Annotated in this window: 51 protein-coding genes and 2 pseudogenes (1 of these 53 running past the window's edge); 25 read left to right on the top strand and 28 right to left on the bottom strand. The window is 49.6% G+C overall.

Annotation, left to right across the window (positions count from 1 at the left end):
• Positions 1-315: the beginning of a M15 family metallopeptidase gene (locus ACO9K6_RS05570; protein WP_424766552.1), read on the bottom strand. It extends 600 nt beyond the left edge of the window; only the first 315 of its 915 coding nucleotides appear in the window; its start codon is at positions 313-315; its stop codon lies off the left edge, out of view.
• Between the two features lie 283 nt (positions 316-598).
• Here ACO9K6_RS05570 and ACO9K6_RS05565 point away from each other — a divergent pair, with 283 nt between their 5' ends.
• Entirely contained in the window at positions 599-2,470 is a 1,872-nt protein-coding gene (locus tag ACO9K6_RS05565; protein ID WP_424766551.1) for an LTA synthase family protein, read from the top strand.
• Positions 2,471-2,584: 114 nt separating this feature from the next.
• On the opposite strand, the gene bcp is transcribed toward ACO9K6_RS05565, so the two are convergent.
• The 3 genes from bcp to ACO9K6_RS05550 form a co-directional block, all read right to left on the bottom strand.
• The gene (gene bcp / locus ACO9K6_RS05560) at positions 2,585-3,058 is read right to left on the bottom strand and encodes a thioredoxin-dependent thiol peroxidase (protein ID WP_424766550.1); all 474 of its coding nucleotides are present in this window, start codon (positions 3,056-3,058) and stop codon (positions 2,585-2,587) included.
• A 62-nt stretch (positions 3,059-3,120) separates the two neighbouring features.
• Positions 3,121-4,179 carry an asparaginase gene (locus ACO9K6_RS05555; protein WP_424766549.1) on the bottom strand — a complete coding sequence of 353 codons (1,059 nt, stop codon included), beginning with the start codon at positions 4,177-4,179 and terminating at the stop codon, positions 3,121-3,123.
• A gap of 85 nt (positions 4,180-4,264) precedes the next feature.
• Complete coding sequence (locus ACO9K6_RS05550; protein WP_424766548.1) at positions 4,265-5,596, bottom strand: ABC transporter substrate-binding protein; 1,332 nt, start codon at positions 5,594-5,596, stop codon at positions 4,265-4,267.
• 606 nt (positions 5,597-6,202) lie between these two features.
• Here ACO9K6_RS05550 and ACO9K6_RS05545 point away from each other — a divergent pair.
• Positions 6,203-6,835: a PadR family transcriptional regulator gene (locus ACO9K6_RS05545; RefSeq protein ID WP_424766547.1), complete on the top strand. Its 633-nt coding sequence runs from the start codon at positions 6,203-6,205 to the stop codon at positions 6,833-6,835.
• The gene (locus tag ACO9K6_RS05540) at positions 6,835-8,724 is read left to right on the top strand and encodes an ABC transporter ATP-binding protein (RefSeq protein WP_424766546.1); all 1,890 of its coding nucleotides are present in this window, start codon (positions 6,835-6,837) and stop codon (positions 8,722-8,724) included. The genes ACO9K6_RS05545 and ACO9K6_RS05540 overlap by 1 nt, the downstream gene beginning before the upstream one ends.
• 67 nt (positions 8,725-8,791) lie before the next feature.
• Here ACO9K6_RS05540 and ACO9K6_RS05535 read toward each other — a convergent pair whose 3' ends face one another.
• A complete protein-coding gene (locus tag ACO9K6_RS05535) occupies positions 8,792-12,010 on the bottom strand; it encodes an MMPL/RND family transporter (RefSeq protein ID WP_424766545.1) in 3,219 nt (1,072 codons plus the stop codon).
• Complete coding sequence (locus ACO9K6_RS05530; RefSeq protein WP_424766544.1) at positions 11,988-12,461, bottom strand: MarR family winged helix-turn-helix transcriptional regulator; 474 nt, start codon at positions 12,459-12,461, stop codon at positions 11,988-11,990. Before ACO9K6_RS05530 ends, ACO9K6_RS05535 begins: the two co-directional genes overlap by 23 nt.
• Before the next feature lie 230 nt (positions 12,462-12,691).
• On the opposite strand from ACO9K6_RS05530, the gene ACO9K6_RS05525 reads away from it, so the two are divergent.
• Together ACO9K6_RS05525 and ACO9K6_RS05520 are read left to right on the top strand one after the other, a co-directional pair.
• Positions 12,692-13,255 carry an FAD-dependent oxidoreductase gene (locus ACO9K6_RS05525; protein ID WP_424766543.1) on the top strand — a complete coding sequence of 188 codons (564 nt, stop codon included), beginning with the start codon at positions 12,692-12,694 and terminating at the stop codon, positions 13,253-13,255.
• A 116-nt stretch (positions 13,256-13,371) separates the two neighbouring features.
• Positions 13,372-16,008 (top strand): EAL domain-containing protein, encoded by a 2,637-nt coding sequence (locus ACO9K6_RS05520; RefSeq protein WP_424766542.1) that lies wholly within the window; start codon positions 13,372-13,374, stop codon positions 16,006-16,008.
• A 247-nt stretch (positions 16,009-16,255) separates the two neighbouring features.
• Here the strand turns inward: ACO9K6_RS05520 and ACO9K6_RS05515 are convergent, their stop codons facing one another.
• Positions 16,256-18,277, bottom strand: a complete 2,022-nt coding sequence (locus tag ACO9K6_RS05515; RefSeq protein ID WP_424766541.1) for an ABC transporter ATP-binding protein — start codon at positions 18,275-18,277, stop codon at positions 16,256-16,258.
• Positions 18,278-18,295: 18 nt separating this feature from the next.
• Positions 18,296-20,041 (bottom strand): ABC transporter ATP-binding protein, encoded by a 1,746-nt coding sequence (locus tag ACO9K6_RS05510; protein ID WP_424766540.1) that lies wholly within the window; start codon positions 20,039-20,041, stop codon positions 18,296-18,298.
• Positions 20,042-20,606: 565 nt separating this feature from the next.
• Here ACO9K6_RS05510 and ACO9K6_RS05505 point away from each other — a divergent pair.
• On the top strand, positions 20,607-21,089 hold the full coding sequence (locus ACO9K6_RS05505) for a hypothetical protein (protein WP_424766539.1): 483 nt from the start codon (positions 20,607-20,609) through the stop codon (positions 21,087-21,089).
• Here the strand turns inward: ACO9K6_RS05505 and ACO9K6_RS05500 are convergent.
• The 9 genes and pseudogenes from ACO9K6_RS05500 to ACO9K6_RS05460 form a co-directional block, all read right to left on the bottom strand.
• Entirely contained in the window at positions 21,086-23,395 is a 2,310-nt protein-coding gene (locus ACO9K6_RS05500) for an ATP-dependent DNA helicase (protein WP_424766692.1), read from the bottom strand. The genes ACO9K6_RS05505 and ACO9K6_RS05500 overlap by 4 nt on opposite strands.
• A gap of 112 nt (positions 23,396-23,507) precedes the next feature.
• Entirely contained in the window at positions 23,508-23,864 is a 357-nt protein-coding gene (locus ACO9K6_RS05495; RefSeq protein WP_424766538.1) for a hypothetical protein, read from the bottom strand.
• 212 nt (positions 23,865-24,076) lie between these two features.
• Positions 24,077-24,661: a hypothetical protein gene (locus ACO9K6_RS05490; RefSeq protein ID WP_424766537.1), complete on the bottom strand. Its 585-nt coding sequence runs from the start codon at positions 24,659-24,661 to the stop codon at positions 24,077-24,079.
• Positions 24,662-24,802: 141 nt separating this feature from the next.
• Positions 24,803-25,575 (bottom strand): annotated as a pseudogene (locus ACO9K6_RS05485) (IS1595 family transposase); the annotation flags it as partial.
• 243 nt (positions 25,576-25,818) lie between these two features.
• Entirely contained in the window at positions 25,819-26,088 is a 270-nt protein-coding gene (locus tag ACO9K6_RS05480) for a hypothetical protein (protein ID WP_424766536.1), read from the bottom strand.
• A 19-nt stretch (positions 26,089-26,107) separates the two neighbouring features.
• The gene (locus ACO9K6_RS05475; protein ID WP_424766535.1) at positions 26,108-27,274 is read right to left on the bottom strand and encodes a PP2C family protein-serine/threonine phosphatase; all 1,167 of its coding nucleotides are present in this window, start codon (positions 27,272-27,274) and stop codon (positions 26,108-26,110) included.
• Between the two features lie 395 nt (positions 27,275-27,669).
• Positions 27,670-27,918, bottom strand: coding sequence for a hypothetical protein (locus ACO9K6_RS05470; protein ID WP_424766534.1), 249 nt, complete (start codon positions 27,916-27,918; stop codon positions 27,670-27,672).
• Positions 27,919-27,927: 9 nt separating this feature from the next.
• Complete coding sequence (locus tag ACO9K6_RS05465) at positions 27,928-28,158, bottom strand: cold-shock protein (RefSeq protein WP_424766533.1); 231 nt, start codon at positions 28,156-28,158, stop codon at positions 27,928-27,930.
• A gap of 326 nt (positions 28,159-28,484) precedes the next feature.
• Positions 28,485-28,931 carry a DUF2269 family protein gene (locus tag ACO9K6_RS05460; protein WP_424766691.1) on the bottom strand — a complete coding sequence of 149 codons (447 nt, stop codon included), beginning with the start codon at positions 28,929-28,931 and terminating at the stop codon, positions 28,485-28,487.
• A gap of 215 nt (positions 28,932-29,146) precedes the next feature.
• On the opposite strand from ACO9K6_RS05460, the gene ACO9K6_RS05455 reads away from it, so the two are divergent.
• A complete protein-coding gene (locus ACO9K6_RS05455; protein ID WP_424766532.1) occupies positions 29,147-29,278 on the top strand; it encodes a DUF4023 domain-containing protein in 132 nt (43 codons plus the stop codon).
• Between the two features lie 71 nt (positions 29,279-29,349).
• Here ACO9K6_RS05455 and ACO9K6_RS05450 read toward each other — a convergent pair whose 3' ends face one another.
• From ACO9K6_RS05450 to ggt, 4 genes are all read right to left on the bottom strand, one after another.
• Positions 29,350-29,676, bottom strand: a complete 327-nt coding sequence (locus ACO9K6_RS05450) for a hypothetical protein (protein WP_424766531.1) — start codon at positions 29,674-29,676, stop codon at positions 29,350-29,352.
• Between the two features lie 62 nt (positions 29,677-29,738).
• Positions 29,739-30,437, bottom strand: coding sequence for a pirin family protein (locus ACO9K6_RS05445; protein ID WP_424766530.1), 699 nt, complete (start codon positions 30,435-30,437; stop codon positions 29,739-29,741).
• A gap of 194 nt (positions 30,438-30,631) precedes the next feature.
• Entirely contained in the window at positions 30,632-31,834 is a 1,203-nt protein-coding gene (locus ACO9K6_RS05440) for an amidase (RefSeq protein WP_424766529.1), read from the bottom strand.
• A gap of 45 nt (positions 31,835-31,879) precedes the next feature.
• Positions 31,880-33,460 (bottom strand): gamma-glutamyltransferase, encoded by a 1,581-nt coding sequence (gene ggt / locus ACO9K6_RS05435; RefSeq protein ID WP_424766528.1) that lies wholly within the window; start codon positions 33,458-33,460, stop codon positions 31,880-31,882.
• Positions 33,461-33,682: 222 nt separating this feature from the next.
• Here ggt and ACO9K6_RS05430 point away from each other — a divergent pair, with 222 nt between their 5' ends.
• From ACO9K6_RS05430 to ACO9K6_RS05420, 3 genes are read left to right on the top strand one after another with little or no spacing between them, the layout of a single operon-like run.
• Positions 33,683-34,165, top strand: coding sequence for an Lrp/AsnC family transcriptional regulator (locus tag ACO9K6_RS05430; RefSeq protein ID WP_424766527.1), 483 nt, complete (start codon positions 33,683-33,685; stop codon positions 34,163-34,165).
• A 3-nt stretch (positions 34,166-34,168) separates the two neighbouring features.
• Entirely contained in the window at positions 34,169-34,804 is a 636-nt protein-coding gene (locus ACO9K6_RS05425) for a chromate transporter (RefSeq protein ID WP_424766526.1), read from the top strand.
• The gene (locus tag ACO9K6_RS05420; RefSeq protein ID WP_424766690.1) at positions 34,800-35,345 is read left to right on the top strand and encodes a chromate transporter; all 546 of its coding nucleotides are present in this window, start codon (positions 34,800-34,802) and stop codon (positions 35,343-35,345) included. Before ACO9K6_RS05425 ends, ACO9K6_RS05420 begins: the two co-directional genes overlap by 5 nt.
• A 233-nt stretch (positions 35,346-35,578) precedes the next feature.
• On the opposite strand, the gene yidC is transcribed toward ACO9K6_RS05420, so the two are convergent.
• Both yidC and ACO9K6_RS05410 read right to left on the bottom strand, forming a co-directional pair.
• Positions 35,579-36,406 (bottom strand): membrane protein insertase YidC, encoded by an 828-nt coding sequence (gene yidC / locus ACO9K6_RS05415; protein WP_424766525.1) that lies wholly within the window; start codon positions 36,404-36,406, stop codon positions 35,579-35,581.
• Positions 36,361-36,699, bottom strand: a complete 339-nt coding sequence (locus tag ACO9K6_RS05410) for a hypothetical protein (RefSeq protein ID WP_424766524.1) — start codon at positions 36,697-36,699, stop codon at positions 36,361-36,363. Before ACO9K6_RS05410 ends, yidC begins: the two co-directional genes overlap by 46 nt.
• A gap of 199 nt (positions 36,700-36,898) precedes the next feature.
• On the opposite strand from ACO9K6_RS05410, the gene ACO9K6_RS05405 reads away from it, so the two are divergent.
• The 5 genes from ACO9K6_RS05405 (at position 36,899) to ACO9K6_RS05385 (ending at position 41,313) form a co-directional block, all read left to right on the top strand.
• Positions 36,899-38,392 (top strand): ABC transporter substrate-binding protein/permease, encoded by a 1,494-nt coding sequence (locus ACO9K6_RS05405; protein ID WP_424766523.1) that lies wholly within the window; start codon positions 36,899-36,901, stop codon positions 38,390-38,392.
• The gene (locus tag ACO9K6_RS05400) at positions 38,385-39,107 is read left to right on the top strand and encodes an amino acid ABC transporter ATP-binding protein (RefSeq protein ID WP_424766522.1); all 723 of its coding nucleotides are present in this window, start codon (positions 38,385-38,387) and stop codon (positions 39,105-39,107) included. The genes ACO9K6_RS05405 and ACO9K6_RS05400 overlap by 8 nt, the downstream gene beginning before the upstream one ends.
• Before the next feature lie 315 nt (positions 39,108-39,422).
• Positions 39,423-39,938: a DinB family protein gene (locus ACO9K6_RS05395; RefSeq protein ID WP_424766521.1), complete on the top strand. Its 516-nt coding sequence runs from the start codon at positions 39,423-39,425 to the stop codon at positions 39,936-39,938.
• A 188-nt stretch (positions 39,939-40,126) separates the two neighbouring features.
• The gene (locus ACO9K6_RS05390) at positions 40,127-40,591 is read left to right on the top strand and encodes a DUF1284 domain-containing protein (protein ID WP_424766520.1); all 465 of its coding nucleotides are present in this window, start codon (positions 40,127-40,129) and stop codon (positions 40,589-40,591) included.
• Positions 40,592-40,662: 71 nt separating this feature from the next.
• The gene (locus ACO9K6_RS05385) at positions 40,663-41,313 is read left to right on the top strand and encodes a DsbA family oxidoreductase (protein ID WP_424766519.1); all 651 of its coding nucleotides are present in this window, start codon (positions 40,663-40,665) and stop codon (positions 41,311-41,313) included.
• Between the two features lie 145 nt (positions 41,314-41,458).
• Here ACO9K6_RS05385 and ACO9K6_RS05380 read toward each other — a convergent pair.
• A pseudogene (locus ACO9K6_RS05380) lies at positions 41,459-41,920 on the bottom strand (aminoacyl--tRNA ligase-related protein); the annotation flags it as partial.
• Positions 41,921-42,015: 95 nt separating this feature from the next.
• On the opposite strand from ACO9K6_RS05380, the gene ACO9K6_RS05375 reads away from it, so the two are divergent.
• Positions 42,016-42,234 (top strand): hypothetical protein, encoded by a 219-nt coding sequence (locus ACO9K6_RS05375; RefSeq protein ID WP_424766518.1) that lies wholly within the window; start codon positions 42,016-42,018, stop codon positions 42,232-42,234.
• Positions 42,235-42,256: 22 nt separating this feature from the next.
• On the opposite strand, the gene ACO9K6_RS05370 is transcribed toward ACO9K6_RS05375, so the two are convergent.
• From ACO9K6_RS05370 to ACO9K6_RS05355, 4 genes are all read right to left on the bottom strand, one after another.
• Positions 42,257-42,601, bottom strand: a complete 345-nt coding sequence (locus tag ACO9K6_RS05370) for a hypothetical protein (RefSeq protein ID WP_424766517.1) — start codon at positions 42,599-42,601, stop codon at positions 42,257-42,259.
• Positions 42,602-42,680: 79 nt separating this feature from the next.
• Positions 42,681-43,214: a YceI family protein gene (locus ACO9K6_RS05365; protein ID WP_424766516.1), complete on the bottom strand. Its 534-nt coding sequence runs from the start codon at positions 43,212-43,214 to the stop codon at positions 42,681-42,683.
• A gap of 435 nt (positions 43,215-43,649) precedes the next feature.
• Entirely contained in the window at positions 43,650-45,056 is a 1,407-nt protein-coding gene (locus ACO9K6_RS05360; RefSeq protein WP_424766515.1) for an MATE family efflux transporter, read from the bottom strand.
• A 174-nt stretch (positions 45,057-45,230) separates the two neighbouring features.
• Positions 45,231-45,467, bottom strand: a complete 237-nt coding sequence (locus ACO9K6_RS05355) for a hypothetical protein (protein ID WP_424766514.1) — start codon at positions 45,465-45,467, stop codon at positions 45,231-45,233.
• A 395-nt stretch (positions 45,468-45,862) separates the two neighbouring features.
• Between ACO9K6_RS05355 and ACO9K6_RS05350 the strand changes: the two genes are divergently transcribed.
• From ACO9K6_RS05350 to ACO9K6_RS05310, 9 genes are all read left to right on the top strand, one after another.
• Positions 45,863-46,348, top strand: coding sequence for a hypothetical protein (locus tag ACO9K6_RS05350; RefSeq protein WP_424766513.1), 486 nt, complete (start codon positions 45,863-45,865; stop codon positions 46,346-46,348).
• Positions 46,349-46,507: 159 nt separating this feature from the next.
• Complete coding sequence (locus ACO9K6_RS05345; RefSeq protein ID WP_424766512.1) at positions 46,508-48,784, top strand: PAS domain S-box protein; 2,277 nt, start codon at positions 46,508-46,510, stop codon at positions 48,782-48,784.
• 230 nt (positions 48,785-49,014) lie between these two features.
• Entirely contained in the window at positions 49,015-50,616 is a 1,602-nt protein-coding gene (locus ACO9K6_RS05340; protein ID WP_424766511.1) for a histidine kinase N-terminal 7TM domain-containing diguanylate cyclase, read from the top strand.
• 36 nt (positions 50,617-50,652) lie between these two features.
• Positions 50,653-52,020: a TrkH family potassium uptake protein gene (locus ACO9K6_RS05335; RefSeq protein ID WP_424766510.1), complete on the top strand. Its 1,368-nt coding sequence runs from the start codon at positions 50,653-50,655 to the stop codon at positions 52,018-52,020.
• Between the two features lie 27 nt (positions 52,021-52,047).
• Entirely contained in the window at positions 52,048-52,752 is a 705-nt protein-coding gene (locus tag ACO9K6_RS05330; protein ID WP_424766689.1) for a futalosine hydrolase, read from the top strand.
• Positions 52,749-53,615, top strand: a complete 867-nt coding sequence (locus tag ACO9K6_RS05325; RefSeq protein ID WP_424766509.1) for a 1,4-dihydroxy-6-naphthoate synthase — start codon at positions 52,749-52,751, stop codon at positions 53,613-53,615. The genes ACO9K6_RS05330 and ACO9K6_RS05325 overlap by 4 nt, the downstream gene beginning before the upstream one ends.
• Positions 53,616-53,822: 207 nt before the next feature.
• Entirely contained in the window at positions 53,823-55,316 is a 1,494-nt protein-coding gene (locus tag ACO9K6_RS05320; RefSeq protein ID WP_424766508.1) for a spore germination protein, read from the top strand.
• Between the two features lies 1 nt (position 55,317).
• A complete protein-coding gene (locus ACO9K6_RS05315) occupies positions 55,318-56,436 on the top strand; it encodes a GerAB/ArcD/ProY family transporter (protein ID WP_424766507.1) in 1,119 nt (372 codons plus the stop codon).
• The gene (locus ACO9K6_RS05310) at positions 56,433-57,521 is read left to right on the top strand and encodes a Ger(x)C family spore germination protein (RefSeq protein ID WP_424766506.1); all 1,089 of its coding nucleotides are present in this window, start codon (positions 56,433-56,435) and stop codon (positions 57,519-57,521) included. Before ACO9K6_RS05315 ends, ACO9K6_RS05310 begins: the two co-directional genes overlap by 4 nt.
• The last annotated feature ends 150 nt before the right edge of the window (positions 57,522-57,671 follow it).

The following is a 57,671-nucleotide window of genomic DNA, read 5'->3' as shown; positions in this document are numbered from 1 at the left end:
ATCCTCGGTTACCTCAGCTTGTCCGCTAGTAGAAGACACAGAAGCATCGGTCGTTGCTGCTGCTTGGCCGTTTCGTTCATCACCGCTTGCCGCTGGCTCCTCAGTCGCAGCCGCTTCCTCTTCCGCAGCCTGATCCATTGCGCCCGCTCCAAGTTCCCCCTGCACCTCTCCGCCGCTCTCCTGCGTTCCAGCCTCCGCCGCAGTTTCCTTCAGGGGAATCGTCACCGACTCATTCTCCTTCATCAAATTGTAGCCAACGATCATAGCCGCGCATACGATAGCAAATAGCAAAAGCCTTCTTTTTCTTTTTTTCATGCTGAGCCTCCAAGTTGTCAATTACATATACATCTATTTCATGAGATGAGGTTTATTGGTGGGTTCATGTTTTCCCGCACCTTATTAGACTACTAAATCGCGCGCAATGTTTCAATCTAGCCCATATTTGTTGAAGGAACATAGAGGAGGCTTTTGCCTTTTGACATCTGACTATATTTAGGAGCATAATGGATAAGAATTTAAAGTACTTTTATATATGACAATAAGCAGGCGGCTGGCTCTGTGAGACGGCCTGTTTTTGCTGTGAAAGGTAGGCGGTTATATGTCCTTTTTAACTCCGAAACGACTGTTGAGCACTCGTCCTATACTATTTTTCTCATTTATCATGCTTCTCAAAAGCTACTTGGCGTGGATGGTCATCTTTGAGGATGGATTCTCCTGGACCACGATCTTAAAAGAAATCCCATTTGTACTTATCGTCTATTGCTTAATAGAATGGTTCGCTTCCAAGCGCAAGCTCGTTTATTATTTAGTTGCCAATTTACTTATGACATTGATCCTGTTTGCAGTCATTATGTATTACAAGTATTACGGCGTTATCGTCACTTATCTCGCGCTCGAGCAGGTGAATCAGGTCACGGCGGTCAAGAACAGCGTATTTTCGCTCATGGATCCTTATTACCTGCTCATTTTCATTGATATAATCATTATGGCGGTTGTCTTGTTCCGCCCGAAGAAGGCTCTGAATTGGAAGAAAGCGGGCATGCGCAAGGAAAGCAGACGACTCGTCTTGTCACTGTTCAGCATATCGATTGCCCTATGCTTGTTCAACATTTTGCCCAACCGCGCCAGCATGAATGAAATTGTGAAGGCGGAGCAAATGGGTATTCTCAATTATGAAGCGTATATGATTTTCAAAAACAAAGATATTGAATTTGTTGATCCTAACCATATCACACAGCAAAAAATTAATACGGTCAAAAAAATCGAGCAGCCGGCAGCTGCCGAGCTTTGGCAAAAGGCGGCCGGTAAAAACGTTATTATTATTCAAATGGAATCGTTCCAAAACTTCCTTGTTAATTTGAAAATAGACGGGAAAGAAATTACGCCAAACATCAATAAGCTCGTGAACGAAAACTATTACTTCAAGCATTTCTACCAGCAGGTGGGTCAAGGGAATACTTCTGATGCCGAGTTTGTCGTCAATACGTCATTTTATATTCCGCCGCGCGGCGCAGCGACAATGGTATACGCTGAAAAAGAGCTGCCTAGTCTGCCGAAGCTGCTTAAATCTCACGGCTATGATACGGCGACATTCCATACGAATGTCGTGGAGTTCTGGAATCGCGGCGAGCTTTACAAGGCGCTGGGCTTCGATCGTTACTATGATCAAAAGTTTTTTGGCGATGAGGATACTGTTTTCTTCGGAGCGTCCGATGAACAGCTTTATGCCAAAACAGCCGCAGAGCTGGATCGCATGAGCAAAACCGGCAAGCCGTTCTACGCGCAGGTTATTTCGATGACCTCGCACCATCCGTTCACCATTCCGGCTGATAAATACAAAATGACTTTGCCGGAGCGTTATGAAAATACGTTTGTCGGCGACTATGTGCGCGCACAAAATTATGCGGACTTTGCACTCGGCCAGTTCATCGATGATTTAAAGGCTCGCGGCATATGGGACAACAGCTTAATCTTGTTGTACGGCGATCACCTCGGTCTGCCGATCTATTCACTTGACCGCGATGACAAAGAACTCATGGCTGAAATTTACGGACGCGAATACAGCTACACCGATATGATCAACATTCCGCTCGTGGTAGCTTCGACCGGGCTGACTGAGCCGAAAGTATTCGATCAGCTTGGCGGCCAGGTCGATGTCCTTCCGACAATCGCGAACCTTCTCGGCTTCTCCCTGGACGATCATATCCACTTCGGCCAGGATTTATTCAACCAGACGTATAACGTACTGCCTCAGCGTTATTACCTGCCGACCGGGTCCTTCCTAAGCAGCAAAGAGCTGTTTATGTCGGGCAGTGGCTATGAAGACGGCAAGCACTATTCGTTAGCCGGAGACGGCATCACCGAACAGGAAGCAACCGAGGATGAATACCAGCGCGCGCTTGAGCTTCTAAATCTCTCCGACAGCTATGTCAGTCAATTGCCTAGCTGGAAGAAGGAACCTACGAATTAAAATCAAAGGGCTCACTCCTAAGCCGCAGCTTGCTGCTTAGGGGTGAGCCCTTCCTATAGTATGAAACAACAAGCAGCACCCCGCTTCACGGCGGCTCCTCCCTGCCGCATGCGGCTAGATGCTCTTTACCGCCTCCAGCACTTCCTGTACGTGTCCATCCACGCTTACGCTTCGCCATTCCTTCGCAAGCGTGCCCTTCTCATCAAGCAGGAAGGTAGAACGCTCGATGCCCATGAATTCTTTGCCCTCCCAGCTCCGCAGCTTCCATACGCCGAACAGCTCAGATACCGCATGATCCATATCGGACAGCAGCAGGAAGGGCAGCTTATGCATCTCCACAAATTGCTCATGAGAGGTTAGATCATCCGGGCTGATTCCGATAACTTCCGCATGATGAGCAGCAAACTCTCCATTGAAATCGCGAAAATCACAGGATTCCGTCGTGCAGCCCGGCGTCATATCCTTCGGGTAAAAATAGATCACAAGCTTCTTCCCTGCATAGTCAGCCAGCTCTACCTCTTTGCCGCTAGATGCCAGCAGCTTAAAGTTCGGCACCTTGTCACCCGCATGCAACTGTTTTGGTCCCATGGTCATTCTCCTCTATTCCTTATTCTAAATCTCATTTCCTTAAGTTTACTTCTATCATCCATTTATACTTCGTTATGCTCGTAAAACAAAGTTGTCCGGGTTACAAAGGTTTCAACCTGCTTTTGGTCATCGTACAGTCCGTAGCCCAGCATAAGCTTGGTAATCGCTGCCTCAATCGACATCCTGTCAAGGACGATCGCTCCGGCTTCTATTAGCCGAAGGGAGGAGGAGTAGAGCGCGGACTCGCGGTCTCTAATCGGGCAAATGTAGAAGTCGATGCCGAGCGACAGACAGCTCGCAATGAACAGCGGCAGCGAGTAAGGCCCCTCCTCCGTCGCGCAGGCTGTACCCGAGTGATGCAGATCATGCAGGACAGCCTTCGGCTTTTGCACCGAGAAATCATAAAAGTAATAATTCAAGCCCGGATAAGGACGAATATAGACAATGCCGCTATCGATGGCCAACGTGTCAGGCTCCCATTGAAAGGGCGACACACGAGCCTTCTTGAGCGCCTCTGGCTTCGGATTGCGTACATCTGCGTGCCAAATGAACCGCTGATCTGCCATAACGCCGTATGGAATGCCATAGGGGCTGCTGTATTGATCCGTAAACGATACGGCCTGCGTCATTCTCGTTCCCAAGTAAACAAGCGGCGATCCTTGCTCGTTCTCATAGACAACAAATAGGCCCATCAAGCCCGCATCCAGAATAAAGTCTACCGCATTCGCAAAATTTCGAAGCCCATTGCTGCGCTCCTCCGACAGTGGATAATTACTGGCGGTCAGCACAATCGGCACGCTCGAATTTGCAAACAGATAGCTCAGCATCGCTGCGCTGTATGCTAAAGTATCTGATCCATGCGTAATGATGACGCCATCGTATGCAGACAAATCCACGCCTCGGATCGCTGCCGCAAGCGCCAGCCAATCCGCTGGCTCGATATTCTCGCTTAGTAAATTAAGAGGCTGTATCGCATGAAGCGTTACATCCTCTCTCTTAAGCGGACTATGATCATAAGCATCCGTGAGTGCATAGGAGCCTGACTTGTTCACATCGATGCCGGCTCCTTGCTTCCTGCTTCCAATTGTCCCTCCGGTAAAAACGACTAGCAGTTGCTTCAATTTTGTTCCTCCCTGCCTGATCCTTGAAACTCTTAACAGCATACCCTCTCCGCTCTCGTTGATACTCGTCCGGGGCTCGTCTCCTCTAACGGATAGCGGGCTTCGTCTGCTTAAGCCAGAAAGCGTCCAACTCCTGGAGCAGCTCCTTCGCCGTCATCCCGCCCTGCAAAAACAGACGACCTCTTTCGGTGCCCATTTGGTAATAAGTGCTATAATTCGGATATTGGCTTGGTTTCTTGACACCATGATATCGTAAAGGGTTGTTAGCCATCAAGATATACGGTATATAGGGACTTAGCTTAAATTGTTCACTCTCCAGAGCATTGCCGTAAATCGGTATAACACCCGTAGCCTTTGCATATGACATATTGTTCGTATAAGAGGAGAGAAAGGTGATAAATGTCCAAGCTTCCTCAGGATAGGGGGAGTGGGACACAATCCCCCAGCCCGCAGCGCCCACACTAAAATGAGAAACCCCCTCCGGTCCAGCCGGCAAAGGAGCCGTCGCCCAGGCTTCTGCAGGCAGCTTGCCCTCAATCATTTTAATGGCATTCGAATTCTGAATAAGCATCGCTGCCTTGCCATCCGCAAAAGCCGCTACCTGCTCATTGAAACCCCATTCCAACGAATCCGGAGACGATATTTCCGTATTTATTTTACGATATACAGAAAGCGCATTGCTAGCACCCGCATATGAGAAGATCGTTTCACCATCCAAGCGAAACATTGAATCACTTCTATTAACCTGATCGCCATTGTAGTCCTGTATAATTTGTGTTAACGCATTAGCTGCACCTTTCCCGCCGCGGAACGCGAACCCATATTGACCTATCTCCGGCTTTGTCAACTGCTTGCCAATAAGGTAAACCTCATCCCAGGTTTCCGGCACCTGAAGCGCTTGCGCATCAAACCAGTCTTTGCGATAATACAGCTGCATCTGAAAGAGACTGCTTGGGATATAATAAGCCGTATTTTCTACATCCCGTGACAAGAGCGTTGTGTTATGGCTCAGAAGCTCATAATCGTGCCATTTGGAGACAAACGGCTCAAGGTTCAAAATGAGTCCCCGTGAGGCGTAATCGTGTACGGTAATATCGCGCACCTCAACAATATCAATCATGTCCTTCTTCTCAAGCATAGACAAAATGGTTTGATCTGCCCCAACGTATTCCGGCGTAATCAGCTCAATTCGAATGCTTGGATGCTGCGCTTCAAATTCATCAATTAATGTATGTAAATGCGCCGTTCGGTGCGGATTCGCTAAGCTCTGAACAACATTTAAAGTAATGGTGTCCGGCGAAGCCGTTTGTTCAACTTCCTGGTCCCTATAGCTGTCTTCTGTACATCCGCTTATAAAAATGATCAATCCGAGCAGCGAGAGCGAGTAGAACGCCATGCTCCAGCCTTTGAGCTTCATCAAATCCCCCCCGATCTATCGCAAACTCCCCGCCAAATAATCACGCTTCCAATTATGCACATCCCTGCAAGAGTAATGAATCATTCGTAGGTTTATTTTACTCTGTGCAGTCAGTTCTGTCTAAGCTAAAGTTTCCTCTACCGCTACTGCGCACAGCTAAGCAGCTGGCGCACCGTCTCGTCGATTAATCCTTCATGTACGGTAGGATTATAATTCAACCAGTCGTTGTATCCGATGAACATACATCTACTTCGCTGATCCTCTTGCTTCAGATGCCGCCAGCGCTGCCGCCATGCCATAGAGCTCAGATTGAAGCTGGTAGAACAACCCGATATCATTCGTTCCGCAGGGTCAAATAATTAATCAGATTCGGCTGCCGCGACATGCCCGCTCACTTCCTTTTGAAGCATTATTTATTAAAGTGTAAATAATAATAATAATCATTGTCAATAATGTCAGGGAAGCAAGCTGCTTCCAAGGGATAAGTAAATCATGTTTTCACATCCAGAATGGCGAAAGTGCTAGATAACGATTGACTCAAATACGATATATCGTATATCATTTTATTACGATATATCGTATTTGAAAAATTTGAGGTGATTGGACATGAAATACGGGCAAGGGAACGAGCAGGAAGAGGCTGCGCGGCTGGAAGCTGCCGAATCAGGCGCGGATGAGAAGCGCGGCTGCGGCAAACGTTATTTTGGCAGAGGAGGTGTCAAGTTTGCGCTGCTTAAGCTGCTGGAGAATGAGCCGATGCACGGCTACCAGATGATGAAGGCGCTTGAGGAGCAATCGGGCGGGCTGTACGTGCCAAGCGCCGGATCGGTCTATCCTACGCTGCAAATGCTGGAAGAGCGAGGCTTCGTTACGATACAAGAAGAGGACGGCGGCAAAAAAATCTATTTCATTACGGAGCAAGGCCGCTCCGCGTTGACGCTGTTGCCGGATAAAATCAGACGCGATTCAACGGACGACGGCCGTTATTCACCTGAAGCCGAAGCATTTCGTTATGAGAAGATTCGACGCAAGCTTGGGCTGTCGAATGATGCCTTCGATCTGCTGCGGCTGGTAACACGCGCGGAGCTGGAAGCCTCCGTCAGCAAGGAACGGACAGCGGCGCTGCAGCTGCTGCTGGACGAGCAGCAGAAGCAAATTCAAGCCTTCCTGGCTGGCAGCAAGCAGGAAGCCGACACGAATAGCGGGATTCTCGACGACATCAGAGGCGGGCTGAAGTAATGGCAGTCTCCAGCCCTTCACGCCCTGCCATGCCGGGCCATCGACCGTTTCAATCACCAGCGGCAAGACCGAAACCGGGAAGCATCTCGGCGATGTACAAGCGGATGTTTTTTCATGTGCGGTCTCACTGGCTTTTACTCGCTGCCGCTTTTTTCTGTATCATTTCCGTATCTCTGCTGGAGTTCGCTATTCCGCGGCTTACTCAATATACGATAGATGACATCATTCCCGGCAGACGCTATTCCGCCTTGCTGTGGGTAGGCGCAGGCGTAATCGGCACCGCTGTTCTGCTGGGTTTATTTAATTATTTTAGCAGCCTTCTTATGGCATCCGTCGGTCAACGCGCCGTATACGATATTCGAAAAGAGCTTTATCAGCATATTCAAAGGATGGATATCAGCTTCTTCGACCGGAACCGCACCGGAGATCTCATGTCACGGCTGACCAATGATGTTAATATGCTGCAGCAGATGGTCTCCTCCGGCATGATGTCGATTATTACCGATTGGTTCACCTTCGTCATCGTTGCTTCTTATATGCTCTGGATCAACTGGCAGCTTACCTTAATCGTCCTTATTACCTTTCCTATTATGATCGGAACGACGCATTTTTTTGGAAAGCGCATGCGCGCTGCCTTCAAAGAAGTACAGGAGTCTGTAGCGGAGGTCAGCAGTCACTTGCAGGATACCTTATCCTCGATTCGATTAATTAAATCATTCTCTAATGAAGAATATGAAGCGGACCGTTTCGCCATTCGCAGCCAGCACAATATGAACGCTAATCTGAACGCGGTTAGAATCCGTGCCTTTTTCGAACCTATTATTGATCTGCTGCTCTTCCTAGGCTTGGGCGCTGTTCTCATTATCGGAGCGATGCACACCATGGACGGCAGCATGACGCTGGGCACAATCGTCGCTTTCATGGCCTACCTGCGGCTGCTGCAAAATCCAATTCGCAAGTTTAGCCGTACGATCAATACGATTCAGCAATCCGCGGCGGCGTATGAACGGATCGTCGACATACTTGGCGCAAAGCCATTGGTGACTGACGCGCCTGATGCCCAGCCTTTGAAGGATGTGAAGGGAAAGATCGTATTTAACAATGTCAGCTTTGCCTACCAAAATGATGTGCCTGTGCTGAAAAATTTCGATTTTGAGGTGCAAGCTGGACAAATGACGGCCATCGTCGGCTCGTCCGGAGCGGGAAAATCGACCATTACGCATCTGATGACTCGTTTTTACGATCCGCAGACGGGAGTAGTGACAATTGACGACAAGCCGCTAACAAGCGTGACATTGAAATCACTGCGTGAGCAATTAGGTATCGTCTCGCAGGATATCGTACTGCTCAATGGAACCATCCGTGAAAATATTGTCTATGGCAGGCCCGATGCGACTGATGAGGAAGTTGAAGCGGCGGCGAAGGCTGCAAGCGCACATGACTTTATCCTGTCGTTCCCGCAGGGCTACGAAGCGCAAATCGGTGAGCGCGGCGTGAAGCTGTCGGGCGGACAGAAGCAGCGCATCTCGATTGCCCGCGCGATTCTGAAAAATCCGCGGCTTATTATTTTGGATGAAGCGACCTCCTCTCTCGATACGGAGTCAGAGAAGGCGATCCAGGATGCGCTTGCCTATCTGCTGGAAGGTCGTACCTGTCTCGTTATTGCGCACCGACTATCCACGATCCAGAGGGCAGACCGCATTTATGTGCTTGATAAAGGCGAGATCATCGAATCTGGTACGCATGCCTCGCTCCTGCAACTGCAAGGAAAATACAGTCAGCTCTACGAGCTGCAATTTCCACAGGAGAAAGCCCCGTCCGAACGGTACGGGGGCGCTGACCCGGAGGTGCCCGTTTTCCCGCAAGGAAGAAGGAGCAAAGGAAGCTAAGGAAAAAAAGGGTTACCTGCGCAAGGTCTGTAACACTGACCTTGCGCAGGTAACCCTTTTGATTTATTTAAATTGATGTATCCGGTGAGATCTTACGCCCATGACTGCCTTGGTTGCGACCGTCCGTGCTGTCGTCGATGTCAGCCGTGTCCGCTTTGCGTCCCATGAACGGCCACCAGTTAGCAGGTCCGAAGATGCGCACCATAACCGGGATGAACAATGGAAGCATCAGCAGCGCGTACATAAACAAGCCGCATAACACAATCGTGGCGATTTGCAGGAGCGACATGACTCCCGAGGGAAGCATCGCTGCGAACGTTCCGCCGAGGATAACCGCCGCCGACATAATAACGGTACCCATGTTTTTCATCGCTTCGAGAATCGCTTGCTGCGGAGACAGGTGCCGGTACTCCTTGAAACGGTCCATTAAGAAAATACTGTAGTCGACGCCGAGCGCGATCAGCATGACAAAGCCAAAGAACGGCACCGCCCAGCTAATTCCCGTCTGGCCGAGAATTCGTACAAAAATCACTTCCGCGATCGCCATCGACGAATAGAACGTGATGAGCAGCGACGCGATTAAGTAAAGCGGCATAACGATCGAACGGAACAGGATGATCAGAATGATCGAAATTCCGATCAGCATGAGAATGACCGTGCGCGAGTAATCGGCTTCGGAGATATTGTTGAGGTCATTGTTCATGCTGGTTACGCCGCCAATCGCGACTTGAGCGCCGTTATAATCGGTTCCTTGAATCGCGCGCTTAACGGAGGCTTCCAGCTCATCGATCTGTGCCATCGTTTCCTGCGCATAAGGATTGCCGCTAAATACGACATCGAACTTCGCCGTCTGGCGGTCCTCTGACATGTAGACGTTAAGAGCCGACTGGAACTCCTCGTTCGCAATGGCTTCCTCTGGAATATACCAGCCCGTCATTTGTTTGTCCGCCGAGCCTGCAAGGCCATTTAAATAGCCGCCAGCCGATGCCAGACCATCCGTTACTTGCGTCAAGCCTTCGACGCTCTGATCGAGCCCGTTTGTCAGCTCGCCGAGCTGATCATTCAGCGCGGCAAAGCCCGATTGAAGCTCACGCTGGCCATTGGCCAGCTCGTCGAAGCCCTGCGTCACGCTTGGCAGCTGCGATACGATTTGACCTTGGCCTGCCGCCGCCTGCGCAATACCGCTTTGCAGCTCGGCGATGCCCGCGGCCAGCTGGCCTAAGCCTGAAGCTAATGCGGTTTGGCCCTGCGAGGCTTGCGCAAAGCCGGCATTCGCCATGGTCATGCCCGAAGAAATGCCTGCCAGCTGTTCATTCATTTGCGTTAGCTGACCACCGATGCCGGCTGCGCCCTGCTGCAGCTGTCCCAGCATACTCATCGCCTGCTGGTAGCCCTCATCACTTTGCAGTTCGGGGTAACGCTCCTGCAGTCCATCCAAGCCTTGTTCTACGCCAGACAAACCTTCAGCAAGCTTCACCTGCTCTGCGGCTACCGCCTTGTAGCCGTCCGTCAACTGACCGAGACCACCGCCCAGCTGGCCATAGCTGGCAAGCAGCTCACTGCTTGCCGCCGCAAGCTGCTCCGCGCTTGCCTGCGCCTGCTTCAATCCTTCGCTAAGCTCACCAGCACCCGCTGAACCATCAATGAGACCCGCTTGAATTCGTCTAAGCCCCTCACCCAGCTGCACAATGCCAGCCTTCAGCTCATTCGTGCCCGCTATGAGCTGTCCTGCACCATCTACAGCTTCATTAAGCTTCGGCGCATTTTCATTCAAGGCGCTGCTCGCCTCGGATAAGCCTGCTCCAATTTCGCCTAATCCCTCGCCGCTCTGACCAAGCCCGTCCTCAAGCGTCACCACTTGATCGGACACCAGAAACTGGTCCATCACATCGCCTGTCGGACGAGTCGCGCTGCGCACGGTCTTCACGCCCTCTGTATTCGCAAGCTCGCGGCTCACCTGCTCCAAAGCCGCCAATCCCTCAGGCGTATCCATCGGCTTATCGGCTTTCACAATGACGGTTGTCGGCAGTGAATCGCCAGGTCCAAAGCTGTCGGAAATAATATTGAATGCCTTAACTGAGTTATATTTATCGCCAATCTCGTCAAGCGAGTTGAACGAGATTGAGCCCTTGTAAGCCGTTAAGAACGGGATGATCATAATCGCCAAAATAATTAGCGCCCACAGCGGCCTTTTCAACGAGAACGCGCCAACTGCGCCCCAAAGCCTGCTGGGCTTGTGCTCTAGCGAGCCTTTGACAGGCCAGTACAGCGATTTGCCCATTACCGCCATGAAAAACGGCACGATCGTGAACAACGCGATAAGCAGCACGGCTATACCTACGGCCACCGCTACCGCCGAGCGATAAAGCACAAAGGTTGAGAAGCCGATCGACGCGAAGCCGACAAGCACCGCAAGCCCGGAGAACAGCACCGTTTTGCCTGCTGTCTTGTAGGTGTGGATGATCGCTTCTATTTTGTCGCCGCGATGGGCTAGCTCTTCTTTAAATCGGCTGATCAGCAATATACAATAGTCGGTCCCGATTCCAAACAGCACGGCGACAAGGAAAATCTGCGTAAAGTTGGATAACGGGAAGTCTAAATATTCCACTAAATAAGCAATGACCGATTGTGACACCAGGTAGGTAAAGCCTACCGCAACAAGCGGCACGAACGGCGCTACCGCCGAGCGGAATACGACAAACAGGATGATTAAAATAAAGCCGAGCGTAATAAATTCCGTTTTCTTAAGCCCTTCCTGCGAGCTTTGGACAACATCCTCTGAAATAAGCCAGTTGCCGGTATAATAGTGCTCTACTTTCACATCCGAGATCGCTTCATATAGACCATCGCGCAGCTCGGAAAGCTCGCGGTCTCCAGCCTCTACGTTAACGAGCGTTAGAATGGTGCTGCCATCCTCGGAAACCATTTGCTCCTCCAGATCTACCGCATCGAAATGGCTGGTGACGGAGACTACGCCGATCGCCTCACCTTCGCTCTTCAGCTTGTCAACGCCGCTTCTCACCTCTGCCAGATCAGCGTCCGACAAGCCTCCCTCCTTGTGAAACACAAGCACGGTCGCCATTCCGCTGCCGGCACCGGCTTCGTCCCCTCCGCCGATCTCTTTCGCCAAGTCATTTGCGATGGTGGACGAATAGCCATCGGGAACGGTAATCTGGCCTTTCGTTCGAACAAGCTCTTCCATGCCCGGTGCGCTTACCATTAAGCCTACTGCTGCAACCAGCCACAGCGCCAGCACCAGCCACCTAAATTTCAGTATACTTCTCATTCCCGCTCTCCTCTCCATGCATCAATTTTTCTGCAAGCTTCTCAAACGTCTCAATAAAGCTTAATGCTTCCTGCTCGTCAAAATGCATCATATATTTCGCAAGCAGCACTTGAATCTTGTCCTCCATTATGTCGCATATCCGCGCCCCTTCATCGGTCAGAATCAAATAGGTTACGCGGCGATCCCGCTCATCCGGAAGCCTCTTGATCAAATTTTTATCAAATAATCGCGTGATAATGGCAGTGATGGAGCTTTTGCCGACGCAAAAAATATCCGCCAATTCGGAAGAGGTGCTCTTCTCCCTTGCGCGCAGATAACGAAGCGTCGAAAATTGGTCAATAGTCAGCTCATCGGGCATTAGCTCGCGGATCATTCCATTCAATCGTCGATTAACGAGGAAATTTGCCGCCTCGTAACGATCGATGATTTGCTTTAATAATGCTCGATCCATCCTCTATTCCTCCCTTTCATGACGTTATATAGTTCACGTCTAAAATAATTCTATTATAGAATAGTTCGATAATAGAACTATATCAAACGAATCGCTGCGAGACAATCTTTCAAATTTGAACGTATCGTGAACAAATTTTGGAAAAGGACGGGACAAGCGTTTGCTTTTTTCCTTCTTTCGTTTATATACTGGAAAAGGAACAATAGCCCATACAACGGAGGTAGAACAATATGTACGATATCGCGATTATTGGCGCAGGCCCGGCAGGCGCCAGCGCAGCTATTTTCACAGCAAAGGCTGGCAAAAAAACGCTGGTATTCGAAAACGACAAAGGCATGACAAAGCGTGCCTGGTTCGAGAATCATTACGGAGTGATGGAAATCGGAGGTCCTGATCTCGTCGATACAGGCAAGCGCCAAGCAGAGAAGTTCGGAGCGGAGATCAAAGAGGAGACCGTTCAAAACATAACCGCTATTGACGGCGGCCTCCAAGTAGAAACGGATGCAGCCACTTACGAAGCGAAGCATGTGCTGTTCGCAACGGGCGTATCGACCGATTTGGCCGAACAGATCGGCTTGGCGACGAAGGCAGGCACTGAGCCTCGCATTAAGACGATCATCGATGTTGATTCCGCGGGCAAAACGAGCATGGCTGGCGTTTGGGCGGCAGGAACGGTCGCAGGCGTCAGCGTTCATGCTATTATTACAGCGGGAGACGGAGCGAAAGCAGCGATCAACATCATTAGTGAGTTGAATGGCGAACGTTATGTCGATCACGACGTGCTGAAGGCTTAAAGCCTGCTTGATCCTATTTTTCGTATGAAAAAAAAGGATTTTAGATAAAATTGTCGAATATGTCGAATATTAGGCAAATTCATATAAACTGTTCTCACAATGCCAGGAGGCCGCAAGTGAGCAATCCACTCCATCCGCAGCGAAATAAAAAAATGATCATGACTTTCTCCTTCGTCCTATTCGTCATCGTCGCAGGGCTTAGTCAGTGGTACCATTTTCAATTCGTATACGGCACAACCTTTTCTTTCGCAAGCTTGTTTCTTCTGCTCGGACTTCGTTTGTTCGGGTACTTGCCTGGCTTGCTCACCGCTGCGGTTCTCATTCCTACTGGAATATGGCTGCTGGAACAGCCTGCTTTTTATTACATCTTTCTCATTGAAGCCGCTGTCGTCGGGCTCCTCATTCAGAAATTCAAAAATCATCTCTTCGGCTCGGACGCGGTGTTTTGGCTATTCATTGGAACACCTCTCCTTTTTTGGTTCCATCAGACAAATGCTCCCATGGATGCGAAGGATATGCTGCTTATCGCAAGGATCGCAGCGATCAACGGCCTATTCAATGCCTTATTCGCCGAAATCATTTATCAATATGTCCCTTTGCATCGCTGGAGTGGTATATCCACGGTTCGCAGGCGCCCCAAATCCTTTACGAGAGTGCTGTTTCACTTTTCCTTCAGCATCGTGTTCGTCTCCTTTTTGCTTAACACTTTGACGAACAGCCTAAGCTCATTCAAAGAAATAAGTTTATATGCGCAGCGGCTATCCGCCAATGAAGTCACACGGCTGACCGATATATGGAACCTCTGGAGCGCCCAGAGCGGCATTCCCTCCCAGCAAGAGGAAATCGCATTCTTTCAACGATTGCTGAATCGCGAAGCATCCGGTTTAAACATGACGGTTACAAACAAATCCAGCCTCATCGTCGCATCCAGAACGCCAGATGAAATCGGACGGACGTTTGATCCGACCCGAAACAGCAAAGTAACTCCCATTAACGAAAAGATATATTTAACGGTGCCTCATGAGCCCTCGAATCTGCTCTATTTTCATAGCTGGCATAACGGCTCCTTCATCTATAATAACAAGGTGCCGACTAGTGAATGGATGATTCATGTAGAGGTCCCCGTCAATACCTATAAAAATTACTTATTGACCAAATACTTTACGCATTTTGTCTATTTGGCAGGCTTTGCCGCCTTTGCCATGATGCTCGCTTATTTAATTAATCGCTGGCTCGTGCGCAGCTTAAAGAGGCTGGCGGCAACAACTACAAATTTGCCGACTAAGCTGAAGCAGATGAATACGGTAGAATGGCCCAAGTCCAGCATTGTGGAAATTCAATCGCTCATTTCGAATTTCAAGCAAATGTCGACGGATTTAGTCCATTTATTTGATGAATCTCAAAAAAATAATGAGCGCCTCCAGGCTCAGGCCTACATGCTTCAGCAATCGGAGGAGCAGCTGCACCGGCTTGCTTACTTCGATATGCTGACAGGGCTGCCGAACCGATTGCATTTTACCCGTCATGTGCAGGATCTCACCACTCTAAAAGCCGGGACAAACCAGCCGATCGCCATTATGTTCGCGGACATCAATCGGTTTAAGCAAGTGAATGATACGCTGGGCCATTCGGTCGGAGATGCTCTGTTGCAACAAACAGCTGAGCGGTTCGAAGCAGCTGCAGCCGCAGACTTCACCGTATTTCGCCTTGGCGGCGACGAATTTGTATTTGTAGGCCACTTCGACAATGAAGCCGGGCTGCAAGCAAGCGCACAGGCCGTCGTCGATTCGTTCATCCCCCCGTTTGACAAAGACGAGCTCTCACTCTTCTTAACCGTCAGCGTTGGCATTAGCGTTTATCCTTACGACAGCGAGGATATAGATACGATCATCCGCAACGCGGATATGGCCATGTACAGCGCAAAGGAGCAAGGGGACGGCTGCTATCGGTTTTTCAACCCATCGCTCGTAACGACGATGACGGAGAAAATGCAGCTGGAGAACGGTCTCTATAACGCCTTGCAAACTGATCAATTCTCGCTTCATTATCAGCCCAAAATAAATGCTTCTACCGGTGACATCTGCGGGATAGAAGCGTTAATACGCTGGCAGCATCCGAAGCTCGGGATGATTCCGCCGGACAAGTTTATTCCGCTTGCAGAGCAGTCCGGCCTCATTCTGGAGATCGACAGCTGGGTATTCCATGAAGCCTGCAGGCAGAACAAGGAGTGGCAGAGTGCAGGGCTGGCGCCCATTTGCGTCTCCGTCAATATTTCAGCCAGACATTTCTACCAGGGGAATTTGATCAATATGATCGAAAAAACGCTGCGGGAGACAGGCCTTGCACCGCAATACGTCAGTCTGGAAATTACCGAGGGCGTACTTATGCGCAACATGGAGCAGGTGATTGATACCATTCGTTATTTGCGCAAGCTGGGTATACATATCTCAATCGACGATTTTGGAACCGGCTACTCCTCCTTAAACCAGCTGCAGCGGCTGCCGATCTCCGATGTGAAGCTTGATCGCTCCTTCATCCAAGGCATCACGAAAGACAGCAAGAAGTCCTCTATCGTCAAAGCAATCATTGAGCTGGTCCACAGCATGAATATGAGGGTCATAGCGGAAGGTGTGGAAACACTGGACGAAGCGAAATTTTGCAGGGAGCTCAAATGCGACGAGCTGCAGGGCTATCTATTCAGCAAACCGCTTCCGCCGCAGCAGCTTGAGCTTCTATTGAAGAAAACGGGATGACAGGCAAGATATAGGCAAGCCATTTATCCATAAGGAAAAGGAGCCCCCTCTGGCAGTCAGCCAGTAGAGTATGCTCCTTTTCTTTGATTGGTGCTGCTAGCTGTCGCCGTATTTACGTAGCGACAAAGAGGCTGATCTCATCCGGATGGACGAGAACAGCCTCTTTTGCCGCTAAGGCGCTTATGAACAGAAACCTATGTATTACGCCGTCCCCATAACGCGCGTAATCAACTGATTTCCAAGCCGTTTAAGCCGGCAAAGCCGAGCCAAGCTGCAATTGGTACATCGCGAAATACTTGCCGCGATGCTCCATAAGCTCATCATGACTGCCGCGTTCGACAATGACGCCTCGATCCAGCACAAGAATTTGATCCGCATTCCGAATCGTGGACAAACGGTGCGCGATGACGAACGTGGTACGGCCCTTCTTCAGCACATCCAGCGCCTTTTGAATGTTCGCTTCCGTCTCTGTATCGATGCTGGCCGTCGCCTCATCGAGAATAAGGATCGCCGGATCATAAGCCAGTGCTCTGGCGAACGAAATGAGCTGGCGCTGACCGGCGGACAGCGTGCTGCCCTTCTCAATAACTGGAGCATCGATGCCGCCCGGCAGTTGACTGAACATGTCGTATGCGCCGACATCCCGCAGCGCCTGCTCGACCTTCTCTCGGTTAATCGCCGGATTGTCGAGACTAACGTTCGAAGCGATCGTGCCCGTGAACAGGAACGAGTCCTGCAGCACGATTCCCATATGCTGACGCAAATGCTGCTTCGGAATACCGCGAACATCCGAACCATCCACAATAATTCGACCCTCATTCGTATCATAGAAGCGGAACAGCAGATTTAAGATCGAGCTTTTACCGGAGCCCGTATGCCCAACAAGAGCGACCGTTTGACCTTGAAGCGCATGGAACGAAATATGCTTCAGCACATACTCATCCTTTTTGTAGGCAAATGATACGTCTTCGAATTTTACATCGCCTTTGTAACGCTCCATCGTTCCGGGCATGACGTCAATTCCTTCCTCATCCATCAGCTTAAACACCCGTTCTGCGGATACCCTCGCCGTCTCCAGGTTCGAAAGCTGATTCACGATGCCGACGATCGGCGCAAACATCCGGTTCATATAATCGACAAATGCGTACAGCACGCCAACCGATACCGCCGTACTAAGCGAATCGCCCCAGAACATCCATAGAACGATGAGAAACAAAATATTTCTCACCACGTTAACTAAGTTATGTGAGGTAATCGAGTTAAGACTAAGCAGCTTGTTCTGATACTTGAAGTAATGCTCGTTCAGCTCCTCGAATTCCTTCTTCGTTTCCTTCTGGCGGCGGAACGCCTGAATGATCGCCATTCCTTGAATAGATTCGTTGATCATACCGTTGATCTCACTAAGCTTCGTTCGTATGATGCGATTGTAGCGGGCCGCAAATTTTCGATAGACAATAATCCATACGATCAATATCGGCACAAGCGGCAGCGCAACAAGCGCGAGGCGCGTATCGAGCAGGAATAAAGCACCGTAAATCGCGGCCATATAGATAATGCCTGTGAAAAAATTCGCCAGCACCGCGACATACAGCTCGCGAATCGCTTCTGTATCGTTAGTGACACGAGATACCACCTGACCAGCCGACAAATTATCATAATAGTTTACCGGCAGCCGCTGTGTATGGGCGAAAATATCAGTACGCAACTTGCGCACGATCCTGTTCGCCGATGTTTGCAGCATCAGCCGCTGACCATAGGTGAATACCGCGACGAGGAGCAGGAAGCCAAAATAAAGCGCAGCCAGCCTCAGCAAAGACGGGAATTCCGGCTCGTAGAACGCGTAAAGCTCCTGTCGCGACAGCTTCGTTACCGGATAGGTCTCCGTCTCGCCCGTTTCCCTGCTTATAACAGTCATCGTGCTTCCGTCCACTTCACGCTTGCCCGTCTCGATCCGGAGCGCTTCGTCAAGCCAATAGAATTCACGACCTGCCTGCAGCACGCGGACCTCTTTCCCCTTCTGCTCTGAAGCGGCAAAGTGATCCTCGCGCTTATACCATTTATCTTTATAAAAAACCGCATAAGGCTGCTCAGCCTCGACCTCATGCCACTTTTTCTCGATCCCGAGAATGTTCTGATCAATCATTCGCTTGGCGATCAATGGACCCGCAAGCTCTGCGCATACGGCCAGTACAAGCAGCAGCAGCGCGAGCAGGATCGTTTTTTTATAAAGCATGGCGTATTGAAACAATCGTTTTCCTGTGTTACCCACTGTCTTTCACGCCTCCAATTACGTTTCAATAGTAGCCTCGAGCTGCTGGCGGTCATACTGCTCGCGATACCAGCCACCCTGCTCGAGCAGCTGCTCGTGCGTGCCCTCCTGAATAATTTTTCCTTCGTCGAGGACGATAATCCAGTCCGCATGCTGCACAGCCGATAAACGATGCGTCGTAATCAGCGTCGTTTTGCCCGCTCGCTCAGTCCGGATACCTTCGATAATTTCCGCCTCCGTCTTTCCATCCACCGCTGACAAAGCATCGTCCATTAGCAAAATGTCCGGATCAGCGATAAGCGCTCTCGCGATGCTAACCCGCTGCTTCTGTCCGCCGGACAGCGCTACACCTCGCTCTCCTACGAGCGTCTCCAGCCCATCAGGCAGAAACTTAATATCCTTCGCGAACGAAGCGCGTTCCAGCGCCCGCTGCAAATCTTCATCCGTGCCTTCCTTCAGGCCGAAAAAAATATTTTCGCGGATCGTCTTCGAGAATAGGATAGGCTGCTGCGGCACATAGCCGATCCAACCGAGCAGCTCATCGATCTTCAGATCGCCAACCGAGGTGCCTGAAATACGAATGTCGCCGCGGCCAAGCGGATATTCTCTTAATAGCTGCTTAAGCAGCGTCGTTTTGCCGCTACCGGTTCGTCCGACGATGCCGAGCGTCTGCCCTTGGCGCAGCGTAAATGACACGTCCGTCAAATTATCGACCTTCGATGACGGATAACGGAACGTAACCTTGAGGAACTCAAGCGATAACGGCTCCTCGACATGTACCGGCTTGCTCGCATCCGCGACATCCGGCTTGTAGCCCAGCGTCTCGCTGACGCGGTCAAGCGACGCGTTACCTCGCTGCATAATGTTAATCAGCTCGCCGATTGCGAACATCGGCCAGATCAGCATACCAAGGAAGACATTAAAGGACACCAGCTCACCGAGCGTAATTTCGTTATGGAAAACTAAGTAGCCGCCGTAGCAAAGCCCAATCAAGTAGCTCATTCCGACGAGTATTTTCATCGTTGGTTCGAACAAGGCATCGATGCGCGCGACGGCGATATTTTTGCTAAGCACCTCATTTGTCTTCTCACTAAAGCTCGCCTCGCTGGCCTCCTCCTGCACGAATGCACGGATGACGCGCACCCCGGAAACTGACTCCAGCACCTGATCGTTCAGCTCGCCGAAAGCATCCTGCGCATCCATAAACCGTTCATGAAGCTTCTTGCCGTAATGCTTCATCGCCAGCGCCATGAGAGGCAGCGGAAGCAGCGCGGCAAGCGTAAGCTTCACGCTTATTAATCCGGCCATCACGATCAGAATCGTGATCATGAACAGAGTCGAATCGATCAGCGTTAAAATACCGAAGCCCGCTGTCTGTGCAACCGCTCCCAAATCATTCGTCGAGCGCGCCATCAGGTCGCCCGTCCGATTACGTTCATAGAAAGTCGGCGTCATCCGCATAAAATGGCCAATAAGCCGGGATCTAAGCAGCTTCTCCAGAACGAATGCCCCGCCGAACAGCTTGTAATGCCATATGTATGTAATGATATAGCCAACAACCGTTATAGCGATCCATCCGTATACGATCTGCTTGAACTCCGCTTCCCCCAGCAGATCCTGATGAATGCCGTCAATCGTGTAGCCGATCAGCCAAGGCGGAATCACATCCAGGAAGCCTGTCAAAACAAGAAGGGTAATGGCAACGGCGTACCGCTTCCAATTCATTTTGAAAAACCAGCTTAATTTCTTGAGTACACTAAACATCCTTCTCTACCACACCTTCCGTTATCCATCCATGCAGCCATTTTCCTCCAAAAAATAAAGAAGCATGCCGTTGTAACGACACGCTTCTTCTTGCCCAGGAACCGCGACACTCAAACTTCGGTCACCGTTCATAAGCACAGAAAAGGCGTATGATTACGATTACGTAACCATACGCCTTTGATAATAGGAGTCCCTCAATCAAAGAGAAATGACGCGCGGATGGATTACGTTATTCATGTTATTCAAATGATCATTCGCAGCAGCAAACAAATTAATAACTGTATTCATAAAACGTAATCCTCCTCTCGTTAAAATCTAATTGTCACTTTACCATCTTAAGAAAATACTGTCAATACCCCATCTTCTCCCGAATATTCCTTTCCGCGATGGAAACCCTGCTAATCCACTGTCACAAATTTTTGCGGTTTGCTGTGATTGTTTAGCATTGATATCCATCCCGTTATTCCTCTTCAAAGCATTGACGGTACGCGTTCATAAGGAGTAAAATGTTACAGGCGCAGCAAGGCTGCTTGCTATACTGGCATGAAAGAAGGCGATGCACCGCATGAATATCAAAACCTATGCCATCTGCTTATATATCATCATCGTATATTGGATCTCACTGCATATTCCTCATATGCATTCCTTATTTTTCCCTACTCTCGGCGCGTTCAGCCTGCTGTTCATCACACGTCCATTCACGAAAGCGGAGGTCCGGAAAATCTCTTTTGGAGCCGTTGTCGCTTCCATCATCGGGTCCGTAGCCGTGTACGTAAGCCCAGGTGTATTGTCGCTGCTTTTCACCCTGCTTATCATCATCTGGTTGATCCATAAATTCAAGTGGAATGCACCGCCGATCCTATCCGTCTCGCTGGTACCTTTCTTCACGCAGCCACCTTTGCTGTGGGTCATTCCTTTGTCTGTCGGCGGGGCGCTGGCCGGCTTACTCGTGACTTTGTCTGCAGCCGCATATGCGGAGAACAAGCTAAAATCCTCACCCCTGCCGGTCAAAAGAGCAGCAAAAGCAGATTCAGATACCGCGATTTAACGGTCTCTCCACTCCTCCGGCAGGAGACGCCTGTATGGTGCCTGCAAATACCGGTCGTCGATAAGCACAAGCGTGCCCCGGTCAGTCTCCGAGCGTATTAAGCGACCGCCGGCCTGCAGCACCTTGTTCATGCCGGGAATGACGTAAGCATACTCATAACCGTTCTTCCCCTGCTCATTAAAATAATCCTTCAGCAAATTCCGCTCCACGCTCAGCTGAGGCAATCCAACTCCAATCACAATGACGCCAATCAGCCGGTCTCCCGCCAGATCCACGCCCTCCGAGAATACGCCGCCCATCACTGCAAACCCAATTAACGACCTTTCGCTCCCAGCCTGAAAGGCGCTTAGAAAAAGATCCCGCTCCTCCTCCGTCATATCCGGCTTTTGCAGAAGCACTTCAGCAGCCGAGGCAGAAACGCCAGCAGACGCCGACCGCTGGACAAGCTCCATATAAGTCTCATAGACAGCATTCATATACGCATACGAAGGGAAAAACACAAAATAATTTCCCGGCCGCTCGTCCATCAGACGCTGTATCAGCTTAGCGATCGGCGCCTTGGACTCGTCGCGGTCATTAAACCTTGTCGATAGCGGCTCTATGATGAGATCAAGCTGCTCCCGCAAGAAGGGTGACGGCACGGCAAGCGTATAGTCATTCTCTCCCGCTCCCAGCATATCCATATAGTAGGAAACCGGCGATAGCGTAGCAGAGAAATAGACATGGGAGCGATAGCCTTTGCCCATTTGCTGAAGCAGCTGTGAAGGATCCATGCAGAACAGCTTCAGCCGAACATCGCTGTTGGTCAGCTCTGTATAAACGACATATCGTTCATCGAACAGCTTGGCCGTTCGAGCGAAGTTATGCGCTGCAAAATAAGTATCTAACAGCAAGCCGCCTCCACCTCCGCCAACCCCTGTGGAAAGCGCATGTTCGGTGGCGGATAAGAATGCTTCGACCAGCTCGATCAGCTCGTCCGGCAGATACCGCCCTATCAGGTGCGGCGCGCCGTCGCTGTTTTTGCGCAGCGCGATAAAGTAATCGTTGATCGCCTTCGCGCTCTGGTATCCTCCCTCATGGACATCCTTCAGCTCTCGCTGCAGCGCCAGAAACGGCGACTTCGACAGCTCTGCGGAGAACATTTCCCGCGCCCGGTCAACCAGGTTATGCGCCTCATCCACAAGCAGCGCCGTCTGCTTCTTCATCTCGGCATACTGGCGCTTGAATGAAATGCGAGGGTCAAAAATATAATTATAATCGCAGATGACCGCGTCAGCGGCATAAGCGACATCGAGTGAAAACTCAAACGGGCATACCGTATGCTTGCGGGCATAGGCTTCAATAACCGATCTCGTCATGACCGTTTCATGTTCCAGAATATCAAGCACGGCACCATTGATGCGATCATAATAGCCGTCTGCGTATGGACAAAGCTCCTTCTCGCAGCGCACCTCGTCCTTAAAGCATATTTTATCTTTGGCCGTTATGGTGACAGCATGCATATGAAGCCCCTTCGACTTCATGAACAGCAGCGCATCCTCCGCCGCCGCCCTCGTTGTCGTTCGCGCCGTCAAATAATAAAAACGCTGCAGCATGCCTGCTCCCATCGCCTTAATCGTCGGATATGTCGTTGAAATCGTCTTGCCAATGCCCGTGGGCGCTCTTGCGAATAAGCGAACGCCTTCATCAATCGATTTGTAGACCGCCCCTGCAAGCTTGCGTTGTCCCGCCCGATAAGCATCAAATGGAAAAGCCAGTTCTCTTATACTTTCATCTCTTGCCTGCTCATGTCTCCGCCGCTGCTGCGCGTATGGCGCATAGCGACTGACAACCTCCTGCACGTATTGCTCAAGCTCCTCCAGCCCAAGCTCCCGCATGAAGCGCCGCTCCGTCTCCGTCTCTGTCTGTACATAGGTAAGCTGCACGCGCATCGCTGGCTGCTCATGCGCTTTGGCGTACATGTATGCGTAAAACAAAGCCTGCGCCCAATGCACCGGATATCCGTCCTCAGCTATTCGATCCAGATCTCCTCCAGTCGACTTGATCTCATCTACGGTCAACACCGGCTCCGTTGCCAACAGTCCGTCGCAACGTCCGTCCACGACAAAAAGCAGATCATCCCATGGAATGTCTGCTTTGACGTAAACCTCTTTCTGGTCCTGCTCGCCATACGAACGCTGCACCCTTTGATGCGCCTTCGTCCCTTCATGCATCGTATCGACCGTATTTAATCGGGTATCAATGCTCCCGCTTTGGAATACATATTCAACTAAATGCCTCACCGATATCGTGACCGTATCCTGGATTTGCATATCGTTTTATCTACCGCTCCCATGAAGAACATTTGTTCTTCTATTGTACCACAAGCGAGAAACAAACGCCGTCAAAGATCTATCCCAGACGATGCAAATCCGCTCCTTAATTCTCCTGCTCCGGATGATGGCCCACGCCATTTAGCAGATCCGTGCCGTGGAAGACTTCTTTTGGCGCTGCCGGGTCCACATTGTCGCTGCCGAGCATCGTATCCGCATCGGGCACATCAGGAAGGCGCTGCGGGGTCTCCTCCGATTGTTCCAACTCCGCCATTGCCACAGAATCACGTAATTCGTGAGCGGCCGCAGCCTCATAAGGGTACTGCTCCCGAAGCAAATCCTCCGCGTCCTTCACCGCCTTCACCGGCTGCTCCTCTGTAAACAATCCGAATTCCGGATCGATATCCTTCTCCGTCGCCAAGCTGTGAGGCTGACGTTCTTCACGATTGCGTTCGATTGTCATGATCCTGACCTCCTTGTCCGTATTACCATATAGTACCCACAAACGGCGCGGCTCTAACCAAAAAATGCATAGCAAACCCTTTGTTCTTTCATTATTAAAATAAAGCTATGTTAAATTCTAATGTTGATATTTGACCATAAGAAAACCGCCTTGATGAAAAAGCGGTTCATTGAGCTATCGTAATCCGTTAGCACAATCATATAATGGACAGTTTATTGTAACGGTTTCCCTTTCAGGAATTCAAGCATTAGCCTATTGGATAGTGCCAAGGCTTCTTCATGTGTAGATGCGGGGGCAGATAACATCATTCCATTCTCAGAGTTCCATACGTTTTGAGGATTTCCACCTTCAGAATCGGACTGTGGATCAGGCGTTTTGAGAAGCAACGTGACTTGACTGAAGTCTTTGTTTGCGAATATTGAATGCGACTGATATATATTTGGGTCTTTAGCAGCCCCACGTTCGTCATAGATGAAATACGGGTACGCAATGGAGCCCCAGCCATCATTGGAGAAACGAATTTCTATCTTGCGTTGATCCTGAGGCACTGGAATTTGTTCACCTACAACCTGAACTACACCTTTAAAAACTCGCTCGCCTTTCAAGCTTGTTTGCAACTTGCCCTGAATGACAACAGTTGTAGGCTCCATCGTACCTTCAGAACCTAACTGATACTTTAAGCCTGCCAGTTCCAAATCTACATCAATGTTAAGGGTGGGCTTAACATACATGACCCAAGCTACGGCAATGATGATAACAATCAAGCCAAACGAAACGATCCACCTTTTCATCTTCATCTGCAACTAGTCCCCCTAACTGTATAGAATTCACTTACTTTTCGTTCGAATATTTATGTAGAATATATACCGATGTTGTTCTATTCAACCCGTCAGCTTAACAAGAATAAGCAGAAAGCCGAAGTTTGGTATTCGTGTCGGTCATAGGAAACAAACACGATTCGACCAACATATTTTTCTTATTCGATGAAGTATTCTCGTATTCCTTGCTATCTATAAAACGAAACCAAGCCAAATAATGTGCAAATATTTGGTTGCAACACCATTAAAGCGGTCCATCCATGAGCCAAGCCTTTTGAATTTGCATAAGAACTGAATCCTCCGTGAATCAGTGCATAGCACGTTTGAGTCAGATAGATGACCACCAATCGTTTCATCCAATTTTGCAGTCCGAATACATCCACGCCCAAGTACGCCAGAGCATGTCGTTTTCTGACGGGCACGGGCAACAAGTTCACATACTTGGTCATAACTAATGCCACGATATTTGGCTTTTCCTTCACGTTCACGTGGCTTTCGTTCGGTAATATTTCGCTTTCCCTTTTCCGAGTACAAAAAGTAGGTCTCGTCCATTTAGACAATACCTTGAAATGCTTCGGTTGGAATCTGCTTAAGAGCGGCATGCATTCAATAAAACGAACCCAGATATGAGGTCTTCTCGTTCGTTGAAGAAGGGTGTTTGTAAGGTCATTGAACGTTTGGCGACAGGACTTACAACGGTATCGTTGACGTTTAACCAATCCAGTACGTGTTTTTACAGCGTACTTCCCAAATCGCACGACAGAATGGGTTTTGCAATGCGGGCAAACAAGCCCATCTTTATGCTTCTGCTCTTGAATTCCATCAATCACTCGAACTGGAACCAACACTCCCTAGGTTCGTTACTGCAAAAAGTAAATAAGCTCTTGTTTACAATGCCTAAAATAAAAGAAGGACGCCGCAGATCCCTCCTTGCTTCTCTATCGCTTTTTGTTACGAATTCAACCATTCTAATGAAATCTTTCCCCGCAAAACGGAATAAATGCAAGCTTCGACTGCTCAACCTCGATCATATCGTAGGGCTTCAACTCCTCACCGGATACCAGTTCCTCCTTCCTCGTCATTCAAATAAACGATACCGCGGCCACCACCAGAATATACGCAAAATACGTTTGGATTTAAGACAATGTCCATAAATTCGGCGAAGCCAATAAATTTCGCTCGCTGTGAAGACGGAAATCATTGCCCTTATGCGGTCCTTCTACGCAAACGAGCCAGCCTACAACCGGATCGATGCCGCCGTCCTGCAGTTGGATGTATAAGCGCACAACGCTCGTGCGTTTCGCATCGATTTCCTCATTGCTCCCATACACCGCAACAGGCCCTAGCGCTAAAAGCCAAGCTAATGCAAGCAAACTAAGGGTGAGTATTCGGCGCCGTTTGACCACAATAAAACCTCCTTCATCGCTATGAGCAGGCCAATATCGCAATCGTCGCATTATCCTGATAAGGCTTCTGCAGCTCGATCACATGCTTCAAAATAACCTCCGCCGCATGCTGCGGCGTTAAACGGGCAGCCTCCTCCAGCAAGGATTGCGACAATTCATCATACAATCCGTCGCTGCAAAGCAGCACCCAATCACCGGTCTGCAAGCGAAGCCCCGTATGATTAGCATCTATTTCCTCGAGTGTTGGAATGCCTAAATAGCTGGTCAACAAATGACGCTCCGGATGCGACTCCGCCTCCTCCCTTGTCAGCTCGCCGGCCTTAACGCGCTCATATAGACGGTTCGCATAAATATGGTCTCGCGTCAACGGGATAAGTTGACCCTCTCTATACAAATAAATACGGCTATCTCCTGCCGATATCCAATGCAGCATGCCCTCTTTGATAACCGCAGCAATGAGCGTTGTTCCAACACTCCCCTCCAGCTCATGCCTCTTCGCCAACTCATACACCTCTTTGTTAGCCTGATGCAGAGCGCGCTCGAGCGCCTTTGTGACCGGTTCATCAGCCAATTTGCATGTATATTCCCGAAGCATCGTCTGAACGGCAAGCCTGCCGGCCTCCCCTCCCATAGCCAGACCACCCATCCCGTCGGCGAGTATGGCAAGTACGCCGTAGCGCTGAATAGCCTCTGGATCATCGTGCGCCGAGAAGCAGAAGGCATCCTGCTGTTCCTCACGGGTTCCGATATGCTGGGCGTTGCCGGGCGTAACGGCAATCCTTGTTCGGCCCTCGCTATCCTCGTTCTTGCCCCCTGTATCCTTGCTCTGTACCGTTGGTGCATAGGCTGCATCGGCAGCAACCGGACAAGTGGCAATCGCAGCAGACGGTTCTTCCGGTGCCGAAGCTGCCGCACGCTCAATCTCAGGGACGACCCTAAGCTGAACAGTTACCGATCTATCCGGTGTAGAAGGCCTGTGATTCACAAGCTGACCGATGACGATCAAGACTGCAAGCAAAGTCCCTAAACCGATGGCGCTCCGCATAATCACCGTTTCAATAAGCTCCCCCTGCTCCTTTGTCCATACCTTCTCCCACTGCTCGTCCGGCACAACCTCTAAACCGATAAATGCCATAACGAGCAGCAAAAAAATAACCGACAGCCCATAGCTCATCCATTCCCTCACGATTTGCTCCTCCTGCCTCGCCCTAGCTTAAAACCACAAACAAAAGGTAGAACAGTATCGTAATTGCCGTTAGCCCTATGCCTACAATAGACGTAATGATGCCCGCCTTTGCCATTCCCGGCTTCTCCGAATACCTTCCCTTTCATCCGAAAATAAGTCCGACAATTCCTTTACCCGCGACTGACAATACAATAATTTTTATTTATAGGTCCTGCGATTTATTCCAGTCTCCTGCATAACGACATAACTCGATGCTTTTCCCGCTGTTTACGTAACATCATCGTCTCTTAGAAGGGTCACAGCAGCGGGATAAAATAGAAGTTGGCACACAAAAAGCCCCGAAGCCATTTCATAGCTCGGGACTTATTGCCTAACTGTTACTGCATTGCATCCTGTCAAAAATATTTCTTTACGATATTATAAGCAAGCTTCGGTCTGCGATAGCGGTTATCAATTCCTTTGCTGCTCTGTGTAACCGCTCGTGCCAGCAGCCAGCCGTTGCCCTCCGTCACGCTGCAATCACGGATGATAAGGGGGATGCATGAGGAGTTAAACAAATACGATTCAGACTTGAAAAAAAAGCCGAAATCGGCGTAAAGGACAGCATGGCCCATTGCGCGTATTTCGGCTTTTTTCTGTATCAAATTTGAAACTTACGTAACCGGTGTGCCCTTCTTCAGCGCCTTCAGGTCGCCGTTCGTGTTGACGAGCATCGGCAGCATTTTCTCGCCGCTGACCATTGGAGTGTTGCACATCAAGCAGTTCGGCACATGGTCAAAAGCAAAATTGTCCCTCATCCAGCTGTTGCAGCCCTCTGTTTCGCAGGTCCATACCTTCGTGTTTTCTTCTGGAATTTCTTCTAGCGGTTTTTTGCGATTGTACATGGTCAGCCTCCTTTGCTTAAAAAGGAAAAACTGCCTCCAACTTATGGGTAAGGGGCAGTTATCGTTTATGAAAAAGCTGTGTTATGTGACGTTTGCTTCAAATCTGCAATTCCTTTTAAGCTTACCACATTTCAGCCTGAAAAGGCAAATTTACGAAAGCATGAGGCCGGACTAATCGAGCTCCTCACTGTAAACAGCAAACAGCTGCCCGCCCGTGCGATAAGTCTAATCATTAGGAGCCCCCTTATCGTTTTACCTTCAAGCTTGTATGTTCTACTCTATCAAATAAGCCCGCCAAATGGCGGGCTTAGGTCGATTAGGCCATTTTAAAAAGGCTGGAACATCATTAAGAAAATAATTAAAAAAGCGAATACGTGCGTGATACCTTCAATTTTCGCGGATCGCTTCGAAATCTCTACATACTGGGGCGGAAGCTCTTCTCCCGTATGATTTTCGAGAATAGCGGCCTGCGCCTTCATGTTTTTCGGCAGCATGCCGACTACAAAAATTTGTGTCACCAGGTAAATGACAATGGATGAAATAAACCAGCCTTGCGAGAAAAGCGAAGGCTGCATAATCCCCATAACCATACCCGTCAGCAGCAGCGTGATGCTTCCCGCCTTAGGCAGGACTTCTAAATTTTTGAGCAGCTGCAGGGTATACTTTGCCTGAGCGGCAGTCTTCGCGGTTCTGACCAATATCGGAAAACCAAACGCAGCACCCAGCCCCATAACCGCAGCGAGCACATGAATAAATAATACAATGCTGTACATCAAATAATACCGGCTCCCTTCGAGATCTCAATAATTGAGCCCGATGCACTATAAATGTGTAATTCTTACGGCACTCAGACCATCATAAGGGAGACATCTCTTCCAAGGCAACCACTATTTTCATACTTTTGTCAAATTAGTGCTAAATTTTAAAAATTCGGACACCCTAAACGTTGAACACAGTAGAGCAAGTATAGCAGAAGGAGGTCTTTAGCATGGATAACACGAGTGAGTTCGTGGATAAGGTGCATGATACGCAGCGTAAAGCGGAACAAAACAAACGGAGCAATGGCAAAGGATCACCAGCAAAGCAGCTAGCTAATAAACAGCACAGCACAAATAAGTAAAACGAAGAAAACGACAACCCCCTTGCAGCGTGGACTGCTAAGGGGGCTGCTATTGTATGGTGAGCATGACTTTAGGTGGAATAGAGATGCGGATAATATTCAATGCGCGAATCCGCGACAATCGTGAGCTGGGACTGCCCTGCATCGTACTCGACAGGACCATTTTTGACATAATACCACGTTTTAAGCGTAGGCTGGTCGTCAAACTCTTGGAATACGAACACATTCAGCTCTTCCTTGCGCGCCAGCAGCTCCTCGATCCCCTCGCTCCAAGGCACGCTTACCGTGAAGCGCCAGCCCTCTCCCTCAGGAATAACCGAATAGGAAACATCCTGCTTATTCGTATCAATGAATATTCGCCCGCCCACCGCGTGCTTCACAATAAATGTTTGCTTCAACTGGACCCCTCCTGAAAAGTTTGCGGATGCAAACTTGCTTCGTAAGCGACTTACTTCGCAGCCTATGGCAAATCAACAAGCATGAAAAAAGCCGGCTCTGCAGCTGCGAGCTCAAGCTCGCTTACTTGCTCGATTTGTGCGGTATCTCCAGCAGCCAATGCCTCTCCATGCACTTGAAGCATTCCTTCAATCAGGAATAGAAATAGCTTGCGGCCCGCTTGGGGCGCATACGCCAGCTGCTTCCCCTGCTCCAGCTTGCTAAGGTAGATCGTCATATTCTGACCAATCCACGCGGTTTTCTCCGAGGCGTTATCGGACACCACAGGCAGCAATGCGTTATGCAGCTTATCGATATCGAAGCTTTTCGCTTCGTAGGATGGGGCCGCGCCGCGCTCCTTCGGCATGAACCATAGCTGCAGCAATCGCAGCTCCTCATCCTCTGATGCATTAAACTCCGTATGGATGACACCGCTGCCCGCCGACATCCGCTGCACCTCGCCAAATGAGGATACAACCGAGTTGCCCATATTATCTTCATGCCTGATTTGTCCGCTCAACACGATCGATACAATCTCCATATCGCTATGCGGGTGAGCGCCGAAGCCTTTGCCCGGAGCCAAATAATCATCGTTGCATACGCGCATGACGCTAAAGCCCGTTCGATTCGGATCGAAATATTCGCCGAATGAGAAGCTTGGATGGCTTCGCAGCCAGCCGAGATCTGCCGAATACCGCTCAGCAGCGGGAAATACGTTGATCATCGTCTCTCCTCCAACCATGCTTTATTTACTTACTTATTTATAGCAGGTTTCCTTGCTTCAAGCAAGCTCAGCATTTGTGATTGCAGCAGCCGACCTCCTATACTAGTTCCGGACAAAATTAAGCAACGGCTCGAACCCCTCCATACGGCACTCTACGACATCGCCGTCACGAATGACGGCATAGCTTCAACAGTTTATGCACCCTTCTCCTCCATTTGCTTGATCATCCCATCCACGATATTAGCCACCCACTCCAGCAGCCTCATATCCTGATGACGTCCTGCAATAAAAGATAATCCCAATGGACAGCCCTCTTCTCCCTTAACGGGAACGGTTACTTGCGGCAGTCCGGCCAGTCCCGCCGGGCAGCTCAGCTGAAGCGCTTGAACGCGGCGACGCTCGACCTCTTCTCCCGTTTGATGGAGCGGCGGCGCAATTGCCGGTACAGTCGGGATGACAAGCAAGGTATTCTTTTCGAGCAATGCATCCATTTTGGCTCGAACCTCTTCCCGCTTAGCGAACACCCTGCCGCTTTCCTCCTGCTTCAGCGTACCCGCCCAAGCAAAGCGCTCTGCGATGCCTGGACCAAAAGATGGCTGTACCCGGGTAATCCACTCCCCATGCTCCTGCCAAATTTCAAGCCCCTGCAGCGTTCGAAAAGCATTCATCCATTCCTGCAGTCCTTCCGGCGCAAGCATAATCTCTTCTTGCTTCGCAGCTATGAATTGCAAAGCCGGCAAGACGCGCTTTAGCGCTGCATTCGTCAGTGGATCAGTAAGCGCCCACAGATCCTGCGGGAACAGCAGACGAGAGAAGCCAGCCCTATCTGTATCACGATCACGCAACAGAACACGGCCAACCTCAAGCAGCGTCCGCGCATCCCGCGTCATCCAGCCTACCGTATCAAAGCTCGGCGCAAGCGGGATGAGCCCTCCTGTATGAACCGCTCCATGTGTCGGGCGTATGCCGTACAACCCGCAATAAGCTGCCGGCACGCGAACGGAGCCGCCCGTATCCGTACCTATCGCAAAGTCCACGAGCCCCGCCGCTGCTGCAACTGCCGAGCCGCTCGATGATCCTCCGGGAATGCGGCCCGGCGCATTCGGATTAACCGGCGTGCCGTAATGGGCATTCTCGCCGTTAATGCTGTACATCAGTTCATCCGTCATCGTCGTACCTTCCAATCGCGCTCCGCTGCCTAGCAGCCGCTCAATAACGGCAGCATGCTGAGAGGCCGGGTCATGCGTCCGCAGCCAGTCCGGATTGCCTGCCCCAGACGTATAACCCGCAATGGCAAAAACATCTTTTACCGCAAACGATTTACCCGTCAAGCTGCCGCCGCAGCTTGGTTCGACAACAAGCTGGTCGTTTACATAAGCATTCCATTTTTTTCTCATGGCCTCTCCCCTCTCCCTCTCCTCTCCTCTCCTCTCCTATCCTCTCTACCATCCAATTGCCGCTCCATCGCAGCGCGGATCAGAGCCACCCTGCAGAAAGCCCTGCTCGTCACGCATAATCGCATGCGCGTGGCCCATAATACCATCGAAGTCCTTCACCTTACGCACCGAATGTCCCGCTTGCGCCAACGATGCCAGCACTTCCGCCGAAACGCGACCTTCTATCTTGAGCTCCTGCGTCGGTTCGCCCCATGTTCGTCCCCACACCCACCTCGGCTCATTAATCGCCTGCTGCGGGTTCATGCCATAATCAATCATGCGGGTAAAAATAGCCGTCTGCGTCTGCGGCTGTCCTTCGCCGCCCTGCGTGCCGTAAAGCACAGCAGGCTTGCCATCGCGGCAGGCCATCGCCGGCATCAGCGTATGGAACGTCCGCTTGGCCGGCTTCAAGCTGTTCACATGATTCGGATCCAGCGAGAAGAATGAGCCTCGATTTTGCAGCAATACGCCTGTGTTCCCTGCAACAACGCCTGAGCCGAATTCAAAATACAAGCTTTGAATAAAGGACACGGCGTTGCCTTCCTCGTCGACGACGGCCGCATAAGCCGTGTCGCTGCCGAGCACCTCGGACTTCTCAGCGGAAGCGCGGTTTAGCTCTATGGTGGCCGCCAGCTTGGCTGCGTAACCCTTATCCAGCAGCTGCTCCAGCGGCACGTTCGTAAACGACGGGTCGGACAAATATTGATTCCGGTCCCGGAAGCTCAGCTTAAGCGCCTCTACGCACAGCTGATAATACGCATGCGAGCCATGCTCGATTTGGCTCAAATCGAATTGCTCCAGGATGTGCAGCGCCATGATGCCCGAGAAGCCCTGCGAGTTCGGCGGCATTTGGTGAAGCGTGTAGCCTCGATAGGAGCCTTCAATCGGAACCACCCAATCACCGTGATGATCCGCGAAATCATCGGCTGTAAGCAAGCCGTCATTTTGCGTCAGAAAGTTCGTTATTTCCTTCGCTGTCTCACCCATGTAAAATTCATCGCGCCCATGCTCAGCCAGCCGCCGCAGCGTTCGCGCCAGCGCTTGCTGCTTAAATCGCATACCGGGCTTTGCCGCATGGCCGCCAGGCAAATAAATATTGGCTGTCGTGAGCGTCTGAGCAAGCACAGCTTCATTATGGACCGTATTCGCGTATTGATCCTTCGACATCGGAAAACCTTTTTCTGCATATTCAATGGCTGGCGCGAGCACCTGCGCCCACGGCAGACGGCCGTATTCACCGTGAACCGCAGCCCAGCCGTCCACCATGCCTGGCACCGTCACAATGCTGCCAATTCCCCGATTCGGGATCGCCGTCATGCCGGCATAGGCGCTTATATTCGCTTTGTAGCCGGAGCGACCGCTCGCATTGTAGCCGCGAACCCTTCCCTCTGCATGATGAAAGCTAAGCCAGAAGGAGTCCCCGCCGAGACTTGTCATATGCGGATAAACAACAGCCAAGCAAGCACTGACCGCAACCGCTGCATCATAAGCATTGCCGCCCTGCTCCAATATGCGCGCCCCCGCCGTTGTAGCCAGATAATGCGGACTAACTACCATAGCTTTCGTACCGATTACGGACTGATTCACCGCTATCACTCCTATTTCAACTATAATGATAGATAACCTAACATAATGATATGATCTAAAAATAACACCATATTCGCAGTTAGGCAACTAAAACGTAACCAAATTCATTTTTTTATATTGAAAATGAACGAATCACCGTTTATATTTAAACATATAGTAATAAAATACAGGTTTACTTTGACACCTTGAATTATTCATTCATGAATTGGAGTTGAAATGCTCATGCAATTTAGGACGCAAGAGGAAGCTGTTTCGATAGAAATCGATGATATCGATCGTAAAATCATCTCAGCCCTTAATTTAAATGGAAGAATATCTTACACAGATTTAGCAAAAGAGATCGGACTATCGCGTGTCGCTGTTCAAGCCAGAATCAATACACTAATGGATGCCGGCGTTATTGAACGGTTCACCGCTGTCATTAACCCGGAGAAAATCGGCATCCGTGTATCGGCATTCTTCAATGTAGAGGTGGAGCCCAAGCATCTTCATGCCGTTGCCGATCAGCTGTCTACAGAACCTTATGTCACAAGCCTCTATCACATGACTGGACCGAGCAAGCTGCATATGCATGGGCTTTTCCGCAACAACCAAGAGATGGAGCTGTTCCTGAAAGAGAAGCTGTACACGCTGCCGGGCATTATGAGCGTCGATTGCCAAGTGCTCATTAATCGCTATAAGAGTCGAATGGGAATGAGGCTTTAGACGATGGAGACTACAAAAGCAGGCAATGCCTATATGCAGCTGACATGGGCGATGATGAAGACAGGCATCATTGGCTACGGAGGCGGCCCCTCCGTTATCCCGCTCATTCGCTACGAAGCGGTTACGAACTATAAATGGATGGAGGATGAGGAATTCGGCGAGATTCTTGCTTTAGCGAATGCGCTGCCGGGACCGATCGCCACCAAAATGGCCGCTTATGTCGGTTATCGAGAAAAAGGCGCGCTCGGTGCAATCATCGCCGTGCTTTCGCATATCGTCCCATCCGGTCTCGCAATGATTTTGCTGCTGAGCTTCGTCCAATATTTAAGCAGCGCCGCTTTTATTCAAGGCATGATCGGTGCCGTTACGCCAGTCATAGCAGTCATGCTCGGTATGATGGCTTATGAATTTGGTGAACGGGCTGTGAAGGGACTCGGTAAGTATGTCGGTTTCGGATTTTTCGCTTTGGCGTTTGGAATGCTGCAGGGCATTCACCTTCACCCTGCTATCGTTATTATTTTATTCCTCGGCTATGGAGCCTTTCATTTGAAGACAGTTGCTGCCCTTCAGCAGAGAAGGTTGCGGAAGCAGCTGCACAAAACGGAACAGAAGGAGGGCGTAACACGTGGAATGGATTAATTGGCTGAACTTAATCCTTGGTTTTTTTATTGCCAACGTGCTTGGCTACGGCGGAGGTCCGGCCTCCATCCCGTTGATGTACCGTGAAATTGTGACGAACCATCAATGGACCACGCCTAGCGATTTTTCGAATATTTTGGCTTTGGGCAATGCGCTCCCTGGGCCGATTGCAACCAAGATCGCCGCATTTGTCGGCTACGATGTCGGCGGCTGGTTTGGCTCAGTGCTTGCACTGGCGGCTACGATCGTGCCGTCCGCAGCCGCACTCATCCTGCTGCTCAAAGTGCTGCAGCGCCACCGCCAATCACCGGTTGTCAAGGGGATGACGATGCTTGTCCAGCCCGTCATCGCCATCATGATGCTGCTCCTCACCTGGCAAATGGCCGAAAGCTCCATCCAGTCAATCGGCATCATCCAGTCACTCATCATCGCAGCTGTCGCCTTCTGGGCAATGCAGTTCCGCAAAATTCATCCGGCGATCGTTATCGTTGCCGCTTTCGCCTACGGTGGACTCGTCATTCCCCATTTGAATGTGCTGTAGCAGATCGTACAACATATGGAATGCACAAAGTGTCTTTATTCGTATGATATAAAAGGCATACAAAAAAAATAGCAGCCCCCAAGGCTTACTCCTCAGGGACTGCTATAATCAAAACTTTTACACACGACCGCGAACCTCTTCGATGTAAGCCTTCGCCTGCGCCATCTGGCGCTCCTTTGCCTCTTCCATAATAATATGGACATGCGGCTTGTATTGATTAAGAAGACTCTTCGTTAGGATACGTTGCCCTTAGGCGCTACATCCGCTCTCGGGACGTATACTTTTTTGGCTAGATACGATTGTGCAATCATGAACAGACCGCCCGTTACCCAATACAGCGAGATCGCCGCAGGTGCCGACAATGCGAATACGCCCATTAGAATAGGGGACAAATAGCCCATGAATGCAAGCTGCTTCTGCTGCGCGGGGTCCGCGCCGGGCTGCGTCGTCTGCGAAAACTTGAACTGGATAAAATAAACGATCCCAGCGACAATCGGCAGCACGATATCCGGGGAGCCAAGCTTAAACCATAAGAAGGAATGGTCCGCAAGCTCCGGCGTCAGCTTGATGGCTGAATATAACCCCATCAGGATCGGCATTTGTATTAACAGCGGCAAGCAGCCCATGGCAAGCGGATTAACCTGATGCTTCTGATAGAGAAGCATCGTTTCCTGCTGAAGCTTCTGCTTGGAATCGGCGTCCGATTTCCCTTTGTATTTCGCCTGCAGCTGCTTAAGCTCCGGTTGGAGCGCCGACATCTTATGCTTCATTTGCTGCTGCGAACGATATTGCTTCAGCATGAGCGGCATAAGCAGCAGCCGGATAATCAGCGTTATGCCAATTATTGCGAGTCCATAGCTGCCATGAAACGAATCAGCAAGGAATTGCAAAGCGGCAGAGAGCGGATAAATGACGAAATGGTTAAAAAAACCTGGTGTTCCGCTGTCAATCGTACCCGTTGCCGTGCTGCAGCCGCTAATAAGCAGCAGTACTGTCAGCAGCAGGCCGACCATGATCAAACGTTTATTTTTAGATGAAAGGAATACATTGTTCTTCTGCATTTAAATCCTCCTCGTTTGTTTGGAAGTACGTCAACAAACGAGGCCATGCAATCTGTTATATCGTCATCGGGAGATTCCTTGCGCCTTCCCTTCCTCACCAGCCACTGATGAATCGGTATCGTGCGGATAAGCAGCCGGGGCAGCACGATAATCATCATATGATCCGTCTGACTGCGTTCCCAATAAGCATATTCCTCAGTATTTCTATGTGAGGCATATGCATAAGCAAGGGTATACAGCAGACTTATCGAGAATAAATAAGGGATAAGGTCATGAAGCTCCAGCTCGAACAATGTATTCACCTCCTCTCAAGCATCAAATAGATTTCAATCGTATTGGATATTATAACAGTTAATCTCATCCAATTGCGACTATTCCCGTCACCGCTTTGTGACAAAACCGTTTCTTTTGGTTATTTACAAATGAATAGTGAAAAACATATAATTTCTAAGTTGCTTAGGCACAATAATAACTTAGAAGAAAGAGGTCATCATGAACAGAAAAAAGCTGAAAATCATTTATTTTTCGCTCATCGCCTTCGTGCTTCTGTTTCTTGCGGTCGGGCAATCGCTCCCGATTGGAACGGCCGGCCCGCAAACGGTAAGCGCCCAAAGCGCCGCTGCCGCTCCCGCCGAGCAGAAGAAGAAGCTCATAATGGGGACTTCGCCCGATTACCCGCCCTTTGAGAACGTAGATGCGACCAATAATGGTGAAATATACGGCATGGATATTGATATTGCTAAGTATATCACCTCTCAGCTCGGTTATGAGCTGGAAATCGCTAGCATGGATTTCAACGGACTCATTGCCGCGCTCCAAACTGGACGTGTCGACTTTGTCATGTCAGCCATGTCCGCTACCGATGAGCGCCGGCAGAATGTCGATTTTTCCGATGTCTACTACGTTGCCCGCAATACGATCGTATCTCAGAAATCGGCGCCGCTTGAAACGGTCGAATCGTTATCAGGCAAGCTGGTAGGCACGCAGCTCGGCTCCACGCAGGATCTGTTTGCCGGGACCCTCGAAGGTATAGAGATTAAGCAGCTGAACAAGATTCCTGATCTCATCTTAGAGCTCAAGTCTAATCGAATTGACGCCGCAATCGTGGAAGACGCCGTCGCTATTGATATGATAGGCTCGAATCCCGATTTGGTCATGCATTTCGTGCCAGCTGGCGAAGAGGAGAACGGCTACGCCATCTCTTTTCCAAAGCAATCGGCGCTCGTGAACGACTTTAACACTGTTCTTGCGGAGATGAAAGAGAACGGCAAACTGGACGACATTGTCCAAAAGTGGTTTCCGGAAGAGAAGGAGCAAACGGGGCGCTTGAATATCGATTTTAGTATATTGAAGCCTTATATTCCCTATCTGCTTAAAGGTATCTATGTCACGCTGCTCTTTACACTCGTGTCTGCCATATTAGGCTTTGTATGGGGAACCATCCTGTCCTTGTTCAAAATATCTGGTATTAAGCCGCTCCAATGGTTCGCTACCGCTTATACATCGGTATTCCGCGGCACGCCTCTGCTGCTGCAGCTCGTGTTGATCTATTACGCGACTCCTCAGCTCTTCAACTATGACATCCCTGCGCTGATGGCAGCCGGGCTTGCCTTCGGCCTCAACTCGGCCGCTTACTTGTCAGAGACAATCCGCGGCGGTATTATGGCAGTGGACAAAGGTCAGCGTGAAGCTTCGATCGCGCTTGGCATTCCCTATCGTAAAATGATGCTTCGTATCATTTTCCCACAGGCGCTCCGTAATATTTTGCCTGCGCTTGTCAACGAATGCGTCTCTTTGCTAAAGGAGTCGTCGCTTGTCTCCGTCATTGGCGTTACCGACTTATTGCGGAGAGCGAACGTTGTGCAAGCTACGGAGTTCCGCGCACTCGAGGCTTTGCTGTTTGCCGGGGCGATCTATTACGTCCTCGTGCTCATTCTAACCTCGTTCGCGAATCGACTGGAAAGGAGGCTGCGTCGCAGTGATTAAAGTTACAGACTTAACCAAAACCTTCGGCAAGAACCAAGTGCTTAAAGGCATTTCCACTTCGGTAGAGCGAGGAGAGGTCGTCGCCCTCATTGGACCGTCAGGCTCAGGCAAATCGACCTTTCTGCGCTGCTTGAACATGCTCGAGACGCCAACCACCGGCACCATTACGATCGACGGCATTGCCATGACGGATCCGAAGACCGATATCGTCCGTGCGCGGCAGCGCATCGGCATGGTGTTTCAGCATTTTCACCTGTTCCCGCACATGACCGTCATCGATAATATTACGTTCGCGCCAACGCAGGTGAAAGGCCTATCGACGGAGGAAGCACGCAAGAAAGCGATGGAGCTGCTCGCGCGTGTGGGTCTTACGGACAAAGCCGACAGCTATCCGTCCCGTTTATCCGGCGGACAGAAGCAGCGGGTTGCCATTGCCCGCAGCCTCGCCATGGAGCCAGACATTATGCTCTTCGACGAGCCAACCTCAGCGCTCGATCCCGAGATGGTGAAGGAAGTGTTGAACGTCATTCGCGCACTCGCCGACAGCGGCATGACGATGCTTATCGTCACGCACGAGATGAAGTTCGCCCGCGAGGCAGCGGACACCATTTATTTCCTCGACGACGGCAAGCTTGTTGAGAAGACGAAGCCGGAGCAATTTTTCACCAAGCCTCAAAGCGAGCGAGCCGCGCGCTTCCTGGAGCAGGTGCTGTAACGAAATCAATAGGCTGTCTCTAAATACTCGGGCATGCTATCACAACGCTGAGGGCTGCAAGCACATATACGTGCTTACAGCCCTCAAACATTTCTTACTCTCTCGCTGTAGGAACATATGCGTGCTTAAGCAACCCATTCGGTGATGCTGCTACGTCGATTGCCGAGCTTTAGGTGCATTCTCCACCTTCGAACAAATTTCAAAAAAAGTTCCCAGCCTGCTCAACGTGAAGCAACAATTTACTCGTAATATTTTTCAGCGTCACGACGACCGGCCATATGCTATACTTTTCGAAACGAAAAGGAGGCTGCGCGCATGAGTCAACGTCCGTCTAAAGAGGAATACAACGCATATTATGAGCAATACATCGGCTTGATGGGTGAGATGGATATTATCGACGCCCTTGAAGCCCAACTGGAGAGCACCCGCTCTCTGCTTGTATCTGTGACAGAAGAGCAGGGGAATTATCGCTATGCAGCAGGCAAATGGTCGCTGAAGGAAGTCATTGGCCATATTTCGGATAATGAGCGTGTCATGAGCTATCGGCTGCTCCGCGCGGCGCGCGGCGACAAAACCCAGCTTCCTGGCTACGAGCAGGATCATTTCATACAGGGCTCTTCTTTCCACGACTGGTCAATGGAACAGACTATTGAGGACTATAGGTCTGTTCGTCGCGCAACCCTTACTTTATTGCGAGGCTTGTCGGATGAGGCGTGGACAAGATTAGGCGCGGCCAACAACAGCAATATTTCCGTCCGCGCTCTTGCTTATATTATTGCAGGACATGAGCTGCACCATATGAGGTTTATCCAGGAGCGGTATCTTCAATAGACACTTGTGCGAACCATATTGTAGGCGAAACTACAGTAATAGAGCTAAGATTCAGCTCTATTATCGCGTGCAGCACGAATAATAAACACCATACCTGCTTGCTGTGAATTTATTATATATGTAAACCTTTTGTTATGATATTATGGTTAACATATATAGCATTTTAAGCACGGGAGGTATCCAAATCGATGGCCATTCGTTTGCGCGGGCATCATTTGCTATGTTTGTTAGGTTATCGGGGGATGGGCTACTCAGAGGAGTTTTGCGTCAATATGACCGATATATATGAGACGCTGCGGACGATGCCGGAAACCGAGATTGAAATTATAACCGGTCCAGACGATGTATGCCGGGCGTATCCGCCAGATAAGGCCAACCACTGTGAAGGCACCGTCTACGAGCTGGATGAGAAGATTTTGACGAAGCTCAGTCTTGCCCCTCACGAGCGCGGAAGCTGGCAGGATATATGCGGCCGTATCGCTGATAAAATCATCCCATCGGACATCAGCCATCTATGTGCAACATGTCCGTGGGAGAAATACGGGGTATGCCAGGAAGGCGTCGGCACTATCAGAGACGGCAAGCCGCTCCCTAAGATTGGAGCCCAGTTTGAAGTGCCTATCGAAAAAGATCTGATCCTTAAGCAAAGATAGTTTTAGTAGACGTGCATTAGGACGATGCTTGCCAAGCTGCATTTGCTTAAAACTTTTGAGGAGTGAACAATATGACGATAAGCATCAAAGTTTATTCCGATTATGTGTGCCCATTCTGTTATATAGCGGAGGTTCCGCTGGAGGAGGCCATCAAGGGAAAGGATGTTGAGGTCGAATGGATGCCTTATGAGCTTCGGCCGTTTCCAAACGAGACGCTTCGACCGGAGGATGAATATTTGCCCCGTGTGTGGAATCAATCTGTGTATCCGATGGCTGCCCAATATGGCGTTCACATGGTCCTGCCGCGCGTATCGCCCCAGCCGCACACCCACCTGGCGTTCGAAGGCTTTCAATTTGCGAAGCAGCACAGCAAGGGCAATGCATATAACCACCGAATGTTCCAAGCTTTCTTCCAGGAGGAGCAAAATATCGGCGAAATCGACGTTTTGGTTACGCTTGCCGGTGAGATCGGCTTGAATGAGGCGGAGTTTCGCGAGGCATTAGTTAGCCGAAAATACCGGGAAGCACATCAGGAAGCATTGGCTCATTCGTATAATGAGGCGCAAATTTCGGCCGTTCCGACGATCATTATCGGCGAAACCGTACTTCGAGGCGTTCAATCGCAAGAAGCGATTGAGCAAGCGATTAAAGACGAGCAAGCCAAACAGACTGCAGCCGGGTTTGATGGCGAAGGAATGGTCTGCGGGCCCGATGGGTGCTAAAATTGCAAAATGCATAAGAACCAAGTCAACTGCAACATGCATTACAGCTAAGCCAACTGAACGATGACGCAGCATAAAAGCATGTCCCGTAGTGCTGCTATATAAAAAATGGTGATGCCGGGCAGCTCCTGCATCACCATTTTTTTCATTTAGCGACTATCCGCTTCAGACCGCCCATATAGCGCTGAAGCGCCTCTGGCATTCGAATCGAGCCGTCCTCCTCCTGATGGTTCTCCAGGAGCGGAATGAGAATGCGCGGGCTTGCCACAGCCGTATTGTTAAGCGTATAACAAAAACGCAGCATGCCGTTCTCGTCTCTATACCGAATATTCGAGCGGCGCGCCTGGAAGTCATGCAGACTCGACGACGATTGCGTCTCTCCGTATGCCCCGCGGCTCGGCATCCACGTTTCAATATCGTACTGCTTATACGTTTTCTGCGACATATCGCCGGTGCAAACCGCCATGACCCGGTAAGGCAGTTCCATACATTGAAGCAGCTCCTCAGCGTTCGCTGTAATCTCCTGTAGCAGCACCTCCGAAAGCTCCGGATCAGCTTTACAAAGAATGACCTGCTCCACCTTGGCAAACTGATGTACTCGGTATAAGGCAATATGATTGAAAATGCTTTAATGAGTTTAAAAGATGGGGGTGGCACGGTATGTTCGAGCAGCGTGTCCACTATTCATGAAGGAGGATCCACATGATTAACCCTATTATTTTACCAGCCCTGAAACGCAGAAAGAATATGACAGCGCTAACTGCCTATGGAATAGGTATGGCATTGGCAGCGTCTATGGGAATAAGCGGATACCCGCCGGAGAAGCCAAGGCAGCCGAGCAATCAGGGACATCCCGCGCAAATGCCGCAGCAAAACGTAAACATCGACATTAGCCCGATTGCGGATGCCTTGAAATCATGAACAGGCGCTTCAGCGGCCGCCCTTATGATCCGGCAAGCGCTTTGCGCATGGATAAAATATATTTCGATTGATCGAGCGGATGCGTATGCCACACATGATGCTCCCCTTCGACGAGCGTAACCTTCAAATCCGTGACCTCCCAGCCAAAAAAGCCCCGCTGCAGCGCTTCAGGCACACGTCTGGCCACTTCATTCTGATAACTGTCCAGCAGCCTCTCCGAACGCACGACCGAGCTGTAGGTTAAGCCGCTTCCGCGTTCCCAGCGGCGAGGCCATATCTGGCGCTTAATCGTCGCCGCGGCCCTTACGGATATGCCTCGCGAGCGCTCTACCTCCAGAAAATCAGTTTGCGCCGTCCCCGCATCCACGCTCCCAAGAGAATAATAAAAAACGGCCTATCAGGCTGCTGCCTGATAAGCCGTTCTATAGTAAAGCTAATCTTTGGGATTAGCCTTGTTGTGTTGCTTCGATTTCGATAGAGATTTTTACTTCGTCGCCGATAAGAACGCCGCCTGTTTCTAGAGCAGCATTGTAGGTTAAGCCGTAGTCGCTGCGTTTGATGCTGCCAACTGCGCTAAATCCAACTTTTTCGTTGCCCCATGGATCTTTGCCGGCGCCTTCAAAGCTAGCTTTGAATGTCTCGGAGCGAGTAATGCCATGCAGGTTCACATCGCCAACGATCGTGTATTCACCATCATCTGTTTTTGTAATCTTTGTCGCTGTGAATGTAAGATTAGGGTTTTTCTCGATGTCGAAGAAGTCAGCAGAACGAAGGTGATTATCGCGATCGTTATTGCGAGTATCCACGGTGTTCAGGTCAATAGTAAACTGAATGTCAGCCGAAGTCAGGTCATGCGCATCTGCTACGATGTTTGCTTCGAACGCGTGGAACGTACCTTTTACTTTCGCGATCATCATGTGCTTAACCGAGAAATCGATGCTGCTGTGAGTCGGGTCAATTGTCCATTGGGATTTTGCCATTTTAAAATTCCTCCTAAAGATGTGTTTGTTTACTTACTTTTTGCAATGTACTAACTTAATTTATGTATGTTTTTATTCTAGAGTGCTGACCTGAATTTGTCAATTAAAATTTTAATTTATTTAGTGATCGATCATATCCTCTTCCTATCGTGTGAAATTTGAAAATTTGCAAAACATAGGTGATGGCCCATTGAATTGATTGGCATTGGAGGAATAGAGCGCTGCTTTCTACCTTTAAATCGCGTGAAAAGGACGTGTTAGGAGACGGTTTGAGGGGTTAATCCGAAGGATGAAGAAAGAATGCTTGACTATTTAAGACGTATAGTTAGATCCGAATAGAGCAACATTGCTCCTCTATTCGGATCACAACGATACGGACTGACGCACAAGCACCAGTACAAGTAACGCAGTGCCCGGCAGCTGCGGGACGCATTGTTAATGCGCTACAACCGCTGGCTCCTTATGGTCGCGTTTGACCAGCGAGTGCTTCTCCCATGCCCGGCTCCGCCAGCGGAAGAACATAATGACGGCGCGCAGCCACTCATCCGCTGCTATTGCCAGCCATATGCCCGCTAAGCCTAACTCCAAGTGGAAGATAAAGAAGTAACCTAGCGGCAAGCTCATCATAACCATGGAGAACATGCCGATCCACAGCGGGTACTTTGCATCTCCCGCTGCCCGCAGCGAGTTAATGAGGACAATATTAATCGTGCGTCCTGTCTCCAGCACAATACTCAGCAGAAGAACGCTAACCCCTAACCGAATAACCTCCTCATCGTCAGTGAACATGCGCATGAGCGGCTCACGGAAAATGATAACGAGGAGTACGGCTGCGAGCGTAACGACGCTTGCATAACGTACGCTTTTCCAAACCCGATGGTAAGCCTGCGTTGGGTCTTCCGCCCCGACCAGCCTGCCGACAATAATCGCCGTACCCATGCCGATTGCAAAGGCGAACAAATACGTAAACATCGAAATATTGTTAGCGTAATTTTTAGCTGCCAAGGCAGCCGCTCCGAGATAGGTTGCATAGAACAAAAAGACGATTTGACAAGCCTGATACATGACCTGCTCGAGTGCAGACGGGATACCGATTCTCAAAATTTTAAAGATGTATTCCTTCGACAGCGTGAAATAATAATGTAGCTCCACTCTAACCGACATGATCCTGTAAAGAAGCCAGAAAAACACGATGAGCGCCAGAAAACGACTGATAACCGATGATATCGCTGCACCCTGCACACCCATCTCCGGAAAACCGAATTTACCGAAGATCAGCAAATAGTTCAAAATAAGATGAATAACGTTCATTCCAAGCGACACAAGCATCGCTTCCTTCGTAAAGCCATGAACCCGAATGATCGCTGCTACCGAGTTAATAATTGCTTGCAGGAAGATCATTCCGCCTACGATTGCCAAATAGCTTTTAGCATGCTCAAGAATTTCGCCCTGCAAATTCAGCGACTGCAGCAACTGTCCGCCGAACAGCACGAACATAAAACTGATGAAGAGCCCCACCGCCAGGTTGAGCGTAACCGCCAGCGCTGATATTTTGGCAGCCTCAATAAATTTCCGGGATCCGATATATTGCGCGACAACAATCGATGCTCCGTTGCCGATTACTTCTAATAGTAAAATTGCAATGTGCAGGTATTGATTCGATGCCCCAACCCCCGATACCGCATTGTCTGAAATCGCGCTCAGCATCAGCGTATCGGTAATTCCCATCAGCATAAACAAAAAGATTTCCAAAAAGATAGGCCAAGTCAGAAAAAACAGATTTAATCCCTTCTGCTCCTTCTCCGCTTGTCCTGGACCGTTCCCGGCTGCTGCCGTTGCCATGATGTCACCTTCTCCTAAATATGAAAAATAAAGCACAAGGTATCATAGCATAATTACTCAACGATAGCACCTTTCAATTTTTACTTTACAGAATAAAAAAAACCGCTCCCAGTCGACAGTAAACTGTGACCCGGGAGCAGTTCTCTACTTTATAATTTAAAATGATAGATATCATTATTGCTCTTCAGACGCTTCTTCCTCATCGGCAGCTACTTCTTCCTCTTCTGCCGCCTCTTCCTCTGAAGCTTCCTCCACTGCTGCAGCAGCTTCCTCCGCTTCTTCGTCCTGACCCGCCTCCACAGCCTCAGCTGCTTCAACTTGCTCGGCCGCTTCTTCTGCTGGAGCCTCTTCCGATACCAGTTCTACGACCTCTTCCGCATTTTCCTGAAAGACATCCTGTTCTTGGCTCATATTATCACCTCCTACCTCTTAATACTTTAATTGTAGCGCTTTCATAGAACTTAACAAGAGGTGTAAAATGTCGTTTCGTAGGAACCATTTCCGTTATATGTTGCAATCGGGAGCGTTCTCGGAAATTCGACCGACCTTGACACCGCATACAATCACCCAGAGAAAGAGATGAACTTCTCGCTTGGCTCCCTCTACAGCAGCTTTGTGCTTAGCCAGCCGATTTTTGCCATTGTAATCATTCTTGCAGGCGCTGCCATTTTGCTTACGAAGAAAAAGGACGTTTAACCGCTTCCTCCTGCCGTATGTGGTATAATCACTAGCATCACAGCAAACCTTAGCCTATGCTTACGATGCAGGTTTGCTGCGCAAACCTTTAAGGAGGAAGAAAGAAATCTATGTTATCCTTTGAACAGAAGCTCGCTATCATGGAAGCCTTTCCTGAGCTGGAGCGGAAGGATGTTTCTCTCGGTCGCGTGAACTTCCATTATGAAGAAAGCCAGCATGAAAAAAAGACGGTCGTCCAGCATCTTCACCGCAATGGTAACGGCTATGTTTTCGCCGGTCTCGTGGACGGCATAGAGACCGATGAGAAGGGCCTCGTCAATATTCGCGATTTCAATGAAGCGGAGCTTCGCTCTCTTATCGGGAAATCGATCAACTCCCTCTCTATTGCGCCGCCAGAGAAGCCAGTAAGCAGTAAGAAAAAGAAACGAAAGCCTCCGCAGGAGGAGCGCTGGACCGGTCCGGACGATGCCATTCTCACGCTGCTATTCGAAGAGGACCTCTGGTATTTGTATGCTGATCTGAACTTGGAATCTGTCTTCGAGACGTACGAGGAAGCGGAGCAGTATTTGAAAGAAGAGCAGTTTACACGCGTGTAACAAAATAAGAGGTTATCGTTATTTAAAGCCCCATGTATATATAGGATTAGAGGAGGAGAAGCATACCGCTTCTCCTCCTTTAATGTCGGTGAAACAGGATTTTGTCGCGCAATGTCAAATTGTATTGAAGTACACCTTAGATAATAGGGGGAAATATAGTTGTCCATTAAAGCCAAGCTAGCCTTCTCCATATCCATAATCGTCGCCATTACATTGGCGCTTAGCATAGTAATCTATTACATATCAACCAAATCCGAAATCCAGACCAACCATGAGGAGCAGGTTCTAGGTATTGCCAAGCAAATTGGTCTAACACTTGAAGCTTCTGAAACCGCATTACAGTTTATGGAGGATACAATCGGCGAGAAGCTTCGGGCAGCAGCGCTTGCAGCCAAGGAGCAGCTTGGACCCGATATCAACAACATTCAAAATGAGCAGCTTGTCGAGCTCAGCCAAAGGCTGGGGGTCGAGGGTATTACGCTCTGGCAGAGGACGGGCAATGATAACATTGTACGCAAATCCTCGGATCCTAAAGAACTGGGCGCCAGCTCTAAAGGTTGGGATTATTGGCATAAGGCGTTCATGCAGCTGTATGATAATCAAGAGGTGACAATTCCTGAAGGACAAAAGATGGATAACTTCTGGTCAGGTCCCTTCAATTTTGCCGACACTGATCCTAACAAAATTCGAAAATGGGGCAACTATTACGACGGCACCACGAACTATATGATCAATCCGTTCGTTAACGCGCAGCCGCTTCTGGATTTTGACGAATCCGCGGGAACGAATGCCCTGATCAAAAAAATAGTCGCTGATCATCCAAATCTGCTGGAAATCACCGGATTTGATCCCGATTTCTTTGGGAAAAGCCCGATCATTAAAATGAAGCAAGGAATTCCTGTTTACAACTTGGATGTGCGGGACATTCCTTTTGGCACTTATACGTTCAAAGACCAAGAGAACGATTCCTATTATATTCAACAAGCGATAGCAAGCAATGCGCCCATTAACGCAAAAATAACTATAAACGATAGACAAGTACTGAAAACTTTTATTCCTATTTTTATTGAAAAATCGTACGTCATCTCCATTACCTTTGATAATGCGGTGATTGAAGCGCCACTTAACCGACAGCTTCTTATGCAAACCTTCATTTCATTCGGTCTTATTCTTGCTACGACTTTTATCAGCTATTTCATTGCAGAGTTTATGCTGCGCGGCTTGAACCAAATATTTAACAAAGTAAACGCCATTGCTGAAGGCAACTTCGGAGAAGTCATTACGATTCGGAGCAAAGATGAGCTCGGCTTGCTCGCTTCGCGGGTCGATACGATGGGCAATAACTTACACAGCTATACAACGCAGCTAAAGGATGCGGCCGCAGAGCTGCGCAGCACAAAGCAGTATTTGGAATCGTTCGTCAATCATACCTCTGATGCGATTCATGTTGCCGATTTGGCTGGCCGAATTACGCAAGTCAATCGAGCGTTCGAGAAAATGTATGGCTGGAGCGAGGATGAAATTGTTGGGCTGCGTTTGGATAATGTGCCTCCTGATTATGCAAGCTCACAACAGGAGCTAGAAACAACCGTACTTAACGGCGGCTCTGTGACGGATTTCGAAACGGTAAGATACACGAAGTCAGGAGCACTCATTGATCTCAGTATTACCATCTCTCCGATCCAGGATGAGTCCGGCATCATAATTGCGATCGCCACGATTTCCCGGAACATTACATCCCGGAAGCAGGCGGAGGAGATGATTAGACGCTCCGAGAAGCTGTCGGTCGTTGGCCAGATCGCCGCTGGTGTTGCGCATGAGGTTCGCAATCCGCTCACTACATTGCGCGGCTTCGTACAGCTTCAGAAGCAATCCGGGAAGCTGTCACCTGATCATCTCGATATTATGATTGGCGAGCTGGATCAGATTAATATGATCGTAAGTGAATTTCTCATCTTCGCCAAGCCTCAGGCAAGCAGTCACCAGCCTATTGAAGTGGCCAGCACCGTCAATGATGTCTTGCTGCTGTTGGAATCCGAAGCGAAGATTAGCAATGTACAGCTTATTCTTACAGCAGAGGAGAATCTGCCTAAAGTTATCGGCGAGGCGAATCAACTAAAGCAAGTATTCGTCAATATTATAAAAAACGGCATAGAAGCAATGCCCGGCGGAGGCGAGCTTAACGTTGCACTCAAGCGCGAAGGCGACGAAGCGATTGTGCTGCGATTTACAGATCAGGGCGGCGGCATTGCCGCGGAGGATCTACTGCGGCTTGGAGAGCCCTTCTTCACGAAGAAGGAAAACGGGAACGGCCTTGGCCTCATGGTCAGCCAACAAATTATTGCCGGACACAGAGGAACCATCGTCTTCCAAAGTGAGCTCGGCCAAGGAACGTTCGTGGAAATTACATTGCCAACGGCTGCAGATAACAGTTAGATCACAAAGAGCCTGCACTGACAAGCAAGGAATAAACACCGGGGACGAGTCTCGGTGTTTATTTCGTGTTTATTACACTTATTTTGCGTATAATCGCCCGTGTAATTAATAAGGGACGTAAGCTCCTTTATATTCATTAAATTTTTATGTTAAAATATCTCCGTAGCCATAGCAGCATTCTGTGCTGCCTCTTAGTAAGATCAATCCTAGCGCTACATTTGGAGTCGTTTATGTTAATCAATTTTGCTTCATCCACATCCCAATATATTATCGTTGTCATCATTTCCGGCGTCCTTAGCGTTCTCCTTGCCATATATGCCTTCTTCAACAAAACAAGCTTCTCTGGCATGAAGGCATTTATGTGGTCAACCTCTCTATCGGCCATATACATCTTTGCTTTCGCTTTCGAGCTGGCCAGTGAGTCGCTTCAGGAAATTCGTTTCTGGATCAACATCGAGTATTTGGGCATGCCCTTCATCGCTCCATGCAGTCTGCTGCTTGTAATGCACTATGTAGGACTAGATAAATTTACCGCTCCCAGGAAAGCATGGGGGCTGTTCGTCATTCCTGCCATGACCCTGCTCCTGCTGACAACCAATGCATATCATCATTTATTTTATAAAGACATGTATTTGCGTTCCGATACGCCGACGCCAATGGTTGACGTCATACCCGGGGTATGGTATTACGTGAATGGTAGCTATATGTTCGGCACTATGCTCGCCAGCTTATTTCTGCTGCTCAATTATTGGGGCAAAACAAAGGCAATCTACCGCAAGCAAATGGTGACGATGGCCTTCGGTATTTTCCTCCCGATGGTAGGCGCGCTCTTATATGTGCTGGGGCTTACTCCGTTTGGCACGGATCCCGTGCCTATTCTTATGGGAGTTACATCGGCGCTTTATATCTTCTCAATATACTCGACAGGAATGCTTACTGTGTCTCCCATCGCACGCGAGCATATATTCGAAAGCATGCGCGACGGCGTGCTAGTGCTTAATTTATCGAACCAAATTATGGATTTTAACGGAGCGGCATCGCAGATTATACCTGCGCTCACCTCTTCGGCTATCGGGAAGAAGCTGGAGGAGGTCTGGCAGCGCGGCGTGGAGTCCGGCGCCTTCATCGCGGATTTGGACCCCTCCGGTGAGCATGAACACGAGTTCAAATGGATTCGCGGAAAAGAAACATTCTATTATCGGGTTCGAGCCTCCAATCTGCTGAAGCCAAACGGTCAAGTCGCCGGTAAAACGATTGTCATGATCGATGTCACCGAGCATACGCTGCTGCAGAACAAGCTTCGTTATCTCGCTGAAATCGATGGTTTAACCTCTACTTATAACCGTAATACGTTTATGGATAAAAGCAGAGAGCTGCTCGAAATCGCGTTTCAGACCCATCAGCCGATTTCTTTCATCCTGTTCGATATCGATCATTTCAAGCAAATTAATGATCGCTATGGACACAGTGTCGGAGATTTCGCCCTTCAGCATGTCGTGAATATTTGTCAGCAACAGCTGGATAATACCGCCCTGTTCAGTCGTTATGGGGGAGAGGAATTCGCGTTATGCCTGCCGGACACCTCCCTTGCTCAGGCTGTGCATATTGCAGAGCAGATCCGCAATGAAATTGCCTCAACACCGCTATATAGCTCCGCCAAGGCCATAACCATTACGGCAAGCTTCGGGGTGACAGAGGCGAAGTCTTCCAAGGAGCCTATAGAAGCGCTGCTCCGCGTGGCGGACGTCGCTCTTTATCGCTCCAAGCATAGCGGCCGCAACAAGGTGGAGAGCATTGGAGCAGACAATGCTCTTTCAGACAGATTGGAATGATTAATCCAGCAAGAAAGAGACAGGTGGGCTTGACAAATGCTGAATGTAGACGCGGTACGCAAAAAAATACGGTTTAGGCCCAGTCCCCCGCAGGTGATGACCTTCGGATTTATTATCATTATCTTAATTGGAGCACAGCTCTTATCACGCCCTGTCTCGATTACGGAGGGGAATACTCTCTCCTATCTCGATGCTTTATTTATGTCTGCCAGCGCTGTATGCGTAACGGGGCTTACCGTCTTGGACACAGGCATGCATTTCTCCTTCTTCGGACAGACCGTTATCATCTTGCTTGCTCAGATCGGCGGTCTGGGCTTTATGACAATGGCCACTCTCTTTGCCCTTCTGTTCCGCAAAAGAATCTCGTTCCGCGAGCGTCTCGTGCTGCAAGAGTCTATGAATTACGCCTCAACAGAGGGAATTGTACGTATGATTCGCAAAGTTCTGCTCTATGCGCTCGTTATCGAATTGACGGGAGCCGTGCTGCTCAGCAGCTACTTCATGCTGGAAATGCCGGCAGGACAAGCGATCTACTTCGGTATTTTTCACAGCATTTCATTTTTCAATAACGCAGGCTTCGATTTGTTCTCACAGTTCCCGGAACGCGCAAGCAGCCTCATTCATTATGTGGAGGATCCCTTTATTAACATCGTAGCGATGCTGCTGATCTTCTTCGGAGGCATCGGATTCATCGTTATTTCCGAGCTTGTCACCTTTCCGAAAACACGCAAGCTCAGCCTGCACAGCAAGGTCGTCTTATTCGTTACCGGCATACTCACCGCTGTCGGGGCTATCGTTATCTTCGCATTGGAATTCTCCAATCCGCATACGCTTCAGCCCTTATCAGCCAGCGGCAAGCTGCTCGGCGCTGCCTTTCAGTCTGTTACAGCCCGCTCCGCCGGGTTAAGCACCCTCGATCCAAGCATGCTTCGGGAGGTTACGCAATTTTTCCTTATCCTGCTTATGTTCATCGGCGCAGGTCCCGGATCGACTGGGGGCGGCATTCGCGTGACGACGTTCGCCATTCTCATTGGTGCCATGATCACTATGGTTCGCGGGCGAAACGATGTCGTGCTGTTCCGTTACCGGATTGCCAAACAACAAATCCATCAGGCCATTATGTTTACGATGATCGCCTTCGCCATCATTTGCGCGGGGACGATGATTCTATCCATCACAGAGTCGGGATCGTTCCTGGCCCTTCTGTTCGAAGCAACCTCCGCTTATGGTACAGTAGGTATGTCAGCGGGGTTAACTAGTCATTTAACAGACACCGGCAAGCTCATTGTTATCCTGCTTATGTTTGTTGGACGGCTAGGGCCCGTTACATTGGCATTTGCTTTGAATTCACGCTCGAAGAAGGATTTGTACCGATATCCCGAAGGCAAGATTACGATTGGCTAAGGAGGCTTCCACGAGATGGCGCAGAAAATGAAAAAAAATCATTTGATCGAATCTTCAATACAGGCAGGAAATGAAGAAATGCGTGTGCTGGTTGTAACTGCTGTAGATGCCGAGAAGGAAGCTGTGCTTCGCGGCCTGGAGGGAAAGAAAGGCGTGGATGTCATTACATCGGGCGTCGGGTCGGCGGCCGCCGCGAGTATAACAGCGGCTGCACTTGCCGCTGCCCTAATAATAGAGGGCTATACGCTGGTGATAAGCGCCGGAATTGGCGGCGGCTTTGCAGGCAAAGCGGATATTGGCTCGCTTGTTGTCGCCGATCAGATTGTCGCTGCCGATCTTGGCGCTGAAACACCGGATGGCTTCCTCAGCTTGGACGAGCTCGGATTCGGCACCGCTCTCGCTGCTGTCAGCACAGAATGGAGCAATCGCGTCATGGATGCCATTCGCAGGACTGAACTGCCTGTCTGCAGCGGAGCCGTATTAACCGTTACAACGGCTACCGGAACGGCAAAAACCGCAGAGGCATTAACGTTGCGAGTGCCTGGCGCCGCCGCTGAAGCCATGGAGGGCTATGGCGTTGCTGTGGCCGCTGCAGGATTCGGCATTCCAGTGATCGAGCTTCGCGCGATCTCCAATGCGGTCGGCCCGCGCGATCGTGCGGCCTGGCGAATCGGTGATGCATTGGCTTCGTTAGAAGCCGCAAGTAAAGCTATCAAGGAGGTACTGCTATGAATATTGCTTTCTCGCCTTGTCCGAACGATACATTTGTCTTCCACGCTTTGGCGCATGGGCTTGTGCCCGGCGCTCCTGAGCTAAATGTGACTTATGCGGACATCGATATCACGAACCATTGGGCAGCCAATTCAGAAGGACCCGAAGTACTGAAAATTTCCTATGCGGCTTTGCCATGGGTATTGTCAGACTATAAGCTGCTTTCCTGCGGCGGTGCGCTTGGCAGAGGCTGCGGGCCGCTCGTATTAATTAACGGCGAAGCGGCAGAAGCTGACGGCACAACGCTTTCCGGGCAGCAGGCAGGAGGCGCTTTGTTGTCCGGAAAGCGCGTAGCCGTGCCAAGCGAACGCTCGACTGCATACCTATTGTTTCGTCTATGGGCTGCCCGGCAAGTTCCAGGGGGCGTACGCGAAATTGTCGTCATGCCTTTCCATGAAATAATGCCTGCCGTTCGCGACGGCAAGATCGACGCTGGTCTGGTCATTCATGAGGCCCGCTTCACTTATCCATCCTATGGCTTAACGATGTTAACCGATCTTGGAAGCTGGTGGGAGTCCGATACGGGCCTGCCGATACCGCTCGGGGCCATTATTGCCAAAAGGACACTCGATACCGAAGCGATAGCCGGGTGGATTCGCGCATCTGTTGAATATGCATGGGCTCATCCGGAAGCGTCCAAATCATACGTTATGCAGCACGCACAGGAGCTCTCGCCGAATGTGGCTCAGCAGCATATCGATCTTTACGTTAACGAGTTTACCGCGAGCTTAGGGGAGGACGGCTATGCCGCCGTAAACGCATTGCTTGGCCGCGCCGCCGAGGAAGGTCTCGTACCGGCCTTCGATTTATCACTGCTTAGATGAGCAAGCGGCATCTCAGCAGCCTAGCATTCACATCTTTCTTTCATAAAATACAGGGCTGTCCGAAAGCATCATCTGCTTTCGGACAGCCCTTCTTTTTACCGCTTCGAGCTAATTCCACCTTCGGAATGATTTTCCGTCAAAAGGTTCATAATAGGTTGCATAGTTATCGATTGCCATTTCATCAGTACGAGTGAGTGAGGTTTATCTATGTTCTGGACAAAGAGTACACGTCAAACAAAGCAAGAGCAGCAAGAGCCCTCTCTGTCCGCAGCGGCTGAGAAGCCTATTTCGCTGGATGCTCTCAAGCAAGTGCTCGCTGATATGAGCGATGCGGAATTTGTTGAGCTGCGCACAGAGAAGAGCAAAGCAGTCACAATCATATTCATTCGCACGCTAATCGATCAAGAACGCATTAATGAAGCTGTGCTGAAGCCGCTTCAGCGCTATGTCCATGAGAATGGCGGGCAGGTTGCGAGCGTGTCTCCCGCACAGCATGTCGACACTTTAGAGCAAGCCACCCAGCATTTGCTTCAAGGCTGTGTTCTGCTGCACAATGAAGCTCTTCAGCAGTGGCTAACCATACCGTTAGCCAGTCCGCTTAGCCGCTCCATCGAGTCATCTGAGACAGAAACCATCCTATTCGGGCCTAAGGACAGCTTCAGTGAGCAGCTGGAGCAAAATTTAACCTTGATACGCCGAAGGCTTCCCGTTCCAGAACTCAAAGCGGAAAGATTCACCGTAGGCTCACTTAGCCAAACAACCGTCGTACTCATGTATGTGGAAGGATTGACTAACCTGGAGTACGTATCAATTGCCCGCGAGAAAATTCAAAAGATCAGCTTTGATTTATTTCTGGATTCTTCTCAAGTGGCTGCATTCATGGAGGAGCATACGTACAGCATATTCCCGCAGTTTCTGCAAACTGACCGGCCGGATTCCTGCGCCTACGCGCTTGGTTTAGGCAAGCTGCTCATACTGGTCAACAACACGCCGTTCGTGTTAATCGCTCCTGTTACATTCTTTCACTTGTTTCAATCGCCTGAGGACTATATTAATCGTTGGCTGGTTGCCAGCTTTTTGCGCTGCCTGCGCTTTCTGAGCTTTTTTATTGCGCTTTCGCTTATCCCTATGTATGTCGCTTTAACAACGCATCATTATCAGATGCTCCCGCTGCAAATCTTGTTTGTCATTCTGGAATCGCGAGGCAAGCTGCCGTTCACTCCGTTCTGGGAAGCGGCGATTATGCTGGTTACCGTAGAAATCGTCAAGGAAGCCAGCCTTCGTATGCCGTCCAAAACCAGTCAGACGCTAGGCGTTATTGGCGGCATTGTCATTGGACAGGCTGCAGTGCAGGCTGGATTTGCCAGCAAGGTGCTTATTGTATTGATGGGTATTTCTACGATTGCATCGTTTCTTGTTCCAAACTATTTGATGTCGAAATCAAGCCTGCTCATTCAATTTGTTTTTCTTGTTCTGGCTTCCTTGCTAGGCATTCCAGGCATGATTCTAGGAATCCTCCTTCTGCTTGCCCATTTGAATGGCCTGACTTCTTTGAAGCAGCCCTATCTAGCACCTGTTACGCCTTTTTACGGAAAGGATTGGCTTGACTTGTTTATTCGCGGCCCATTGCGTTTGATGAAAGAGCGTCCTGCGTATTTACATCCGTTACAAAAATGGCGCTACGGTCAAAGGAGAAAATGACGTGCAAAAGCCTTCATTGTTCGCCAACACGAATCACTCCGACGGAATATACGTCATGCTGCTCATCAATCGTTTGCAGATCTTATATTTCATCCTCATCATGCCCGCCTATTTAGCCGAGCCTTATATGGTTTGGGTTATTATAGCCGTCGGCTTGCTATCCCAGCTGCTTCTGACCTTCCTCTCCAAATGGTTCTCCTCTCGTTATCCGGCTATGGGCTACGAGGGCTTTACAGAGCTGCTAGGTGAGCGCAAGGTTCGTCTGTTAGCTGGGATCGGCATCATTTTCATATTTATTAAAATGATCGTCATCACCATCGGGTCCGCCGATATAATTCATCAGTTCGTATTTCCATCGATGGACCGCGGCTGGCTTATCCTGTTCCCCATAATCGTCAGCTTGTACATGGCGTCACAAGGCATGGGCACAACGATCCGCTTCATCCCGATCATGTTTTTGAGCAGTATTTGGATCCTCTTTCTATTCGGCCCTTTCTACTTGACGGAGGCCGCTTCCTTGCGAGATTTGTATCCTATCGTGCCTACCGAATGGACCGTCCAGCATTGGAAGGCACCATTGTTTCTGTTATCCGCCTTATCCGGACCTGAGTATTTGGTTTGTCTCGTCCCGTGGCTCCGGCCTGAGCGCAGGCCATTAACTTACCTGACCATTGCGAATACCTTCAGTATTGTGGAGTACATCTTGATATTCATAGCCACGTTATTATTCTACGGATCGGGCTACATCCGAACCATTACGTTCCCCATTTTGAATATGGGCCGATATGTGCAATTTCCATTTTTCGAGCGTATCGACGTACTCCTTGTGTCTTGCCATATGATTATTTACATCTATATCTTATCCTTACTTTTATTATGCTTCTATGGAGCATTACGAATCGTTGCGGGCAAGCAGCGAGCGATGACGAGCCGGCTCGGATTAATAGCATGCTGGGTTCTAGTGACAAGCTGTATGCTTATTATAGAAAAATGGTTTTGGAAGGTCGGCGCCCTGCAAAAATTCTGGCTTGAGCTTCAAATGGCAGCAGGGGCGACAACATATATTCTTGTACCTGTTGTATTGGCCATTGCCGTCATAAGAAAGAGGCGTATCGTATGAAAGCTGTTAGAAAAATTATTGCGATAGGAACAACCCTGAGTATGCTTCTCCTGCTGCCCGCATGCTTACCCTTTGTCGAGAATAAAACGGTTGAGGAGCTCGCTCCTGTTATCTTCTGGTCCTTGGATCAAACGGATGAAGGGCAGTTCACCATCAGCACCATCGTACCGCCCCTTATTAAAGAGAAGAAGCATCTGCTATCGCAAAATGTCAGCATGATTAAGCAAGGCGGCAACAACTTTAATTTGGTGTACAATCGAGAGCTGAAGATGGGCCAGCTGCGTATGTTGTTCATTAATAAAAAGCTTGCGAAGAAAGGAATCGGGGAATTGCTCAGCTCTATGATCGTTGATCCTGACATCTCCCACCATCTCTATCTTGCAATCGCGGAGGGGGACCTGAATAGTTATCTTGCCGCCCAAATCAACAAGCAGGAAAACCTGGACTACTACTTGTATCGGATGTTCAAGCATTATGAAAAAAATAACCAGGGCGAGTTGACGATCATCAATTTGCATCATTATTTGAAGGATCTTCACGCTCCTCTAGCAAATCCAATCCTGCCTTCTTTCAAGGCTAGCAAGGATAAATTTGAATATGAGGGGACTTCCTTGTTCAACAAAGACAAGCTTGTCACTACCGTAAAGCAGAAGGACGAGAAGCTGCTGCAGTTAATCAACAACAATCACTACGTCAAATATTTTCCGATACCCGAACACCATGTTACCATTGGCCATATGAGGGCTAAAGTACATAAAAAATTGAATAAAAACTTTTCAGAGCTAACCATCAAACTCAAATTGACGGGTAGACTGGAGGAATATCGCGGAAATAAAAACATCTATGAGCAGAAGCAATTCGAAGCTCATGTTAAAGAGCTGGAGAACTTTATGGAGAATCAAATCGCAGCTTTATTCGCCAAGCTGCAGCAATGGGACGTCGATCCGTTCCATATCGGCGAGCTCACGATATCCCCGTGGGCAAAGCCAATCAGCAAAGCAGAATGGCAAATCATATGGTCTCGCATGAAAGTAAAAGTCGACTGCTCGATCGAGTTGACACCGCTTATTAACGTGAAGATGTAACGCGTATCCATGCGCCTTATTGCGTCCACCCGTACCGGACAGGTTTATAAAAACAAGGGACTACCCTGCAGACTGATATGCTCCCCATACGGTAGACAGGTGAAATAATAAAACCTGCTACTGTAAGGGGAGTTTTTTCATGCCTAAAGA

The sequence above is a fragment of the Paenibacillus praedii genome, from assembly GCF_049725345.1.
In the GTDB taxonomy this organism is placed as follows: domain Bacteria; phylum Bacillota; class Bacilli; order Paenibacillales; family Paenibacillaceae; genus Pristimantibacillus.
This window is presented reverse-complemented; position numbering and strand designations above follow the sequence as displayed.

What these genes read in the sequence shown, in the direction of transcription:
- ACO9K6_RS05365 (WP_424766516.1), bottom strand. Translation starts at nt 43,214, where the DNA reads ATGGCAAAATCCCAATGGACAATTGACCCGACTCACAGCAGCATCGAT.
- ACO9K6_RS05565 (WP_424766551.1), top strand. Translation starts at nt 599, where the DNA reads ATGTCCTTTTTAACTCCGAAACGACTGTTGAGCACTCGTCCTATACTA.
- yidC (WP_424766525.1), bottom strand. Translation starts at nt 36,406, where the DNA reads ATGCAGAAGAACAATGTATTCCTTTCATCTAAAAATAAACGTTTGATC.
- ACO9K6_RS05495 (WP_424766538.1), bottom strand. Translation starts at nt 23,864, where the DNA reads ATGACAATCGAACGCAATCGTGAAGAACGTCAGCCTCACAGCTTGGCG.
- ACO9K6_RS05355 (WP_424766514.1), bottom strand. Translation starts at nt 45,467, where the DNA reads ATGAGCCAAGAACAGGATGTCTTTCAGGAAAATGCGGAAGAGGTCGTA.
- ACO9K6_RS05535 (WP_424766545.1), bottom strand. Translation starts at nt 12,010, where the DNA reads ATGAGAAGTATACTGAAATTTAGGTGGCTGGTGCTGGCGCTGTGGCTG.
- ACO9K6_RS05430 (WP_424766527.1), top strand. Translation starts at nt 33,683, where the DNA reads ATGCAATTTAGGACGCAAGAGGAAGCTGTTTCGATAGAAATCGATGAT.
- ACO9K6_RS05530 (WP_424766544.1), bottom strand. Translation starts at nt 12,461, where the DNA reads ATGGATCGAGCATTATTAAAGCAAATCATCGATCGTTACGAGGCGGCA.
- ACO9K6_RS05540 (WP_424766546.1), top strand. Translation starts at nt 6,835, where the DNA reads ATGGCAGTCTCCAGCCCTTCACGCCCTGCCATGCCGGGCCATCGACCG.
- ACO9K6_RS05325 (WP_424766509.1), top strand. Translation starts at nt 52,749, where the DNA reads ATGAATATTGCTTTCTCGCCTTGTCCGAACGATACATTTGTCTTCCAC.
- ACO9K6_RS05405 (WP_424766523.1), top strand. Translation starts at nt 36,899, where the DNA reads ATGAACAGAAAAAAGCTGAAAATCATTTATTTTTCGCTCATCGCCTTC.
- ACO9K6_RS05385 (WP_424766519.1), top strand. Translation starts at nt 40,663, where the DNA reads ATGACGATAAGCATCAAAGTTTATTCCGATTATGTGTGCCCATTCTGT.
- ACO9K6_RS05390 (WP_424766520.1), top strand. Translation starts at nt 40,127, where the DNA reads ATGGCCATTCGTTTGCGCGGGCATCATTTGCTATGTTTGTTAGGTTAT.
- ACO9K6_RS05510 (WP_424766540.1), bottom strand. Translation starts at nt 20,041, where the DNA reads ATGTTTAGTGTACTCAAGAAATTAAGCTGGTTTTTCAAAATGAATTGG.
- ACO9K6_RS05335 (WP_424766510.1), top strand. Translation starts at nt 50,653, where the DNA reads ATGCTGAATGTAGACGCGGTACGCAAAAAAATACGGTTTAGGCCCAGT.
- ACO9K6_RS05320 (WP_424766508.1), top strand. Translation starts at nt 53,823, where the DNA reads ATGTTCTGGACAAAGAGTACACGTCAAACAAAGCAAGAGCAGCAAGAG.
- ACO9K6_RS05375 (WP_424766518.1), top strand. Translation starts at nt 42,016, where the DNA reads ATGATTAACCCTATTATTTTACCAGCCCTGAAACGCAGAAAGAATATG.
- ACO9K6_RS05445 (WP_424766530.1), bottom strand. Translation starts at nt 30,437, where the DNA reads ATGATCAACGTATTTCCCGCTGCTGAGCGGTATTCGGCAGATCTCGGC.
- ACO9K6_RS05550 (WP_424766548.1), bottom strand. Translation starts at nt 5,596, where the DNA reads ATGAAGCTCAAAGGCTGGAGCATGGCGTTCTACTCGCTCTCGCTGCTC.
- ACO9K6_RS05360 (WP_424766515.1), bottom strand. Translation starts at nt 45,056, where the DNA reads ATGGCAACGGCAGCAGCCGGGAACGGTCCAGGACAAGCGGAGAAGGAG.
- ACO9K6_RS05490 (WP_424766537.1), bottom strand. Translation starts at nt 24,661, where the DNA reads ATGAAGATGAAAAGGTGGATCGTTTCGTTTGGCTTGATTGTTATCATC.
- ACO9K6_RS05460 (WP_424766691.1), bottom strand. Translation starts at nt 28,931, where the DNA reads ATGTACAGCATTGTATTATTTATTCATGTGCTCGCTGCGGTTATGGGG.
- bcp (WP_424766550.1), bottom strand. Translation starts at nt 3,058, where the DNA reads ATGGGACCAAAACAGTTGCATGCGGGTGACAAGGTGCCGAACTTTAAG.
- ACO9K6_RS05350 (WP_424766513.1), top strand. Translation starts at nt 45,863, where the DNA reads ATGTTATCCTTTGAACAGAAGCTCGCTATCATGGAAGCCTTTCCTGAG.
- ACO9K6_RS05455 (WP_424766532.1), top strand. Translation starts at nt 29,147, where the DNA reads ATGGATAACACGAGTGAGTTCGTGGATAAGGTGCATGATACGCAGCGT.
- ACO9K6_RS05425 (WP_424766526.1), top strand. Translation starts at nt 34,169, where the DNA reads ATGGAGACTACAAAAGCAGGCAATGCCTATATGCAGCTGACATGGGCG.
- ACO9K6_RS05310 (WP_424766506.1), top strand. Translation starts at nt 56,433, where the DNA reads ATGAAAGCTGTTAGAAAAATTATTGCGATAGGAACAACCCTGAGTATG.
- ACO9K6_RS05395 (WP_424766521.1), top strand. Translation starts at nt 39,423, where the DNA reads ATGAGTCAACGTCCGTCTAAAGAGGAATACAACGCATATTATGAGCAA.
- ACO9K6_RS05465 (WP_424766533.1), bottom strand. Translation starts at nt 28,158, where the DNA reads ATGTACAATCGCAAAAAACCGCTAGAAGAAATTCCAGAAGAAAACACG.
- ACO9K6_RS05440 (WP_424766529.1), bottom strand. Translation starts at nt 31,834, where the DNA reads ATGAGAAAAAAATGGAATGCTTATGTAAACGACCAGCTTGTTGTCGAA.
- ACO9K6_RS05545 (WP_424766547.1), top strand. Translation starts at nt 6,203, where the DNA reads ATGAAATACGGGCAAGGGAACGAGCAGGAAGAGGCTGCGCGGCTGGAA.
- ACO9K6_RS05505 (WP_424766539.1), top strand. Translation starts at nt 20,607, where the DNA reads ATGAATATCAAAACCTATGCCATCTGCTTATATATCATCATCGTATAT.
- ACO9K6_RS05525 (WP_424766543.1), top strand. Translation starts at nt 12,692, where the DNA reads ATGTACGATATCGCGATTATTGGCGCAGGCCCGGCAGGCGCCAGCGCA.
- ACO9K6_RS05330 (WP_424766689.1), top strand. Translation starts at nt 52,048, where the DNA reads ATGAAAAAAAATCATTTGATCGAATCTTCAATACAGGCAGGAAATGAA.
- ACO9K6_RS05340 (WP_424766511.1), top strand. Translation starts at nt 49,015, where the DNA reads ATGTTAATCAATTTTGCTTCATCCACATCCCAATATATTATCGTTGTC.